Raw genomic sequence first — 43,227 nt, forward strand, 5'->3', positions numbered from 1 at the left:
ACGTCGCGGCCGAGACCGGACTAGCTGAACTCGCTGCCAGGGCCGACGGCGAGCGTGAAGCACTCCGGCCGTTCGTCGGCCCGACGGTCGCTCGCTCGCGGGTCGCCCGTCGCCTCCCGGACGCCGCGACGCTCGTCGACCGCCGCGAACTGTCGACCGGTGCCGTCGTCCGACGCTACGAGCGACCGGCCGACGACCTCCCGACGTACCACCTCGTCCCGGTCGAACTCGACACGAGCGACGCCGCGCTAGCCGTGTTGACCGACGCCGCCGAGCGTCTCGCGTCCGGGGCCGTCTCGGGCGGCGAGCGCGCTCCCGACAGAGCGGTCCGCGAGGCGACGACCGCGAGCAGCCACGCCAGTGCCGACGTGCCGGTCGAGACGTTGAGTCGCGTCCTCCGCAAGCACACACGGGGCAACGGCGTCCTCGACGACCTGTTCGCCGACCCGGACTGCTCGGACGTGTTCGTCACCGCGCCCGCCGCCGCGGGGACGCTCCGGGTCCACGTCGGCGGCGAGGCGATGCGGACGAACGTCAGCCTCACCGAACGCGGCGTCGAGACGCTCGCCTCGCGCTACCGTCGAGCGAGCGGTCGGGCGTTCTCCCGTGCGTCGCCGACGCTCGACGCGACGACGCGCGCCGGCGACCGTCGCGTCCGGGTCGCGGGCGTCACCGACCCCGTCAGCGACGGCGTGGCGTTCGCCTTCCGCGCCCACGACCGCGAGGCGTGGACGCTCCCGGGACTCGTCGACGGCGGGACGCTCCCCGCCGACGCCGCCGCACTCTGCTCGCTGGCGGTCGAGCGCGGCGCGGCGACGCTCGTCGCCGGCGGCCGCGGCGCGGGGAAGACGACGCTGCTCGGCGCGCTCTGTTTCGAACTCCCGGCGGCGGTCCGGACGGTCGCCATCGAGGACACGCCGGAACTCCCCGTCGAGTCGCTCCAGACGGCCGGCCACGACGTCCAGCGGCTCCGCGTCGACGACGAGGGAGTCGGGCCGAGCCAGGCGCTCCGGACCGCCCTTCGACTCGGTGAAGGAGCGCTCGTCGTCGGCGAGGTCCGGGGCGAGGAGGCCCCCGCGCTGTTCGAGGCGATGCGCGTCGGGTCGAACGACGGGGCCGCCATCGGCACCGTCCACGGCGAGGGGGTCGCGGGCGTCCGCGAGCGACTCTCGGAACACGGCGTCACCGGCGGCGCGTTCGCCGCGACCGACCTGCTCGTCACCTGCGAGCGGGTCGACACCGGCCGTCGCGTCGCCCGTATCGAGGAGGTCACCGCCGACGGGGAGGCGACGGCCCTGTTCGAGCGCGAGGGGACCGACCTCGTCCCGTCGGGTCGTATCGACCGCGGTGCGAGCGTCGTCGTGGCCTCGCTGGCACGCCCCGGCGAGTCGTACGCCGACGTCCGGACGGCGCTCGCCGACCGGGCCGCGTGGCTCGACCGGACCGTCGCGGCGGGCGACGTCGCCCCCGAGCACGTCGTCGCCGCACACGCTCGCCGCCGCGGGTGCGACCGATGCTGAGCGACGCCGCCGAGAGCGAGTCGAACTGGGGAGACACCACCGGAGACGCGCTGGCCGAGGCCCTCGCGGTCCTCGGGTGGCCGGTCACCGCGGCCGGCGTCCGCCGAGCGAGCGACGTCGTCGCGCTGGTCGGCGTCTGCGCGGCGTTGGTCGCGACTACCCTCGTCCCACCGGTCGCACCTCTCGCACTCGTGGTCGCCGCCGGTGGGTGGTACGGGGTCCGTCGGCTCCCGGTCGCGGTGGCGTCGGCCCGGGAGACCGCGGCGCTCGGGGCGGCCCCCGTGGTCGTCTCCCACGCCGTGTTGCGGATGCGCCTCGAACCGACCGTCGAACGGGCCGGCGCGTTCGCCGCGAGCGCCGACGACGGACTCCTCGGACGGTCGCTCGCCGAGCACGTTCGCCGTGCCCGGGGGACACCCGCCTCCGGACTGGGCGCGTGGGGCGACCGGTGGGGCGAGCGATTCCCCGCGCTCCGCCGCGCCACCTCGCTCGTCGTCGCGGCCGACCGGGCCCCCTCGACCGAGCGTGCTCGGAGTCTCGACCGGGCGATGGACGCCATCCTCGACGGGACCCGCGACCGCACCGCGAGCGCCGCGGCGGCGCTCGGCGGCCCCGTGACGGCGCTGTACGCGTTCGGCGTCCTCCTCCCCCTGGCGCTCGTCGCCGTCCTCCCCGCTGCCCGTGTCGCGGGCGTCGGCGTCACCCTCCCGGTCGTCGTCGTTCTCTACGACGTCGTACTGCCGTTCGTCCTCGTCGTCGCGGGTGGCTGGCTCCTGCTCAGACGGCCGGCGACGTTCCCCGCGACGCCGGTGCCCGCCGACCACCCCGACCTGCCGGCCCGCCGGTGGCCCGTCCTCGTCGGTGCGCTCGCTGTCGCCACGTTCGCGTGGGTCGTCGTCTCCCGCACTCTTCCGGCGTGGATGACTCCGCTGGCGAGTCTCGGCACCGGTGTCGGAGTCGCGCTCGTCGGCTGGTTCCGCCCCGCGGTCGCCGTCCGCGAACGGACCCGCTCGGTCGAGTCGGGGCTGTCGGACGCGCTCTACCTCGTCGGACGGCGCGTCGCCGAGGGCCGTGCGGTCGAGGCCGCCATCGAGACGGCAGCCGAGGAGGTGATGGGGCCGATGGGGGCCGTGCTCACCGACACGGCGCGCCGCCAGCGCACGCTCCGCGTGGGCGTCGACGAGGCGCTGTACGGCGAACACGGCGCGCTCGCGACCGTCCCGAGCACTCGCGTCGAGAGCACGCTGCGACTGCTCGTCGTCGCCGCCCGCGAGGGATCGCCCGCCGGTGACGCACTCGTGGTCGTCGGCGACCACGTCGAACAGCTTCGGTCGGTCGAACGGGCGGCCCGACGCGACCTCCGGCGGGTGACGACGACGCTCACCAACACCGCCGCGGTGTTCGGCCCGCTCGTCGGCGGCGTCACCGTCGCGCTCGCGGCCGCGATGGACGGCCGCTCGCTCGCGGGGCTGTCGTCGGTCTCGTCGGCGTCTTCGATGCCACCGTCCGGAACGGTCGGGACGGCCCCGTCGACAGCGGTGGTGGGGGCGACAGGTGCGTCGGGCACGAGTGCCTCGTCCTCGGCCGCGACGACTGCCGCGGCGCTCCCGACGTCGGCGCTCGCGCTGGCCGTCGGCGTCTACGTGCTGGCACTCGCCGCGCTGCTGACCGCGCTCGCGACGGGTCTCGAACACGGCGCGGACCGCTCGCGGATCGGCTACCGCGTCGGCCTCGCGCTCCCGACCGCGACGGCGCTGTACCTGACGGCGTTCCTCGTCGCGGAAACGCTCACCTGAATCGCGAGACCGACCCGGAAGGCGAGAGTTCGGGTGGACTGGGGAGGTTCAAGTAGGGGGACGCGGCCAGCGCCGGCCATGGACACCGAAGCTCCCGCCGACACACTACCGGTCTGGGTCGGACTGGCCGTCGCCAGCGCCGCGCTCTGTGGCGTCGCGCTCGGCCTCCCGACCGGGACGCCCGACGCGAGCACCGTCGCTCGAACCGTCGACGAGGCGGCGTCCTCGCCACACGACGCCACGACCACGACGCGGCTCTCGGCCGCCGACCGCCTCGAACTCGGTCGACACGCGCTCGACCGGTGTCGCGGCGACGCCTGCGGGCACGCGACGTTCACCTACGGCCCCGTCACGCCGGTCGGGGACGGGGAGTCGCTCGCGAGGGTCCTGGCAGGTCGGTCGCCAGCGTCCGTCTTCGACTCGCCGGCGACGTTCCGCCGTGCCGTCGAGCGCGCACGCGAGGACGCACCGGTCGTGGTCGACGGAGCCACGCGACTGACCGCACGCCACGTCACGTGGGGAGGCGTCGATGTCACGCTCGTCGGTGCGTAGGGCGCAGGTCGAACCGCTGGCGGCGCTGCTCGCGCTGACGGTGGTCTGTACCGGTCTGTCGCTGTACGCAGGGGTGCTCGACGGTGCGCTCGACCGGGGCGTCGACGAACACGACTCGACGGCCGACCTCGCTGCCGACCACGTCCGCGCTCGCCTCGCGCCGGCGGGCGTCGCCGCCCCGGCCAGACTCGACGGTGTCGGTGCGGCCGCCCCCGACGGCTACCACCTCGACGCGACGCTCACGTGTCGCGACGAGGAGTGGACGACCCGTGCGACCGCGCCGCCGTCGGCCGACCGCGTGACCGAACCGGTGAGCGTCCGCGTCGCGCCCGGTCGGGTCCGTCCCTGTCGCCTCACGGTGGCGGTCTGGTCGTGAGGGGACTCAGCACCGCCGTCGACGCCGTCCTGTTCTGCCTGCTCGTGAGCGCCGCCGTCGGCGTCCTGGCGGTCCCTTCGACCGTGTCCGCTCCCGACCCGCCCCGTGCGGAACGGACCGCCGCGACGCTCGCCACGACGACGCTCTCGGTGCCGGTCGCCGTCGCCGACGACACCGGCCACCGGCGCGTCGCACGGGGAACGCCCGCCAGCCTGCTTGCCCGCGGTGCGCTCGCCAACGCGACGCTCGACGGTCGACGGCTCGCTCCCGACACGCTCCCGCGTCGACTCGGGGCCGCCGTCGGGGGCGCGCTGCCGGCGGCCAACGTTCGCGTCGTCGCCCGCTGGGGGCCGTACCCGAACGCGTCGCTGTCGGGGCGACTCGCCGTCGGCCCGGTCCCACCACGCGACGCCGTCACCGACGTGGCGACCGTGGCCGTTCCGAGCGGCGTGGCCCTCGACCGGGACCGTGCCCGCGCCGCGGCGGACGTGAGCGTCCGTGCGCTCGCCACACTGGTCGCCGAGCGGGTTGTCGCCTCGCGGTTCCCACCGGGTGCCGGGCGCTCGAACCTCGCCGACGGGGCGGTCGCTTCCCGGACCCGAACACGCTACGAGCGGTTCGGTGCCGTCGTCGGGGCGGACCTCGACGCTGCGCTCGACGAGGGGGCGGCCTCGACCGCCCGCGACCGCCTCGTCGACGCGCTCGCCGGCCGACTCGCGACCGACATCCGCCAGCGCTTCGAGACTCCCCGACAGGCCGTCGACGCGCTGACGCTCGACACCGTCCGACTCGTGGTGGTGCGCTGGCGATGAGGCTCGCCGACGACACCCGTGGCCGGATTCCGTTCGCACTGCTCGGCGTCCTGTTGCTCGTCACCAGCGCGACGGTGACGACGACCCACCTCGTCGAACCGTCGCGCCCAGCAGACCCGGCGGTCGACCGCGCGATGCGCGAAGCGACGGCGACGACCCAGACCGCGCTCCGCGATGCCGTCGGCGCTGCGGCCCGGGACGCCGCCCGGAACCCCGTCACCCACGCCGCGGCGACGCCGTTCGGTCGCGTCCTGAACGATTCGACGACGTTCCGCGACGCCCTCCGTCTTCGGGTCTATCTCGCCGCCAGCGAGCGTCTCGCAGCGATTCGGGCGACGAGCGACGGCGTCGTCGTTCGCGCTCGGCTGCCGGCGGTCGACTCGCCGGCCGACCTCCGCGCGGCGAAACGTCGCGTCCACCTCTCGCGGTCGGGGCCGAACGGGACCGCGCTCCGCGTCCGCATCGAGGGGGTCCAGCTTCGGGCGACCGACGCGAACCGCCCGGTCGGCGAGAAGCGGGTCGACCCGACGGTCACCGTCGCCTCGCCGGTCCTCGAACTCCACGACCGAGTCGAACGCTTCGAGACGCGACTCGACGCCGGCCTCGACGCGCCCGGGTTCGAACGACGGTTCACCGCCGGCATCTACGCCGTCGCCTGGGCCCGGGGGGCGGCCCAGTATCGCGGCGCGCCCGTCGCGAACGTCGTCGGGAACCGCCACGTCGCGCTCGCGGCCAACGACGCCGCCCTCGGCGTCCAGCGGGCGACGCTCGGCGGGGCCGACCCCGAGGGGGACGAGGCGCTCGCGGCGGGGTGGGCGCGGGCGCTCGCCACCGACCTCGCGCCGGGGTCGATTCCGGGCCCGGTGGTCGAAGAGACGCTCGACCGCACCGAACGCGGTCTCCGACGACTCGACGAGGGGAGGCGCGAGGAGACGGTGACGGTGTCGCCGACGGCGGCGGCCGACCACGCTCTCGCCTCGCTGAACGAATCCAGGGTCGACCGCGTCGTCCAGCGAGCGTACGCCGCCGACGTGCGCGTCGTCAGCGCCGTCTCGCCGACCGGACGCACGGTCGCTCGCGACCCCACCCCCGGTCCGAACTGGACGCGCGTCCGGGTGACGACCCACACCGACCGGACCGTCACCCCGGCGACGCGCGCCGACGCTCCGGGCGCGTCCGTGCCCGACGGCTGGACCGCGTTCCGGCGGTACGACCGGCGCGTCGTCGCCCGGGAGACGACGACCGCCCGCTGGCGACGCGGCGAGGAGACGACCACGACGAGGACCGTCCGAACGCGGACGACCCGGGTCTCGCTGGCCGTCGTCGCCAGACACTCGCCGGCGAGTCGTGCCCCGCGTCGCGGCGTCGGTGGCGTCTACGAACGCGGCGGTGCGCTCGACGGACCGAACCTCCTCGACGTGCCATCGACGGCGCTCGACCGCCTCGTCACCGCCCGGGGTGGACCGGACGAACTCGCCCGACGGGCGGTCGGAGGGACGCTCGACGAGTCGGCGGTTCGGGTGGTCGGCGAGCGACCCGCTGAACTGCGCCAGTGGCTCCGCGCGGACGTGCTGGCGCTCGACCGACGGGTCCGGAACCGCTCGGTGACGGTCTCGCGGGCCGACGCGGGTACCTACGCCGTCTCGCCGCCCGCCCGACTCGCGAACCGTCTCCGCGCGAACCGGACCGACCTGCTGGACCTGCCGGCGTCGTACGACGGCGTCGCGGGGAAGGCTCGCGTCGCCGTCCGCCGAGCGTACCTTGACGACCTGCTCGGACGACTCGACGCTCGCGCCGCCGACCGCGCCGAGACGCGCGCGGACCTGGACGAGTCGCTAGGCGAGCACGGCAGTTCGCTGGGTCAGGTCCGACGTTCGCTCGACGCCGCGACCGAGGCCCCGCGCGGCCGACGCACCGACGCGACGGACGGTCTGGGTGGTCCGCTCGCCGTCAGCGTCGACACCGCGCCGTCTTCCCTCACGCTCGACCCCGTCGCCCGCGAGAAGTTCGGCGGCGGGCCGGGGAGCGTCACGCCGCTCGACGCGCGCAACGTGAACTGGGTGACCGTCCCCTACGGCGCGGCCGCCGGGCCGTTCGCCGACCTGCTCGCTCCCGAGCGTCGGGTGTCGTTACGGGCTGCTGCCGGCACGCTGCGGGCGAGTGGCCACGTTCCGAACGGCTCGACGGACGAGCGCGAGGCGCTCCGTGGCGCGGTCCGCGACGGCGTGGACGCGGTCCGTGCCGACCTGGTGGACGTGCTCCACGAGACCGACGCCTGCGAGACGTCGTCGGACTGCCGGGGCGTCGTCGCGGCGGGGCTGAGCGAGTGGAAGTTCCCCGCTGCCCGTGCGCTGGCGCTCGCGAACGGCTCCGGTCCGGAGCGCGTCGCGGCCGCCGCGCCCGTCTCCGCGACGGCTTCGCGGCGACTGGCGGCGACGCTTCGCACGACGACCCACGAGGCGCTCCGAGCGGACGCGGCCCGCGTCCCCGAGTCCGCCGTCTCGCCGGTCGCGGAGGGCAACCGGGAGGTGCTCCGCGAGGTAGCGCGAGAGGTCGCGACCAGTGCCGGCGAGCGGGCGACCGACCGCGTCCTCCAGCGAACGGTCGACCGCACGCTCGACAGCGTCCCGCTCGGCATCCCCGTCGCCCCCGTCCCGGGCTACTGGTACGCGACGCTCAACGGCTGGTCGGTCTCCGTCGAGGGCACCTACGAACGGCTCAGCGTCCGTTCACGGCGAGGCGTGCGGGACACGGTCTACGTGCGCGACGGGTCGACCGTCCGCCTCGACGTGGACGACGACGGCTCGCGCGAACGCCTCGGTACCGCCCCGAAGGTGGCGTTCGAGGCGTCGACGACCGTCGTCGTGGTCGTCCCGGCGGGCGTTCGCGGTGTGGCGGACGTCGACGGGAACCGGGACGAACGCTCGCCGGGATACGCCGGGTGAGCGTCGTCACCACCCCGCGGTCGACCAGTGCCCACCGCGACGACACGTAAACGCACTTGAGCGCCGGCCTGCTACGAGTGGGTAATGATCCAGGACACGGTCGCCGACCCGGCGGCGCTCTCGGTCGCGGAACTCCGAACCAGCTACGAGGACCGCCTGCGCGAGACCATCGACACCGTCGGTGCGAGCACCGTCGCGGACGAGGCGGCGGTGGCACGGTCGACCATCGACGCACTGGCCGCCGAGGAGGACGTGGAGGTGACGCTGGAGGAGGCCGCGGCCATCCTCGCGGCCGACCCGGCGACGCCCGACGCCGACGCCATCCAGGCGGAGGCGCTCGACGCGCTGATGATGGGGATGTCGATGGCCGTCGTCGACGTCGAGACGCTGTCGAGCGACCTCGACGCCCAACTCGACCCCAAGGAGATACAGCAGATGATCGAGGGACGGTTCCCGGTGACGCTGGCGGAGTACGCCCGGATCCACCACGCCATCGAGAGCCGCAAGCGATGAGCGTCGTCGTCCTGGGTGCGGGCTACGTCGGTCTCGAACTCTGTCGGCGACTCGCGGCCGACCACGACGTGACGGGTGTCCGGCGCTCGACGGAGGGCATCGCCGCCGTCGAGGCGACCGGCGCGAGCGCGGTCCGCGCGGACGTCACCGACGACACACAGCTCTCCGTGGTGCCCGACTGCGACGTGCTGGTGTTCGCCGCGTCCTCGGGCGGCCGTGGCGCGGACGCCGCCCGCGAGGTGTACGTCGACGGCCTGCGGACCGTCGTCGAGCACTTCGCCGAGCGCCCATCGCCGCCCGAGCGACTCGTCTACACCTCCTCGACGAGCGTCTACGGCGACCACGGCGGCGAGTGGGTCGACGAGGAGACGCCGCTCGACCCACAGACCGAGAAGACCGAGGTGCTCGTCGAGGCCGAACGCGTCGCCCGCGAGGACGCGCCCGACCACGACATCGACGGCACCGTCGTCCGGTTCGCGGGACTGTACGGGCCGGACCGCTACCGCCTCGAACGCTACGTCGAGGGGCCGGTCACCGAGGGGTACCTGAACATGCTCCACCGCGAGGACGCCGCCGGCGTCCTCCAGTTCGTCCTCGACACCGACCCCGACGACGAGGTGTTGCTGGCCGTCGACGACGAACCGGTCGACCGCTGGTCGCTGGCGGACTGGCTGGCCGACGAGTGTGGCGTCGAACCGCCCGAGAAGCGAACGACGAGCGAACGACTGGACGAGGGGGACCTCTCGGAAGCCGCCGAGCGTCGCCTCCAGACGAGCAAGCGCTGTTCGAACGACCGCCTCCACGAGTTGGGCTACGAGTTCGCGTACCCGACCTACCGCGAGGGGTACCGAGCGGCCGTCGACGCCTACCGCGCGGACCTGGGGCTGTCGGAGTAGCTCCGGGCGAACTCTCGTCTCTCACCGACGTCACGGACCACTGAAGCCTACGGAGCCAGTACGCCGAGTATGGCGACGAAGGAGGCGACGTGGGCCTACCGCAACGAGTTCCCCGAGTTCGCCCGCACGTACTTCCGACGGTTCGGCGAGGGCGTCGTGTCGAGCGTCGGGTTGGGGACGTACCTCGGCGACCCGACCGACGCCGTCGACGAGCGCTACGAGGAGACCGTACGACGGGCGCTCGAACACGGTGTCAACGTCGTCGACACGGCCATCAACTACCGTCACCAGCGGTCGGAGCGCGTCGTGGGGCGGGCGCTCGCCGACGCACGCGTCGACCGCGAGGCGGTGATGGTCGCGACGAAAGGCGGGTTCGTCGGCTTCGACGGTGACCGGCCGGCCGACCCCGGAGCGTACGTCCGCGAGGAGTACCTCGACACGGGTATCGCCGACACGGAGGACTTCGCTCGGGGCATCCACTGCATCGCGCCCGACTACATCGACGACCAGGTGAGCCGCTCGCTGTCGAACCTCGGGCTGGACACCGTCGACCTCTACTACGTCCACAACCCTGAGACGCAGTTGAGTAAACGCTCCCGGGAGGACGTCTACGACCTGCTGGAGGCGACGTTCACGCGCCTCGAAGAGCGGGCGGCGGCGGGCGACCTCCGCCACTACGGGGTCGCGACGTGGCAGGCGTTGCGGGTCGCGCCCGACCACGACCTCCACCTCTCGCTGTCGGAACTGGTCGACCGAGCGCGGGCGGCGAGCGACGCGGCCGGGACCGCCGCGACGCACTTTCGGGCCGTCCAGTTGCCGTTCAACGTCCACATGGCCGACGCGTTCACCGTTCCGGCTCACGACTCGGTGGACGGGAGACAGAGCGCGCTCCGGTTCGCCCACGAGGCGGGGCTGAACGTGTTCACCAGCGCCTCCATCGGGCAGGGGGAGTTGGCACGCGAGGGGGCGATTCCCGACGAAGTCGCGGCGAAACTCGCGGGGGACACGCCCGCCCAGCGCGCCATCAACTTCGCGCGCTCCGCGCCGGGGGTCACCTCGGCGCTGGTCGGAGCGAGTTCGGTCGAGCACCTGGACGAGAACGTGGCGGCGGGGACGTTCGAACCGATGGGCGCGAACGCGTTCGACGAGACGTTCGAGTAGCGTGCGGAGCGTCTCGGGCGGTCAGCCGAGCTGTCGCCACGTCGAGGCGCACTCCGGGCAGGTCCGGAGTTTGCCGACCTCGTCGGGGTCCGACTTCGTGTCGAGCTGTTCCTCGCAGGTCGCACAGACCAGTCGTTCGTAGGTGTCCTTCTCGATGTCGCCGGCACGTAGACCCTTCCGGACGGATTCCATAGCCTGCCATGGGGCAAGGGGGGTAAAAAAAGCGCCGTCCGGCCGCGCGACCCCGTCTCACACCATCGCTATCCACGGTACTGTTCGACACTGGCTGTCGGTTCCGCAACCTTTGAACGCGTCCATCCGATACTCTCCTCCGTGTCACGTCGTCAAGTGTTCGGCTCGTTGTGTGCGATGGTCTTTCTCGTCAATCTCGCGCGCATCGTGTTCGCGCCCCTCGTCGTCCCGCTCGAAGCCGAGTTCGGGGTGACGGCGTCGACGCTCGGCATCATCACCGGACTGACGTGGTTCGGGTCGGCCATCCCGCGGTTCCCCGTCGGCTACCTGCTGACGAAGATATCGCGCGAGACGATGGTGCTCGTCTCGGGGGGTATCCTCGTCGGCGCATCGCTGTTCACCGCGCTCGCGCCGTCGTTCTCGGTCGCCCTCGCCGGGCAGACGCTGACGCTCTCGCCCGTCGGGTCGCTGATGATCGGTGCGTTCTCGCTGGGCACCGCCAGCGGCGCGTACTTCCTCTCCGCGAACCCGCTGTTGAGCCAACTGTTCCCCGAGCGCGTCGGGCGCGTCATGGGCGTCCACGGCGCTGCCAGCCAGTTCGCGGCCGTCCTCGCCGCGCCCATCGTCGTCGCCGTGCTCGCGTTCGCCGACTGGCGGACGACGTTCTACCTGCTGGCGGCGGTCTCGGCGGTCGCGACGCTCGTGACGTTCCTCGTCGGTCGCGAGACGGAGTCCGCCGACCGCACGCCCGACCGGGACATCGTGGGGGCCGCCCGCACCCAGTGGCGACTCATCGTCACCGGCATCGCGTTCGTCGCCCTCACCGGCCTCGTCTGGAACGGCGTGTTCAACTTCTACGTCAAGTACCTCATCGAGGCGAAGTCGCTGTCGGACCCCGCGGCGAACACGCTGTTGACGGTGCTGTTCGCGGCGGGCATCCCGGCGTTCGTCGTCGGCGGTGACCTCGTCGAACGGCTCCCGAAGGTGCCGTTCATCATCGGCATCTCGACGACGTTCGCGCTCTCGCTGCTGGCGCTGTCGGCGACGTCGGGATTCCTCGCGCTCGCCGCCGTGAGCGTCGTCGTCGGCTTCGTCATCCACACGCTGTTCCCGGCGGCCGACACGTACATGCTGTCGTCGACGCCCGACCACCAGCGCGCGAGCACCTACGCGGTGTTCAGCGGGACGATGATGCTCCCTCAGGCGTTCGGGTCGGTCGTCTTCGGCGCGCTCCTCGACACGGGCATCGCGTGGGACCCGCTCGTGGCCGGCGCTGCCGGCGTCGTCCTGGTCGCGATGGGTGTCCTGTTCGCCCTCTACCAGGCGGGCCTGCTCCCGGAGCAGGCCCGTCGCGCCGAGCAGTCGCCCGCGCCGACGTGCACCACCGAACCGAGCGACGACTGATTCGGCGCCGACTGGCTCGGCGACGACCGGACCGACGCCACCCGGACCGGCGACGCCCGCCGCGACTGAGACGGACTTTTGTCTCCCCTCGTCCACCTCCAGACGATGAGTGACGACGCCACGGACGCGGAGCCTCCCGAGCCGTTCTCCCCGAACGCCGACGCCGTCGCGGGCGTCGTCGACCTGTTCGGCGCGCTCACGCCCGCCGAACTCCGCAAGGCGCTCGCGGAACTCGCGTTCAAACGCGGCGTCGACGCGCCGCCCGACGCGGTCGTCGAGGCCGCCGTCGACTCCTACCACCTCCTCGACCACGACGGCCTGCTGGTCGTCGGGCCGGCGGCGTTCCCGACCCTCCCCGAGGGGGCGGCAGACCTCCCGCACATCCTCGACGTCGAGCGCGAGTCCCCTCAGCCCCACGTCCTCGCGACGACCGCCGAACGCCGATTCCGCGAGGAGGCCGAGCGCGCGCTCGCGGCCGCGACGGGCGGTGACGCGGACGAGGGTGCGAACGAGACGGACGAGGGACAACCCGACCTCGACTGGCTCGTCGACGTGAGCTACGACCTCGAAGCGTGGGGGCCGGTCGACGTCGGCGACCTCCGTCGCCGACTGGTCGCCGCTCGGGACGACGAGGACGGCGGGGTCGACGGGCCCGAGTCCCGCGACCCGCGTTGAGCGGGTGTGAACACGCACCACGCGGGGCGTAGGACGTAAATCGTCGCCCACCGTGCGAGTGGTATGGACCTGTCCCGTCTCGCCGCCCACGACCCGGTCAGCGTGACCGGTCCGAGCCGCGAGGCGGCGGTGCTGGTGGCGGTCGTCGACCGGCCCGACCCTGCGGTGGTGTTCGTCAAGCGTGCCGACCACCTCGGCGAGCACGCCGGCCAGATGGCGTTCCCCGGCGGCGGCCGCGAACCCGAGGACGACGACCTCCTGGCGACGGCGCTCCGAGAGGCCCACGAGGAGGTCGGACTCGACCCCTCGCTCCCGAACGTGGTGGGCCGACTCGACGACATCCCGACCATCTCGGACTACTCGGTTCGGCCGTTCGTCGCGCGCATCCCCGACGTGACGTTCGTCCCCGACGGCCGGGAGGTCGCGGAGGTCGCGGTGCTGTCGATTCCCGACCTCACCGACATGGCGAACTACGAGTCCGAGCGCCGCGACGACCCCCGGCGCGGGTCGTTCCGCATCCACTACTTCCGCGTCGACGGCTACACGGTGTGGGGGGCGACCGGCCAGATGCTCGTCCAGTTCCTCGAACTCGCGACCGACTGGCGGATGCCGTCGGAACCGGACCGGGTCGTCGACCCCGACGCCGAGTTCCCCGTTTGACCGGCCGAGTGGGCGTCGTCTCGGTGCGGGTTCGAGATACCGAGGCCCTCCGTGGGAGCGCTTCGGAGGTGTTCGCGTCGAGTGCCCCCGGCGCGACTCCTGTGGACCCCTCCAGGCAATTCCTGCCGCTCACCGACACGCTCTTCAGCGCGCCACACTCCAGACGAACCATGGTCGCATTCGTGGCTGGTCGCGTTCCGCGTTCGTTCTAGCCACGCCTTCTCGACCCGATGGAACCTATGTTGACGAGTGATAGCTACGCCCGAACCGGACTGGACGCCCTCGCGCTGAAACCGACCGAACACGACCTCGACGTGGCGGCGAGCCTCGACGTCGAGACGCTCGCGCTCGACTACGAGGGCCGCGCACACCTCCCGACCCCGGCGACCCTCGAAGCACTCGCGGCCGACCGGACGCTCCACCTCACCGCGCCGGTCCGCGCCGACGGCTTCGACCCGCTTGGCGACGACTCCCTGCTCCGGGAGGTGCCCGAGACGGTCGCGTTGACGTTCGTCGCCGGCCACGGCGCGTACCTCGACGAGGAAGAGCGCGCCCGCGCCATCGCTCCCAGACTGCGAGCGGCGCTGGACTGGCACGCCGACCGAGCGAACGAGACGAAACCGTGGGTCGGCACCGAGAGCGTCGAGCGCCTCGCGCTGTCGGCGAGCGAGGAGGCCGTCCAGTACGACCTGCTCGGCCGCTCGACGGCCGGCGAGGTCCGCGCGATGCGCCGGATGGGGTTCGACGGCGACCTCGCGGTGTACGCTCCGACGGTGCTCACCGACGACGACGACGCGCTACTCGACGCGCTGGGCGGGTACGTCGCTCGTCGTGGCCCGGTCCGGGCGGCACTCCCCGAGGACGCGTCGACGGACGCGAGTGCGACCGGTCGCGCGCGGGAGGTGTTGCTCGCGGCGAGTCGTGACTACGCGCTCGCCGGCACGCCGGACGACGTGCGAGACCAGGTCGAGTCGCTCCGCGAGGCGGGCGTCGACACCGTCGTCGGCTACCCGGCGCGTGGACTGACGCGGTTCCGATAGAAGAGCGGTCGTCGGCGGGGCGACCCGGTTACGACTCGCTACTGCTCGTCGCTGTCGACGACGTGAATCGGAGATTCACTGGCCGACGACTCGCTACTGCTCGTCGTCGACATCGCGAGACTACGTCTCGCTGGCAGACAGCGACTCGCTACTGCTCGTCGCTGTCGACCCCGTCGAACTCGTCGTCCTCGGGACCGTCGGGAATCTCCTCCTCGCTCAGACCCGTCTCGGTGTCGGCGTCGCTGCCGACGTCCGCGGTGGAGTCCGTGTCGGTCGTGGACTCTGCCGCTCCCGTCGCGTCCTCGTCGGCGGTGTCGTGGGGCACCGACTCGTCGCCGACGGTGACCTCGCGACCGGACTCCGTCTTGGGGATGTGGACGCGCAGCGTCCCGTTCTGGGTGACGGTGGCGTCGGCCTCGCGGGCGTCGACGTCGGCGTCGGCCGGGAGGTCGACCGAGCCGTCGAGCGAGAGCCCCCGTCCGGGCAGGCGCATCTCGTAGTCGTCGTAGAACTCCCGGAAGCGGTCGACGCGGACGAAGACGGTGTTCTCGTCGAACCGGACCTCGACGTCCTCGCGGCGGACGCCGGGGGCGTCGAACACCGCGAGGTAGGCGTCGTCGCTCTCCAGCAGGTCGACCTTCAGCGGTGTTCGCTCCTGCCAGCGGGCCGACGACCGGCCGATACCTTCGAGGACGGCACTCTCGACGCGCTCGCCCAACTCCTTGAACATACTCGTCGGTTGGCTCGTCATGGTATTAGGCGTTCCCCGAGTTCAGAGGACGATCTCTTCGAGACCGTCCTGGGTGCCGCAGTACGGGCAGGTGAAGTCTTCGACGCCGGTCTCGCTGGGCATGTCGTAGGTGTAGTGGAGTTCGAACATGTCCAGTTCGCACGCCGACTCGGTACACTTGACCTCCATCGTCTTGGGCATGGGCGGGGCTACGCCCGGACCGCTAATCAATACGGCGGCCCCGTGTGCGGTATGGACATCAACGGGGTCGACTTCAGCGGCGCGCGCGACGCGGGGCGCAAGACGTGGCTCGCCGAGGCGACGACCGACGACGACGGCCTCCACGTCGAGTCGTGTCGCTCGCTCGCGACCCTCGCGGGCACCGCCGACCGCGCCCCGGCGCTCGTCGAACTGGTCGACCGCCTCCAGACGGCCGACGCCGCCGGCCTCGACTTCTCGTTCGGTCTCCCCGCGGCGGTCCACGACTGCGACGCCTGGCCGGAGTTCGTCCGCTGGTTCCCCGGCGAGTTCGACGACCCCGACGAGATGGGGACGCGCTGTCGTGAACGCGCCGAGTACCTGACCGACGGCGACCGGACGTTCGTCCCCCGAGTCACCGACGAGCCACTCGGCGCGTCCTCGCCGTACCACTGGCTGGTCGCCCACCAGACGTTCTACGGGGTCCGCGACGTGCTCGGGCCGCTGGTCGCGAACGGCGCTGTCACCGTCGAACCGATGCAGGAGTTCGAGGGCGACCGCGACGACCGACCGACGCTGTGTGAGGTGTACCCGGCGGCGACGCTCCGCTCGCTCGACCTGCCCGCCCAGCGCTACAAGGACCCCGCGAGCGACGAAGGCGACGCCTACGCCGAGCGACGAGAGCGCATCGTTGCCGGACTGCCCGAGGACTGTACGCTCGCGCCGGCGGTCCGCGAGGCGGCGCTCGACGACGAGGGCGGGGACGCGCTCGACGCGGTGGTGGCGGCGTACGCGACTTACCGCGCGAGTCGCGACGGGTTCGCGACCGACCGGGAGTACCACCCCGCCGAGGGGTACATCTACGTCTGAGTGTGGGGGCCGGTCGCCGACTCCAAAGAAGTGGATGGTGCGTGACTCAGTCGGCCTTCGGACGCCAATCGACCGAGTGGCCGGTCGCCCGCTGATGGGCGGCGGAGAGCCCTTCGGCCAGTGATTCGTCCGAGGCTTCGCCGTCGAAGCCACAGTCCGAACAGCGCACTTCCCAGGTGGGTTGCACCGTTCGGAAGGAGGCGACTCTCCGATATCACTCTCTCTGCTGGGAACTGGACAGGTCGGACCGCGCGAGGCCGTCTCTCGGTGAGTTAAGACCCCGGACGGTCATGCCGGGGTATGACACGACCCGACGAATCCGACCCGTCCGTCGCCGTCGTCGGTGGCGGGGCGTTCGGCGTCACCGTCGCGCACGACCTCGCGGTCCGCGGCGCGAGCGTGACGCTGTACGAACGCGGTGCGGTCGCCGACGGCGCGAGCGGCCGGGCGGCAGGCGTCTGTTACGACGCCTACGCCGACCGTATCGACGCCGCGGTCGGCGACCGGGCGCTCAAACGGTTCCGCGAGTTCTCCGGGACCGGCGACTTCCGGTTCACGGACTGCCCGTACGTCGTCCTCGTCAGGGACGGGGACGACCGCCGCGCCGAGGCCGTCCGAGAGGGCGTCGCCCGGATGCGCGAGCACGACCGGGAGGTCTCGCTGGTCGACCCCGACGACCTCGCTACCGAGTTCCCCGACCTGCGGACCGACGACGTGGCCCTCGCCGCCGTCGCCCGGAACGCGGGCTACACCGACCCGGGTGCGTACACGGCCGCGATGGCCGACGCTGCGCGCGAGGCGGGCGTCGAGGTCCGTGAGGGGACGCCCGCCCGTCTCCGGACGGGTGACGGGACCGGGCGCGACGACACCGGTTCGCCGCGAGTCGAGACCGAGGCGGGGAGCGAGCGCTACGACGCCGTCTGCGTCGCTGCGGGCGCACACACCCGGCGGGTCCTCGCCGACGCGGACCTCGCCGTTCCGCTCAAGCCCTACCGGGTGCAGGCGCTCGTCACCGACCCGGACCCCGTCACCGACCGCGTCCCGATGGCCTACGACGCGACGGGCGGGTACTACCTCCGACCGCGGGAGGGTGGCCTGCTCGTCGGCGACGGCACCGAACCGGTCGAGCGCGACCCCGACGACTGGGTGCGGGACGCCGACGACTGGTTCGTCGCGGACTGTGCGGGCTACCTGGAGACCGCGCTCGGGCGGTCGTACCCGGTCGACCGCGCGTGGGCGGGGCTGTGTACGGCCACACCCGACGGCCACCCGCTGTTCGGCGAGCGCGCACCGGGCGTGTTCGTCGCCGCCGGCTGGCAGGGCCACGGCTTCATGCGTGCACCGGCGCTCGCCGAGCGCATGGCCGAGCAGGTGCTCGGTGGGGAGGGTATCGACGCGTTCGACCCGAACCGGTTCGAGGGCGACGAGGAGTTCCCCATCGTCGAGGGGATGGCCCTCGACTGACCACCGCCGGGCGGCTCAGCCGAAGACGACCGGGGCGCTGTCGAGACGGACCGTCTCGGTCGGGCACTCGGCGGTCAGGACGCCCAACCGTCCGTCGACGCGGGTGTCGGGTTCGCGGTCGCCGTGCCACTCGGCGAGCGAGAGGCGGTCGCCGACGCCCGCGTCCTCCGGCCGCTCCTCCTCGAACAGCACGACCCCCTTGAGATACGTCGTCTCCTCGTCGAACAGCCGTCGCCAGCCGCGGCCGAGGACGCCGCTCTCGGGGCCGGGCAGCACCTCGAACCCGAACTCGGCGTCCTCGGCGAGCGCGTCGGCGAGTCGTCGGCAGTGCTCGTTGGCGTCGGTGAACCGGTCGAGCCGGCCGGTCTGGGTGTCGATGCAGGTTCGGAGCGTCTCGTCCGGGTCGGCGGTCGGCGCGCGACAGTCGACGAGGTAGTCCCCGCCGACGGCGTACGCCCGGTCGCGGTCGGGTGCACGGAACATCGCCATCGTCCGGTAGTCGTCGGCGCGCTCTCGGGTGGTCGTGTTCAGGGTGCGTTCGATGCGTCGCCGGTCGAATGCGGCCGCCGAGACGCGCAACGCGGGGAGCGCGTCGCCGGGGTCGCCGACGCTGAGTTCCCAGTCGACGTCGCGGGTCTCGACGCCGAACGCCCGGTGGTACGGTCGGTGGCGGTCGAGTGCCTCGTCGACGGCGTCGGTGCCGAGCCAGCGGCGGTGTTCGTCCCACAGTGCGGGCGTCCAGACCGACGCCCGGTAGCGTCGCCAGTCGTCGGCGAACCGACTCGGGTCGTAGAGCCAGTCGCGGGTCGGGTGGGGTTCCTCGCCCGGTGGCGGCGGGAGGAGGCTACAGCCGGCCAGCGCGGAGAGCAGACCGGCCACACCACCGAGGACGGTTCGTCGGGAGGGCATTCGGTCTCCCTTGTTCGCCACCCGGAGGAATAGCTTGTGGGTTCGCCCCTCGCGTCGTCCGTGTCGTCACCGTTTTCCACGTCGGGCAGGTAACTGGGCCATGACCGACCCGGCGACGCTCGACGTGACGCTCGTGGACGGCTACGTCGACGAGCCGGCACACTTCGGGGTGCCCCCGTACGTCTCGACGTACCCCCGATACACCGCCGGCGCGCTCGTCGACGCGGGCGTCCCCGAGTCCCGCATCACCTACCACACCATCGACGCCCTCCGAGAGACGCCCGCGAAGTGGCAGGACGTCGAGACCGCCGACCTCGTCGTCTACATCGGCGGGATGACCGTCCCCGGCAAGTACGTCGGGGGCACCCCCGCCGAACCCGACGAGGTCAGGCGGATGGCGTGGATGGCCGAGGGGACGACGCTGATGGGTGGTCCCGTCCGCTTCGGCGTCGGCGACCAGAACGAGGGCGCGAGCGACATGGAGCGCAAGGACCTCGACTACGACTTCGTCGCGAAGGGCGACGTCGAGGCGGCCGCCTTCGACCTCGTCGAGAGCGGTCTGGAGGGGTTCAACAACCGGATGCGCGACGTCGAGGAGGTGACGCGCTGGGCGCAGAAGGGCGCGTTCGTCGTCGAGAACCACCCCAACCACCCCGACTACCTCATCGCCGAGTTGGAGACGGGCCGGGGCTGTCCGTACCGCTGTTCGTTCTGCACCGAACCGCTGTACGGCAACCCGACGTTCCGCCCGCCCGAGACCGTCGTCGCCGAGGTGGAGGCGCTGTACGAACGCGGCGTCCGACACTTCCGACTGGGGCGACAGGCCGACATCCTCGCGTACGGCGGCGACGGCGAGGCCCCGAACCCCGACGCGCTCCGGGAGCTGTACGGCGGTATCCGCGAGGTGGCTCCCGACCTCGGGACGCTCCACCTCGACAACATGAACCCCATCACCGTCGTCGAGTACCCCGAGCGCTCCCGAGAGGGTATCGAGGTCATCGCCGAACACAACACGCCCGGCGACACCGCGGCGTTCGGCCTCGAATCGGCGGACCCCGTCGTCCAGGAGGAGAACAACCTCAACGTCACCGCCGACGAGTGCTTCGAGGCGGTCCGCATCGTCAACGAGGCCGCGGGGTGGCGACCCGGCGACGATCCCTCGCAGGCCCCGACCCACGGCGAGGACGCTACGAGCCGCCTCCCGAAGCTCCTGCCCGGCATCAACCTGCTCCACGGGCTGAAAGGCGAGACCCGGGAGACCTACGAGTTGAACGAGCAGTTCCTCCACCGCGTCTACGACGCGGGCCTGATGCTCCGACGGGTCAACATCCGGCAGGTGATGGCGTTCGACGGGACCGAGATGTCGGAGACCGGCTCACAGATCGCGAAGGACCACAAGAAGCTGTTCAAGCAGTACAAGAGCCGCGTCCGAGAGGAGATAGACCAGCCGATGTTGCGACGCGTGGCTCCCGCGGGCACCCGTCTGCCGAACGTCCACCTGGAGTACCACCAGGACGGCAAGACGTTCGGCCGGCAGTTGGGTACCTACCCCCTGCTCGTGGCGATACCGGGCGAACACGAACTCGGTCGCACCCTCGACGTCGCGGTCACCGACCACGGCTACCGGTCGGTTTCGGGTGTGCCGTACCCGTTGGACGTCAACGCCGCGTCGATGGACGAACTGACGGCGATTCCGGGCCTCGGAAAGCAGCGCGCCGGGAACCTCGTCGTGGACCGACCGTTCGACGCGCTCTCGGACGCGGAGGAGCGCGTCGAGACCTCGCTGGCGGACTTCGCGGAGGTCCGCTCGCCCGGGGGCGCGGACTGAGCGGCCGTGGAACGTCGTTCGGGCCTGAACACGATACGCACCCAGAAGGTTGATACGTCGGAGCACGCAACCGCGAGCAATGACCGTCGAGGTGAGCGTCGTCCTCCCCGCGTACAACGAGGAGGCGACCATCGAGGGCACCATCGGGACGACCCTCGACACGCTCGGTTCGTTTCTCCCCGAGGACACGTTCGAAGTCATCGTCGCGGAGGACGGCTGTGACGACCGCACGCCGGAGATAGCCGCCCGCTTCGCGGGTCGAGACCACCGCGTCCGCCACGTCCACTCCGACGAACGACTGGGACGGGGCGGCGCGCTCGTCCGGGCGTTCCGCGAGGCCGACGGCGAGACGCTCGTCTACTTCGACACGGACCTCGCGACCGACATGCACCACCTCGAAGAGCTGGTCGAGTCGGTGCGCTCGGGCGAGTACGACGTCGCGACGGGGTCGCGTTGGATTCCCGGCGAGGTCGCCGACCGCCCCCGAAAGCGCGGGGTCCCCTCCCGTGGGTTCAACACGATGACCCGACTCATGCTCGGGTCGGACCTCCGGGACCACCAGTGCGGGTTCAAGGCGTTCGACCGCGAGGCGCTGTTCTCCCTGCTCGACGACGTGGAGGACCAACACTGGTTCTGGGACACCGAGGTGCTCGTGCGCGCCCAGCGCGAGGGCTACCGCATCAACGAGTTCCCGGTTCGCTGGACGCCCAAGGGCGACACGAAGGTCGACCTCGTGCGCGACGTGTTCGGGATGGGCAGTCAGATTCTGCGGTGCTGGTACGAGTTCTCCGTCAAACCGAGAGCGACGCCACGGGCGACCATGGCGGCAGGGACGCTGCTCGTCCTCGTCGCGACGCTGTTGATGACCCAGTACATCGACTTCGGGCAGGTGCTCGAGGAGATGGCGCAGGCCGACCCGACGTACGTCGCCGTGGCGGCGGGCGTCTACCTGCTGTCGTGGCCGCTGCGTGGCGCACGCTACCGCGACATCCTCGCCGAGTTGGGGTATCGCGAGAGCGCGCGGTTCCTCACCGGGGCGGTGTTCATCTCACAGACCGGCAACCTCGTGTTCCCGGCGCGGGCGGGCGACGCCGTCCGGGCGTACATCGTCAAGGCCCGGCGAGGGATTCCGTACCCCTCGGGGTTCGCGTCGCTGGCGGTCGAGCGGGTGTTCGACCTGCTCACCATCACGGTGCTGGCGGGGACGGTGCTCGTGGGACTCGCCGCCTCGGGGTTGGCCGACCCGTCGGCCGTCGGCGGCGTCTCGGGCGACCTGGAGTCCGCCGAGAGCGGTCGGACCGCGCTGTACGTCGCGGCGTTCGTCGGCGTCACGACGCTCTGTCTCGTCTCGCTCATCGTCGCCAGCGCACGTGCGGAGACGAACCTCGTCCGCCGGGCGGTCGGGCGGGTGAGTTCGGACTCGTACGCCGACTACGTCGCGGGGGTCATCGAGCGGTTCGTCGGCGACGTCCAGCAGGTGGCGAGCAGTCGGCGCGCGTTCGCGAGGGTGGGTGCGTCGAGCGTCGCCATCTGGACGCTCGACGTGGTGACCGCGCTGCTCGTGTTCACGGCGTTCGACGTCTCGCTGTCGCCGGTCGTGCTGGTCGCCGTCGGCTTCTTCGCGGTGAGCGTCGGCAACCTCGCGAAGGTGCTCCCCCTCACCCCCGGCGGTGTCGGCCTCTACGAGGGGGCGTTCACGCTCATCGTCGTCGCCTTCACGCCCGTCCCCTCGGCGGTCGTCGTCGGCGCGGCCGTCCTCGACCACGCGGTGAAGAACCTCGTCACGCTCGCCGGTGGCGTCGTCTCGACGCTCCTGCTCAACGTCTCGCTGACGACCGCGGTCGAGCAGTCGCGCGACGCCACGCCCGAGGCCGAGGTCCCCGAGTACGACGACTAGCGGTACTGCTCGGAGACGAACGGTCCGAGCGCGGCGGCGACACCGGTCGAGAGACTCGCCGTGCGGTCGACCATCCCGGCGGTGAACACGCCCGCCGCGCCCTGTCTCTTCTTCACGTCTGACTCGCCGAGTTCGTCGTCCATGACGGGGCCGAGTTCCTCCCCGCCACCGACGCGCCGGGCGACGTGGTCGGGCAGTGGGAACGACGGCCCGGTCGCGCGCGACAGCCGGTCGCCGTCGGTCGCCGCCGCCCAGTTGACGAGGAACAGCCCCGAACAGCCCTCGACGCGGGCGACGCCGCCCTCGATGCCGACGCCGAGCCTCGATTCGGGGTCGTCGCTCGTCGCGTACGCCGCCCGTGCGCGGTTCTCCGCGCCGGTCCGAGTCTCCTCGTGACCACGTGGCTGTTCGGCGACGTCCGAGGGGACGGAGACGCCCTCGACCGTCCACGCTCGGGCGACGACCGACTCGACCGCCCGGCGTTTCACCGGGTTTCCGCTGCCGACGACGACGTGCATACGGGTCGGTGCGCGCGTCGGAAGTTCGCTCTTGCGAAGCGAGACCGCAGAGAAACCCGTACACTCACATTGGAGTGACAGTATCGAGAACTCTGGTATCCCCTCGAAGGAGTATCGGAATGGTTAAGAAGGTTTCGGGCGAAGGTAAACCACTAAACAGCTGTCCGGGATTTTCGGGGGTAACCTGCCCGGATAGCGTGCGCCCTCGACCAAAATGAGCGACTCGAACACACGAACCCGAGAGAGAGCGACCGAGGAGGAGACCGAGCGGAGCGACGAGCGCGAGGGACTCGACTGTCCCGAGTGCGGCGGTCAACTGATCAACGACAGCGAACACGGCGAGACGGTCTGTCAGGACTGCGGTCTCGTCGTCGAGGAGGACGCCGTCGACCGCGGCCCCGAGTGGCGCGCGTTCGACTCCGCGGAGAAAGACCAGAAGTCCCGCGTCGGTGCGCCGACGACGAACATGATGCACGACAAGGGACTGTCGACCAACATCGACTGGCGGGACAAGGACGCCTACGGGAACTCCCTGGGGAGCCGCCAGCGCGCGAAGATGCAGCGGCTCCGGAAGTGGAACGAGCGGTTCCGCACCCGCGACTCGAAGGAGCGCAACCTCAAGCAGGCGCTCGGCGAGATCGACCGCATGGCGAGTGCGCTCGGCCTCCCCGAGAACGTCCGGGAGACCGCGAGCGTCATCTACCGCCGCGCGCTCGACGAGAACCTCCTGCCGGGACGCTCCATCGAGGGCGTCGCCACGAGCGCCGTCTACGCCGCCGCCCGCCAGGCCGGCGTCCCGCGCTCGCTCGACGAGATCGCCGACGTGAGTCGCGTCGAGAAGAGCGAGATCGCCCGCACCTACCGGTACGTGGTGCGCGAACTCGGCCTCGAAGTGAAGCCCGCGGACCCCGAGAGCTACGTGCCGCGGTTCGCCAGCGCCCTCGGCCTCTCCGACGAAGCGGAGAACCGCGCCCGACAGCTCCTCCGCAACGCCAAGGAGAAGGGCGTCCACTCCGGGAAGTCGCCCGTCGGCCTCGCCGCGGCCGCCGTCTACGCCGCCGCGCTCCTGACGAACGAGAAGACGACCCAGGCCGCCGTCAGCGACGTCGCCGACATCTCGGAGGTCACCATCCGCAACCGCTACCACGAACTGCTCGAAGCCGAGCAGGACCTCCCGGTGTAAGCCGGACCCCAGCGGATTCTCACGCCGAGACGATTCCACCGTCGATTTTTGTCCCCTCACGCGAACGTCCAGCCATGCGCCCCCGCTACGACGCCGGTTACGGGCTGTTCTTGCTCGTCCTCTCGGTCGGTTTCCTCGTCCTGTTCGACGTCCCCCTCGACCCGACGGCGTGGTCGAACGCCACCGAGGGCCGCGTCGCGCTCGCCGGGATGGCCCTGATGTTCGCGGCCGGAGTGTCGGGGCTCGTCGCCGCACGCCGTCCACACGGTATCGTCGCGGGCCGTCGAATCGACCACCTCACGTTCCGCGGCGTCTCGACGCTGTTGCTCGGCGTCGCGATGCTGCTGCTCGGTGGCTTCTCCCTCGCCGGGAGCGACCTGTCCGGCCTCCTCAACGTCGCTATCGGCGCGTTCTTGCTCCTCCTCGGGGTCGGGACGATGCAGCGCCGACCGGCGTTCGTCTCTGCGGGCGACCTCACCGAACGGTCGGCGTAGACTCCCACGGCCCCTTGCGACCGCAAGGCACTAGGTCGTTCACGTCGACCTCCGACCATGCAGACCGAACACGCGGTCCACGTCGGCGACGCCCGGGACCCGCCGCTCGCAGCGGACGCCGTGGACCTCGTGGTCACCTCGCCGCCGTACCCGATGATCGAGATGTGGGACGACCTGTTCTGCGAGTTGGACCCCACCGTCCGGGACGCCCTCGACGCGGGCGACGGCGACCGTGCGTTCGACCTGATGCACGACGCGATGGACCCGGTGTGGGCCGAACTGTCCCGGGTGCTCGCGCCGGGCGGTATCGCCTGTATCAACGTCGGCGACGCCACCCGGACCGTCGAGGAGTTCGCGCTCTACCCGAACGGCGCGGAACTCGCGACCCGACTGCGCGCCCACGGCTTCACCCAACTGCCGGGAATCCGCTGGCGCAAACCCACCAACAGCGGCACGAAGTTCATGGGGTCGGGGATGCTCCCGCCGAACGCCTACCCGACGCTCGAACACGAACAGATTCTCGTGTTCCGTAACGGTGGCCCCCGACGACTCGAACCGAAGGCCGACGACCGCTACGAGGCGGCGTACTTCTGGGAGGAGCGCAACGAGTGGTTCTCGGACCTCTGGACGTTCACCGGGACGAGTCAGCGCCTCTCCGAGCAGGCCCGCGAGCGCTCGGCGGCGTACCCGCTCGAACTCCCGCTCCGACTGGTGCGGATGTTCTCGACGTACGGGGACACGGTGTTCGACCCGTTCTGGGGGACGGGGACGACGACGCTCGCCGCGATGGTCGCGGGTCGGAACTCGGTCGGCACCGAACTCGACACCGGCCTCGTCGAGGCGTTCGCCGACCGCCTCGCCGACCTCCCCGAACGGACCCGCGAGCGCGCGACCGACCGGTTGGCCCGCCACGCCACGTTCGCCGCCGAGAACGACACCAACTACGAGGCAGAACACTACGACTTCGGGGTCGTCACGGCTCAGGAGCGCCGGATTCGGCTGTACGCCGTCGACGGGGTCACGAGCCAGGGGGCTCCCGACTCGCGGGTCGCCGCGACGGCCCCCGACGGCGGGACCGACACCGAACCGCCCGCGACCCGGCGGTGGTCCTGCGAGCACACCCCGGTCGAGTTTTGAGGCTCCGTCTCGACGGGCCGAGCATGGACTTCGAGGGGTTCGTCCTCGCCGCGAGCACCGCCGACCTCACCGAGGAACCCGACGCCCGCGCCCACGCCGACGCCGTCGAGTTCCGGATGGACCGGTCGAGCGACCCGCTAGCGGCGCTCGACGACTACGACGGCGACCTGCCGCTGCTCGCGACCAACCGCGTCGAGTGGGAGGGCGGCGACGCGCCCGACGACGAGGACCGACTGATGGCGCTGGCGGCCGCGGCCGAACACCCGTCGGTCGAGGCCGTCGACGTCGAACTCGCGGCCATCGTCGGGGCGCGCAACGACGACGCCCTCTGGACGGTCGCCCACGCCCGCGAGCACGACGCGGCGGTGGTGGTGTCCATCCACGACTTCGAGGAGACGCCCGCGAGGAGCGAGTGCGCCCGCCTGCTGGGCCAGGCCAGGGAGTTCGGCGACGTCGCGAAACTCGCGGTGACCGCCGAGGACCGTTCGGACGTCCTCCGACTGCTCGCGCTGACGAACGCGCAGACCGCGGCCGGTCACCGGGTCGCGACGATGGCGATGGGCGAGGTGGGCCGCCACTCGCGAGCGGTCGCGCCGGTGTACGGGTCGTGTCTCGGTTTCGCGCCCGTCGACCCCGAGCGAGCGACCGCGCCGGGTCAGTACGACCTCGCGACGCTCCGCGAGTTGGTCGACACGCTGCGCTGAGTGTCGCGCCGAGATGTCGGAACGCCGCGGTCAGATTCGGGCGCGCTGAGGGGTCGAGACTGTCGTTCGCGGCGAGTGTGTCACGAACTACACAACGCTCTTGTGTATCGAGAGTCGAGAACGAACGATGAGCAGGCGTCGACCGTGGCTCGCGGCCATGCTGGCGTTCGTCTACCCCGGTCTCGGGCACGTCTACCTCCGGGAGTGGCTCCGAGCGCTGCTCTGGTTTCTCCTGTCGGTCTCGACGTTCTTCTACGTGTTCGACGACGCCGGCCTCGACGCCGAGAGTCTCGGTGCGGCCGTCGACGCCGTCCTCGCCGCCCAGGAGAGCCTGCCGCTGTGGGCGGTGGCGCTGTTGTACTCGGTGACGCTGTTCAGCATCGTCGACGCCTACTGGCTGGCGAGTCGCGGGGCGGACGCCCCGACCGCCCGTGGGACCGCCAGCGGGACGGCGAGCGCGGCCGACGGTGGGTCGACCGACCGCTGTCCCAACTGTCGGCGGACCATCGAGGGCGACTACGACTTCTGCCCGTGGTGTGCGGCCGAGCGGTGAGTCGACGGAACGGGTCGACGGTCGAGTGAACCGACGGCCCGACGGCCCGAATCGACCGGTTCGACCGGGTCGGCGTGTCGGTCGCTCGCTTACTGGAACATCCGCAGCGGCTGGGCTTGTGAGCTCTCGTCGCCCTCTGCCTGTTGCATCCGCTCGGCGAGTCGCTCGCGGGCCTCGCGGATCTCCTCGGCCTGGTCGACTAGGTCGTCGGTGTCGACCTCCACGTCCGCGAGCGGTTCGACGCCGTACTCCAGCACCGACCGGGCGGCCTCGGGGTCGGGGAACTGCTTGCTGGCCTCGGCGATGAGACCGACGCTCGTGACGCCCTGTTCGCCCGCTTCGGCGAGCAGCGCGCCGGTCGGACCGCTGACGAGGCCGCCTTCTGCGGGCGGGACGATGCCGGCCTCGTCGAGCAGGGCGTTGCCGTCGCCCGTCGCCACGCCGTAGAGGTCGGGGACGTCGGCGTCTTTCTCGCTGGGTAGGCCCGAGATGTACAGCGGCGTCACGTCGTTCTCGACGACCCACGAGGTGATGCACTCGGCGAACCCGCCGGCCACCTGTGGGGAGACGGGGATGTCGCTCTGGAGGACGAGCAGCGTCCCGTCGTCGTTGACGTAGAGGCGGACCGGCGGGAGTAGGTCCGAAGAGTCCGCCTGGTAGACGGACACCTGCGGGATGCCGTCGCAGTGGACGGCCGCGTAGTACTCCAGGTCCAGCGAGGAGACGAGATGGTCGGCCGCGATCTTCCCGACGAGACCGAGCCCGGGAAGCCCCTCGACCATCGCGGGGGCGTCGAGTTCGACGTCCGAGTGGACGGCAATATGTGCCATACCCCGTCATCGGGAGGTGGCGGGTTAACGCTATGCCCGTCGGTGGATGGGGCGTTCGGCCCCCTGCGGATGGAAACGCACAAACGCGGCCACCGGGTACGCGGCGTATGGTGCTGGAGCGCTACGACCCGCTCGTCGACGACGCCGCGGCGTTTCGGGCGGCCTGCGACCGCCCGCTGCCCTCCGTCGTTCGGGTCAACACCGTCAAGACCACCGTCGAGCGGGCGATGCGTGCGCTCGACGAGGACGGCCACGGCTACGAACGGGCCGACTGGCTGCCCGAACTGCTCAGACTCGACTCGGACTCGCCGGGCACGTCGTGGCCCTACTTCCACGGCTGGCTCTACGGCCAGGAGGAGGTGAGTGCCCTCCCCGCGCTCGTCTGTGACCCACAACCGGGCGAACGCGTCCTCGACCCGTGTGCCGCCCCCGGCTCGAAGACCACCCAGCTCGCGGCGATGATGGACGACACGGGGACGCTCGTCGCCAACGACAACAACCTCGGGCGACTCTCCGCGTTGCGGTCGAACGCCGAACGCTGTGGCGTCACCAACCTCGTCGTCACGAACCAGGACGCCCGCAACCTCTCGCTCAAGCCGTTCACGCCGGCGGGGAGCGACGAGCAACCCCGCTTCGACCGGGCGCTCGTCGACGTGCCGTGCTCGTGTGAGGGGACCATCCGGAAGAACCCCGACGCCCACGACGACTGGTCGCTCGGCCACGTCCAGCAGATAGCGGGCATCCAGCGCGAGATCCTCCGGCGGGCCGTCCGGACGACCCGTCCCGGCGGCACCGTCGTCTACTCGACGTGTACGTTCGCCCCCGAGGAGAACGAGGCGGTCCTCGACGCCGTGCTCGCCGAGGAGTCGTGCGAACTCGTCGCGTTCGACGTCCCGCTCGACACCCGCCCCGGTGTCACCGATTGGAAGGGCGAGGAGTACGACCCGAGCGTCGAGTTGGCCCAGCGCGTCTGGCCCCACCTCAACGACACGGGCGGCTTCTTCTGTGCGAAACTGGAGGTGACCGCATGAGCGACGGCCCCGGCGAGGACTTCGCGACGTACGACGAGCGCCGCGACGACGCGGACGGGACGTTCGAGGAGAACCGCAGTCAGGTGTTCGAGCGCCTCCCCGAGACGGCTGCCGACCGCGAGGTCGAGGGTCGGCCCTCCCGCGAGGCCGTCGTCGACTTCTGGGCCGACCGCTTCGGCGTTCCGCCCGAGACGTTCGACGGCTACACGTTCTGGGAGAAGGGCGCGGGGAAGCTCTGGGCGTACGCGGGCGACGCCCCCGACGCCATCGACGTCGAGGCGCTCGGGATGGTGTTCCTCAGGGTCCGTCAGGACCACTGGAAACCCACCACGGACGCCGTCCAGCGGTTCGCTCGCGATGCGAGCGAGAACGTCGTCCTCCTCGACGACGAGCAGGCCAAGCGGTTCGTCGCCGGCGAGGACCAGGACCTGAAGTGGGACGGCGACTGGGGCTACCTCGTCGTCAGCCACGACCTCGCGGGTGCGGTCGAACCGCTCGGCGTCGGTCTCTACCTCTACGGGGAGCTCCGTTCGCAGGTCCCGAAAGGTCGCAAGCGGGACATCGACTGACCGCGCGCGCCACGGTCAGTCCAGTCGTTCGCTCGTGGTGTGCGCTCGGCGAGCGTCGGGCGACTCCTCTCGGGTCGTTCCTCCCCGCTCGTCTTTCGGAGATTCTCACTCGCTAGCGCTCGTCACCCTGTGGCGCGTAGCGAACGTGTTCGCCGCGGGTCAGGTACGCCCACCGCTGGCGACCCCGTGCCCCCTCGCGGACCCGCTCGACGCCGGTGAACGCCGGCGGCAGCCCCATCGTCGCGTAGAACCCCGGCGTGTCCTGCAACTGGTAGTGGAGGTGCGGTTCGGTGGAGTTCCCGGAGTTGCCACACCGCCCGACCTGCTCGCCCACGTCGACGTGGTCGCCCGGTTCGACCGCGACGCTCCCCTCCTGGAGGTGTGCGAGCAGACTGTACTCCTCGCCGTGGTCGACGACGACGTGGTTGCCTCGGATGTCCCACGTCCGCCACTCGGTCCAGCCGGTGCCGGGTTCGGGGTGGTCGCGCTGGCCGTCCTTCGCAGCGACGACGGTGCCGGCGGCGGGCGCGAGGACGGGTTCGCCGAACGCGAAGTAGTCGTCGAGGAAGACGCCGTCCCCGATGTGGGTCCGTCCACGCTCGTCGGTGACGAGGAAGTCGTAGGCGTAGCGCTGGGCGAGTAGGCCCCACGAGTGGCTGGTCGCCTTCGTGACGCCGCCGTTGACGACGGTCCACTCGCCCTCGAACGGCGGGCGGAGCGCGGCGGTCTGGTCGAACGACTCCGGCGTCGGTGGCGAGCCTCGATACCGGACGAACGCCACGACAGTGCCGAACAGCTGGGCCACGCTCGCGAGGAAGCCCCACGGCGTCAGCCCGAAGACGAACTGCGAGACGAGGAATCGGGCGTTCGTCGCGCGGTCGTACGGCCGCATCCCGTGGTCGCCGTCGTCCGAGCGTACGAGCGGCAGGAAACCCGCGAGGAAGAACAGTCCGAACAGCTCGAACCACTCCGGGCCCAGTCCGACCGCCGGCAGGAACATCAGGAAGCCGAGGGCGAACAGCCACGTTGCGTCGACCCGGCGCAGCACGCTCATCGCGCCGGGATATGTCCAGGTCGGTGAAGAACCTATCGCGAGACGCGTGTCCCGGCCGTCCCGCCGGTCACCGTTCGTGGAGCGTCCCGCCGCTCAGTCCCTCCCACTCGACGCGGTAGCCCAGTCGAGAGAGCACCGCGCTCGCGTCCGTGATACCCTCCTCGGCCAGCACGGCCTCGGCGTCGGCGAGCGCCATCCCCGCCTCGACGCGGCCGGCCAGCGCCTCCAGCACCGCGGGGCGAATCAGCGTCCGGCCGACGCGTTCGTGGTCGGGGAACGGCTTGCCCTCGACGGCGTCCTCGCTGACGCCGTACTCCGCCGCGAGCGCGGCGATGGTCGTCACGTCGGCGTCGGGGCGCACCTCGCCGGGCAACGAGGCGGCGCTCGCGGCGACCAACTCGTCCTCGTATCGGCGCAGCGCGTCACGCACGTCCTTGACCCGAACGGTGCCGCGGTAGGGGATGGCGCGGTGGTCGAGCGCTTCGAGGTCCTCGCCGACGCCGAGCGACTCGTCGACGGCGACGAGCAACTCGACGTCCTCCAGGTCGGCCAGTCGCGAGAGCTTCTTCGCGACGTACTCGGGCGTCCAAAAGCCCATTATCTCGAAGAAGACGCGGAACGGCGCGTGGTCGTAGTCGAACGCGAAGTCGGGGATGACGACGTGTGCGCCGGATTCGAGCGGTTCGGGTTCGCGCACCAGCGACCAGTCGAGGTCGAGCGACCGAAACCGGGTCGCGAAGTCGGCCTCGACGCCGCTGTCGAAGGCGGGTTCGGCGACGGGGTCGGTGCCGGGTGGCGAGAGGTCGTCGGCGTCCAGTTCGAGGGTGCGTTCGGTCCCGCGGTCGTCGACGGTCGCGGTGAGTCGCCAGTCGCTCGTCTTCACGAGCGTCCGCAGCAGGCGGGCGAAGCGCGTCCCGTAGCGTCTGGAGGTCCGGAACAGCGCGTCCGGGCCGGTGACGACGACCTCCCGTCCCGCCTCGGTCCGGCGAATCTCGTACATCAGCCGGAGGCGTTTGACCGCCGAGACGAACGCCTTCGGGTCGTTCGTCCGCACCCGGACCTCGGTGGCGTCGAACAGCGCCGTCTGGGCCAGCGAGAGGTCGTACTGCCGGCGAAGCTCGTCCGGCTCCCAGCGCGCGTCGAACGTCGCGAGCACCTGGCGCTCCTCACGGTCGGCGTACAGCGAGTCGGAGACGGCGTCGGGGGTCGTCCCCAGTCGCTCGGCGGCGGTCGCCAGCGCCGCCGCCCGGTCGTCGTCGGTGACGACACCCCGTTCGGCGGCGACGCCGAACACGACGTCACGGGTCCGTTCGGGGTCGACGGCAGCACGGGTCTCGAACGTCGCTTCGCGGTCGAGGAGACTGGCGAACCCGCGGACGAGTTTGAAGTCGTCGGCCCCGCGTTCGAGGTCGGTGAGCGCGGCCTGCAACTCGGTCCGCGTTCGGCCGACGTGACCCTGGTAGACGCCGAGGACGCGAGCGGCGAGGCGGACGTCGCCCTCGTCGGTGAACTGCGGCCGGTAGCCACCGCCCCGGCGACTGACCCGGAGGAGGTCCTTCGTCAGCACGTCGTGTCGTCGGGCGAGCGCCGGGAAAGCGACTTCGGTCGACCCGACCGCCGCCGAGACGGTCGGTGGCGACTGCTGGGCGGTGGATAGAGTGTCGGCCGGAAGGTGGTGGCCGGCCGACGAGAACCGACGGTGTGCCTCTGACAAGTCCCGATCTGCTGTCCGGTGCAGGTGTGACGTAGTGCGCTTCTCGCGCAGTAACCTGTTTCGGACATCGGTCGAAGAAGCGTCACGTTTCTCACCTGCTGTTTTATATACGGTCGCGGTCCCCGCCCAGCACCGCCTCGACGAGACCCGCGGTTCCGCGTCGGAGCCGTCGCCCCACTGCCGTCGCCGAGATGTCGAGCGTCGACGCGATGTCTTCGAGCGACGACAGTCGCGGTTCGTCGAAGTAGCCGGCCTCGTAGGCCGCGAGCAGGGCTTCGCGTTGACGGTCGGTGAGTCCGGCGTCGCCCCAGTCGCCCGCGTCGTCGGCACGGTACAGCCGTTGGACGTCGAACGTGAGGCCGTTGTCACAGCAGAACTCGCGCATCGTGACGAGCGCCTCCCGGCCCGGGAACTGATAGCGACCGGTCCACGCGCCGTCGCGACAGTACGCGCTGAGCATCGCGCCGCCGTGTCTGGTGAGTACGGGGACGACGAGCAGTTCGGGCGTGGGTTCGACGCGGTACAGTCGGTCGGCGTCGCTGCCGCCGTCGACGACCACGACCGGGTCCGCCACCGACGGGTCCTCGGCCAGCGCCGCGTCGAACGCGCCGAAGTCCTCACAGCGAACCGCGTAGAACAGGTACGGGATGTCCTGGTCCGTCGCGGCGTGGTAGCGGGTCTCGATGGTGGCGTCCGGCACCGCCCGCGTCGTGCCGTAGAAGATCTGCTTGGGGCTCTCCGTTCTGATCTCCGCGATGATACTGTCGTCGACCATGCCTCGAACGGCGGGCGAGTCCCCGCCTCTTCGCGGGTCTCACACGTGGACGCGGAAATAGATATCGGCCCACGTCACCCGGTCGTCCCGGCACTCGCCGGGTGGTTCAGCGCCTGCGAGCGGCGACGCCCTCCTCGGCGGTCTCCTCGGTGACGATCTCGTAGAGCACGGCCCGACCAGCACGCGCCGCCGACACCTCGTCGGGCGTCGGCCCGTCGGTCTCGGCACCGGCGTCCTCGCCGACCCCTGTGTTCCCGAGGTCCTCGTCGTCGCCGGTGCCCTGCGCCCCTTTCGGGCGCAGCACTCGGCCGAGACGCTGGGTGAACTCGCGTTCGCTCCCCGACCCCGAGAGGACGACGGCGACGTTCGCGTCGGGCACGTCGACGCCCTCGTCGAGCACGTTCGCCGTGACGACCCGCGAGTACGTCCCCTCGCGGAACCGTCGGAGGGTGTCGCGGCGTTCTGCCGTCCCCGTCTCGTGGGTGATGGCCGGAATCAGGAACCGTTCGGAGAGGCGGTAGACGAGGTCCGTCGAGGCGGTGAACACGATGACGCGGTCCTCGCGGTGACGGTCGAGGATGGCTTCGAGTTCTTCGACCTTCGCGTCGGCGTGCATCATCACGTCGCGGGCGCGCTGTTTCGCCAGCAACGCCTCCCGGGCACGCGGGTCCGACCCCGAGCGCATGACGAGTTTCTGGTAGTCGCTCCCCGAGCGCAACTGGAGGTTCGAACTGGCGAGGTAGTCGGTGAACGTCCCCTGTTCCTCCTCGTACTCCGCTCGCTCCTCGTCGTTCAGTTCGACGCTGATGCGCTTGATGTCGTAGTCCGCGAGGTGTTCGCCCGCCAGGTCGTCGACGCTCACGTCGTAGACCAGCGGCCCGACGAGGTCCTCGACGACCGCGTGTGCGCCGTCCGGTCGCTCGAACGTCGCGGTCAGCCCCATCCGGGCGGGTGCGGCCAGCAGGCGGGCGATGTCGCGGTAGCCCTCCCCGCCGAGGTGGTGGACCTCGTCGAAGACGACGAAGCCGAACCGGCCGCCGACCTCGTCGGCCCGGAGGTACGCCGAGTCGTACGTCGAGACGGTCAACGGGCCGAACTCCTGTGTCCCGCCGCCGAACTGGCCGACCTCGCAGTCGAACTCCGTCGTCAGTTCGCGTCGCCACTGCTCGACGAGGTCGATGGTCGGGACGACGACGAGCGTCGGAACGCCGAGGGCGGCGATAGCGGCGATAGCGACGACGGTCTTGCCGCTCCCGGTCGGGAGTTCGAGGACGCCCCGGTCGTCGTTCGCGCGCCACGCGTCGAGGGCGGCGCGCTGGTAGCTTCGGAGTTCGTAGCTCGTCGTCAGGTCGAGCGGCACGGTGTCGAGCACCGCGTCCTCGTAGTCGACGCCGAGCGCGTCGAGTTCCTCGCGGAGGGCGGCGTAGCGGTGGCCCGGCGCGCGGGCCGTCTTCGTCCGCGGGTCGGTCTCGACCCACGGGCAGTCGAGGGCGTCGGGTGGGTCCGTGATTCGGACCGTCCCCTCCTCGAACGAGAGCCGTGTCACACGCCGAGTTGCGAGCGAGCGGCCATGTCGATTCCGGTCGGGTTAAACGGCCGCCGACCGTCGGTTCGGGTATGAGCGACGAGACGCCGCCGACGGACGCGACGGACGCGAGCGAGGGTGCGGACGCGACCACCGCGGAGTCCGACGACGGCGACTCCCCGGAGACGGCAGCGCAGACGGACGGTCCCGACGCCGAGACGACGGCCACGGACGCCGAGGAGGTCCCCACCGACCTCGTCGAGCGCGTCCGCGAGAGCGACGCGGAGACCATCGCCCGCGAGATAACGGCGCTCCGTGCGCGCGCCGAGGAGGCCGAGGCCCGACTGGCGGAGGCCGACGAGACGACCGAGGACCTCCAGAACCAACTGAAACGCAAACAGGCGGACTTCCAGAACTACAAGAAGCGGATGGAGAAGCGCCGCGAGCAGGAGACCAAACGCGCGACGGAGGACCTCGTCACCCGGATGGTCGACGTTCGGGACAACCTCAAACGCGGCCTCGACCAGGAGGGCGACATCCGCGATGGCGTCGAGTCCACACTGCGGCAGTTCGACGACGTCCTCGACGCGGAGAACGTCGAGGAGATATCGCCGGAACCGGGCGAGACGGTCGACCCCCAGCGCCACGAGGTGCTGATGCGCGTCGACAGCGACCACCCCGAGGGCACCGTCGCGCAGGTCCACCGGCCGGGCTACGAGATGGCCGAGAAGGTCATCCGGAGCGCGCAGGTGACGGTGAGCGACGGGGAGGAGTAGCGCGGTTCGGACTGAGCGAAGCGAGTGAGCGTCAGGACGAACGAGACAACGGCGCGACCGGTCACACCGAGCCGACTGGTACGGAACTTCTGTATAAAGCTTCGTAGGTGGGTCGGGGGCAGGTCGCCGAAAACCGCACCACTGCGGTCGATTGGGCCGAAAGTGTGTGACGGCGTATTCAGCAAGCTTTACCAGTGCGACGCCGGTATGGGACGGTAATGGCGAGCAACAAGATTCTCGGTATCGACCTCGGTACCACCAACTCCGCGTTCGCGGTGATGGAAGGTGGCGACCCCGAAATCATCGTCAACGGGGAGGGCGACCGCACGACACCCTCCGTCGTCGGCTTCACCGACGAGGAGCGACTCGTCGGCCGCCCCGCGAAGAACCAGGCCATCCAGAACCCAGAGCGCACCATCTCCTCCATCAAGCGCCACATGGGCGAGGAGGACTACACCGTCGACATCGACGGCGAACAGTACACGCCCGTCGAGATCTCGGCGATGATCCTCCAGAAGATCAAGCGCGACGCCGAGGAGTACCTGGGCGACGACGTCGAGAAGGCCGTCATCACGGTCCCGGCGTACTTCAACGACAAACAGCGCCAGGCGACGAAAGACGCCGGCGAGGTCGCCGGCTTCGAGGTCGAGCGCATCGTCAACGAACCGACCGCCGCGTCGATGGCGTACGGTCTCGACGACGACTCCGACCAGACCGTCCTCGTCTACGACCTCGGGGGCGGCACGTTCGACGTCTCCATCCTCGACCTGGGTGGGGGCGTCTACGAGGTCGTCGCCACGAACGGGGACAACGACCTCGGGGGCGACGACTGGGACGAGGCCATCATCGACCACCTCGCCGACGAGTTCGAGGCCGAACACGGCGTCGACCTCCGCGAGGACCGACAGGCACTCCAGCGGCTGAAGGACGCCGCCGAGGAGGCGAAGATCGAGTTGTCGAGTCGCAAGGAGACGACCATCAACCTGCCGTTCATCGCGGCGACCGATTCCGGCCCGCTCAACCTGGAGACGAAGTTGAGCCGCGCGAAGTTCGAGTCGCTCACCAGCGACCTCGTCGGGCGCACCGTCGAACCGACCGAACAGGCGCTCTCGGACGCCGGCTACTCGAAGTCCGACATCGACGAGGTCATCCTCGTCGGTGGCTCCACGCGGATGCCCCAGGTTCAAGAGCAGGTCGAGGAGCTCACCGGCCAGGCCCCGAAGAAGAACGTCAACCCCGACGAGGTCGTCGCGCTGGGCGCGGCGATTCAGGGTGGCGTGCTCGGCGGGGAGGTCGACGACATCGTCCTGCTCGACGTGACGCCCCTCTCGCTCGGTATCGAGGTCAAGGGCGGCCTGTTTGAGCGTCTCATCGAGAAGAACACGACCATCCCGACCGAGGAGTCGAAGATATTCACCACCGCGGCGGACAACCAGACCAACGTCCAGGTCCGTGTGTTCCAGGGTGAACGGGAGATGGCCGACCAGAACGAACTGCTCGGCGAGTTCCAACTCGCCGGTATCCCGCCCGCGCCTGCCGGCACGCCACAGATCGAGGTGACGTTCAACATCGACGAGAACGGCATCGTCAACGTCGAGGCCGAGGACAAGGGATCGGGTAACGCCGAGTCCATCACCATCGAGGGCGGTGCGGGGCTCTCCGACGACGAGATCGACCGGATGCAACAGGAGGCCGAAGAGCACGCCGAGGAGGACAAGGAGCGGCGCGAGCGCATCGAGGCGCGCAACGACGCCGAAGGCTCCGTCCAGCGTGCCCGCACGCTCATGGAGGAGAACGAGGAGAACGTCTCCGACGACCTCCGCGAGGACATCGAGGCGGCCATCGAGGACGTCGAGGAGACGCTCGAAGACGAGGACGCCACGACCGAAGACCTCCGCGACGCCAGCGAGGCGCTCGCGAAGGAGCTCCAGGAGATCGGCAAGCAGATGTACGAACAGCAGGCCGCCGCGGGCGGTGCGGGTGCCGGCGCAGGCCCCGGTGCGGGCGCTGGCGCGGCGGGCGCAGGTCCCGGCGAAGCGGGTGCCGGCCCCGGCGCGGGTCAGGAGTCGGAGTACGTCGACGCCGACTTCGAGGACGTTCAGGAGGACGACGAGACCGAGGAAGACGACGACGCGTAACCGAACGACTCTCTACGACTCTTCTGCTGTCGTCGACACGACCGGCGAGCCGTGGCCTTCGATAGTGGTCGCCACGGACGGGTCGACGGTCGTCTCGAACGTCGTTCCGAACTCGGGGTGGCGGTGGTCGACGGCCACCGTGTCGACGCGGTCGGGGTCGACCTGCAGGGCGACGCGGTAGTCGATGTCCGCGGCCCCACAGTCGTACTCGTCGAGGTCGTCGAATAGGGGGGACTGGTCGACGACGACGACGACCGTCCGGTCCACGAGGGTCACGTCGCCCAGGTGGAACTCGTGACAGCCGTCGAGGTGTGCGCGTCCGGTCACGACGACCCGACGCTCTCCGGCGTGGGCCGTGGCTCGGGGCTCGTCGTTCGGCCCGACGTACCCGCCGAGCGTCTCGAACGACGCTGGGACGGCCCGCACCGGCGTTTCAGTCGGCGTGTCGACACGAGTCGCGTCACTGCCACCGAGAACTGAGGTACAGCCAGCGAGCGGGACGGTGACGAGCGACGTGAGGAGGGCGCGGCGGTGCACACGGTCACTGAAGCGGGCCGAGAGAAAAACCTCGGGTGAGTGCTGGAGCGACCGCGTCGCCTACCGGCCGACGAACTCGGCGTCCTCTTTCCCGAAGAACGCGGCGTACCCGCGCTCGTAGTCCTCGGTCTGGGTCGCGTTGGCGATGGTGTCGGTCTCTGCGGCCATCTGCCCCGGCAGGTCGCGCCCGTAGCTCTCGACGAGCAGGCGTTTGGTCGCGCCGAACGCCTTCGTCGGGCCGCTGGCGAGACGGTCGGCCATCGCGGCAAGGCGGTCGTCGAACTCCTCGCTCGGGACGGACTCGGTGACGAGGCCCAGCGAGACGGCGTAGTCGGCGTCGATTGGTTCGTCCATCAGGACGAGTTCCTTCGCGCGGCGGAGGCCGACGAGGCGCGGGAGCCAGAACGTCGACCCACCGTCGCCGGTCAGACCGATGCGGCCGTAGGCGAACTCCAGACGCGCGTCGTCGGCCATCACGACGGCGTCGCCGGCGAGCGCCATCGAGAAGCCCGCGCCGGCGGCGACCCCGTTGACTCCGACGACGACGGGTTTCGGAGCCTGGTGGAACGCGAGGACGGTGTCGTGGAGCGTCGAAGCCAGCGAGCGCAGGTCGGGAGCGTCGCTGTCGTCGCCGTCGAACAGCGCGAGGTCCGCGCCGGCACAGAACACACCGTCGGTGCCGCGGACCGTGATACATCGAACGGACTCGTCGTCGGCCAGTCGCGTGGCGGCGTCGAACAGTTCGTCGGCCATCGTCGGGTTGAGCGAGTTGAAGTTGCTCGTCGAGGCGAGCGTCAGGTGGGCGACGCCGTCGGCGACGGTCAGTTCGAGGTTCTCGTAGTCGGTGTCGAAGTCGGACATACTCGGGGTTACAACGCAGTTGCGATAAAACAACTGGGATGGTCTCTCGGTGCGGCACCGACACGCACGGAACTTTATACGTGGACTCCCGAACGCCTCTCATATGCAACAGCTCGACGTCACCGACGACCAGTTGGCGTACCTCGAACGCGTGCGTGCGACCCTCGAATCGGAGTACCTCGGCCCCTACGGCACGGTGAGCATCCAGGACGCGCTCCAGTACCTCATCGACGTCCACGAGGCGACCGCACCCGAGATGCCCCAGGCCGACGCGGGCGTCGTCGCGGCCGCGACGGCGGGCGAGACGTCGGGGGCGAGCGTCTCCGTGTCCGTCACGAACGGGGTCGACGACGCGGCCTCGGCAACAGTCTCGGCCGAACCGGTCGCCGAGGACACCCCGTCAGACGAGTCGACCACCGACGAGTCGTCGACCGACGCGCAGACGGAGGACGCACCCGTTGCGGACCCCGACGAGGACGCGGCTGGGACCGAGCAGGACGCTCCCCCGGCCGCCGAGGCGGCCACCGGTGTCTCGGATGCGGACGAGCACCCCACCGAGACGGACGGTTCGACGGCCGACACCGAGGCGAGCGCGGACGCCGAGGAAAGCGTCGACACCGACGAGTCGGCCGCGACCGACGTCGACGCGGACGCCGAGGAGTCGACGCCCGAGGACGCGGCGGACGAGAGCCAGTCCGACGACGGTGGGGCCGCCGCGCCCGAGTCGGGTGGCAACGACCGACTCCAGGCGATGATGAACCTCCTCGACACCCACGGCGACAAGTGGCGCGAGGGCGACGGCGAGGCGCGCTACGAGGTCGACCTGCCCGACGGGTCGGTCGAGACGGTCCAGACGCGCGACGACGTGCGCGCCGTACTGTTCAAGAACTACCGGTAGTCCTCCTCGTTCCGAGCAGCGAGTCGGCCCCGTTTACTCGACCTCGTGCAACCGCTCGCCCTGGTGAAGACGCGTCGCGATGGAGAACGTCTGCTCGGCCGAGCGTCGCGTCGGGAAGTGCGCGGCCATGTAGCGCGCCGGCGCGACGAGCGCCAGTCGCTTCTCGAGTTCGTCGGTCGTCGGGTCGGCGACGAGCGCGTCGTACCGCTGGAACCCGGCCTCGACGTTCTGGAGCGTGTGGAACCCCACGTCCTCACGCAGGAGGCCGCGCCCGAGCGTCCGTTTCAGGTCCGCCGGGTCGCCCCCGGCGTCGAAGTGCTCGCTGACGAGGCTGGCGGCGCGGTTGACGCTGCCCTGCTCGTCGAAGCACGACAGGAGGTCCTCGCGGACGTCGACCGGGTCGCGGTCGCTCTCGCCGGGCGTCGGGACGGGTGCGCGTGGCTGGTTGAGAAAGCGGTCGAGGTACACCGACATCGCGGCGTCGAAACAGCCGCGGTACAGTTCGGTGGCGTCGGTCTTCGCCGTCGCGCGGTGGACCGCGTTCGCGTAGCTGAGCGTGTGGTGGACGGTGTTCCAGTCGCCGAACTCGTTGTTCGTCGCGAAGTACGCCAGGCGTCGGGAGGCCGCACGCGCCACCGCGTCCGAGAGCTGCTCGGTCGTCGCCCCCTTCCGGACGGCGTCGGTGAGCGCGTCGACGATGCGTTCCGGGTCGTCGCCGAGGAGCGTCTCGACGAAGTCGTCGGGCCGCGTCCACTCCTGTCCCGCGCCGGCGGCGACGAGGTCCGGCAGCAGGTCGTGCGCGTCGAAACACAGTTCGGCGATGTCGACCGGCTGTCGCCACGAGGAGAGTTCCTCCGAGCGTGTCGCGCCCGTGAGTTGGTCGAGCGTCGAGGCGAGGGCGGCGTCGGCGTGGTCCTCCCACCCCACGTGCTCTAGCGTCTCGAACGCTTTGTTGACGAAGTCCAGCGAGTGGCCGTTGTTCAGGTAGAGGCTGTCGGTCGCCGCGGTGAACAGGATGTCCGCGACGTCCTCGCGCGGGAGGTTCCCGATGGCGGTCAGCAGGACGCGCTCCGCGCCGTCGCGGTCCCGGACCTCGACGCAGTCGCGGAACCACTGTTTGAGGCGTGCTTTCGAGAGGTCGCGGTTCTCGAAGGCGTACTGCTGGAACCGTGGGGGTTCGCCCGCCGTCTCGTCGGCCACCTCGCGGACGCCCACGAACATCGCGCGACGCTTGTCGCGGCCGCCGACCTCGTCGTAGAGGTTCGCCATACAGCCGAGGGTGGTCAGCCCGCGGCCCCACCCCATCTCGCGGTAGCGCGTCCCGAAGTTGACGGCCGTCTCGACGGGCGTGTGGAACCCCTCGTCTTGCTCGTCGAGTCCGATGACGGCCTTCGCCATCACCAGCGAGAGGTTCTCGTGGAGGCCGTCGGCGAGACGGTTGCGCCAATGGGTCGCGGGGTCGACGTCGCTCGGTGGGTCCGGGTCGAGGTAGACGCCGTCCTCGCGCAACTCGACGGGGAACGTCCGGACGTCGTCGGCCCAGATGTCGAACGTGTCGCCAGCCTCCAACTCGAACCGGGCGTGGTGCCAGTGGCAGGTGAGGATGCCGTCCTCGATAGAGCCTCTGGAGAGAGGGAAGCCCATGTGCGGACAGCGGTTGTCGACGGCGAACACCTCGCCCTCGTGGTGGAACAGCGCGATGGCCTGGCCGTCCTCGCTGACGACTGCCTGGCCCTCGGTCTCGAGCGTCTCGCGGTCGGTGACGCGAACGAATCGGTCGTCGGCCGGTGCGTCGGTGTCGGGGTCCGTTGCCATAGTTCGACGTGGGCTAGCTCGTCACAAGTAGGTTCGCTGAAACCCGTTTTGGTCCGAGAACCGACACGTGCACGAGGCGGTCTGTTCAAGTGGCTCAACGGACAACGCTTCCCCAACGAATGAGCGAGGACTTCTACGACGCACTCGGGGTCTCCCGGGACGCGGACGCCGACGAGATCAAACAGGCGTACCGCAAGAAGGCCGCCGAGTACCACCCCGACGTGAGCGACGACCCGAACGCCGAGGAGAAGTTCAAACAGGTCAAGAAGGCCAAGGAGGTGCTCACGGACGAGGACGCCCGCGCCGCCTACGACCAGATGGGTCACGACCGCTACGAACAGGCCGAGAAACGCGGCTTCGACGCCAGCCAGAACGGTCAGGACCCGTTCGGTGGGATGGGCGGGATGGGTGGCGGCCAGGGAAGCCCGTTCGACGACATCTTCGAGCAGTTCTTCGGCGGCGGTGGCGGCGGGCGCGGCCGGGGCGGCCCGCGGCCGGGTCGTGACCTCCGCGCGGCGCTCACCATCGACCTCGAGGACGCGTTCTTCGGCACCTCCCGGGAGATGACCGTCACACGCCCGACGCGCTGTTCGACCTGTGACGGCCACGGCCACCCCGAGGACGCCGACGCCCGCACCTGTCCGGGCTGTGACGGTCGCGGCCAGCAGGTCCGGGTTCAGCAGACGCCACTCGGGCGCGTCCAGCAGACGACCACCTGTCCACAGTGTGAGGGTGAGGGGACGCTCTACAGCGAGACCTGCCCGGACTGCGACGGCGAGGGCGTCGTGATGGAGGAGTCCACCATCGACATCGAGGTGCCCGAGGGCATCCGCGACGGCCAGACCCTCCGGATGGACGGCGAGGGTGCGCCCGGCGAACCGGGTGCGCGCGACGGCGACCTGCTCGTCGAGATCTCGGTCGAAGCCGACGAGCGCTTCGAACGCGACGGCGACGACCTCTACGTCACTCACCCGGTCTCGTTCCCGCAGGCCGTCTTCGGCGACGACCTCGAGGTGGAGACGCTCGACGGCACCGTCTCGATGGACCTCCCGAAGGGCACCCAGAGCGGCGAGACGTTCCGCCTGCGCGGGAAGGGGATGCCCCGTCTCCAGCGTCGCGGGCAGGGCGACCTCTTCGTCCGCGTGCAGGTCGTCACCCCCGACCAGATGAACGCCGAACAGCGCGAGGCGCTCGAAGCGTTCGCCGAAGCCGGCGGCGAGGAAATCGACGTGAAAGAAGGGTTCTTCGAGAAGATCCGCAACTCGCTGTAGCGCTACGTTCCGCTCCCCGCCTCGCCCGTCTCGTCCAGGCGCGACTCGTACTTCGCCAGCGCGGTCTCCAGCGCCGACTCGGCGTCGGTGCCCGTCTCCTCACAGAGCGCGAGCAAGCAGAACAGCGCGTCGCCCAGTTCGTCCTCGGCGACGGCGACCGTCCCGGGCGAGTCGCCGTAGTCCGTCGAGGTGTTGACCTCCTTGGCGAGTTCGCCGACCTCGGAGGCGAGGTCGAGGACGCGGTGGGCGGGCGGGGCGTGCAGGTCGTGGTCGTCGAGGAACGTGGCGACCCGTCGCTGGTGGTTCACGTCCAACTCGGGAGAACGGAGCGGCCTGAAGCTATCGGAGTCGCCCGACTCAGTCCGCGAGGTGGTTCGTCCCGGCCTCGACGACGACATCGCGTTCG

43 protein-coding genes are annotated in these 43,227 nt (G+C 70.8%); 28 read left to right on the forward strand and 15 right to left on the reverse strand.

Features of this window, described 5'->3' with window-relative positions; genetic code table 11:
* The 9 genes from M1L36_RS09330 to M1L36_RS09370 all read left to right on the forward strand — a co-directional run.
* Positions 1-1,520 (forward strand): ATPase, T2SS/T4P/T4SS family (locus M1L36_RS09330; protein WP_250873466.1); only part of this gene is annotated, 1,520 nt, incomplete at its 5' end.
* Positions 1,514-3,316 carry a type II secretion system protein gene (locus M1L36_RS09335; protein WP_250873467.1) on the forward strand — a complete coding sequence of 601 codons (1,803 nt, stop codon included), beginning with the start codon at positions 1,514-1,516 and terminating at the stop codon, positions 3,314-3,316. The genes M1L36_RS09330 and M1L36_RS09335, both read left to right, overlap by 7 nt.
* A 78-nt stretch (positions 3,317-3,394) precedes the next feature.
* Positions 3,395-3,868, forward strand: coding sequence for a DUF7283 family protein (locus M1L36_RS09340; protein WP_250873468.1), 474 nt, complete (start codon positions 3,395-3,397; stop codon positions 3,866-3,868).
* Positions 3,861-4,244, forward strand: a complete 384-nt coding sequence (locus M1L36_RS09345; RefSeq protein WP_250873469.1) for a DUF7285 family protein — start codon at positions 3,861-3,863, stop codon at positions 4,242-4,244. Before M1L36_RS09340 ends, M1L36_RS09345 begins: the two co-directional genes overlap by 8 nt.
* Positions 4,241-5,056 (forward strand): DUF7284 family protein, encoded by an 816-nt coding sequence (locus tag M1L36_RS09350; protein ID WP_250873470.1) that lies wholly within the window; start codon positions 4,241-4,243, stop codon positions 5,054-5,056. Before M1L36_RS09345 ends, M1L36_RS09350 begins: the two co-directional genes overlap by 4 nt.
* Positions 5,053-8,001, forward strand: coding sequence for a DUF7286 family protein (locus M1L36_RS09355; RefSeq protein ID WP_250873471.1), 2,949 nt, complete (start codon positions 5,053-5,055; stop codon positions 7,999-8,001). The genes M1L36_RS09350 and M1L36_RS09355 overlap by 4 nt, the downstream gene beginning before the upstream one ends.
* 84 nt (positions 8,002-8,085) lie before the next feature.
* Positions 8,086-8,514: a DUF5791 family protein gene (locus tag M1L36_RS09360; protein ID WP_250873472.1), complete on the forward strand. Its 429-nt coding sequence runs from the start codon at positions 8,086-8,088 to the stop codon at positions 8,512-8,514.
* Positions 8,511-9,410, forward strand: coding sequence for an SDR family oxidoreductase (locus M1L36_RS09365; protein ID WP_250873473.1), 900 nt, complete (start codon positions 8,511-8,513; stop codon positions 9,408-9,410). The genes M1L36_RS09360 and M1L36_RS09365 overlap by 4 nt, the downstream gene beginning before the upstream one ends.
* A gap of 69 nt (positions 9,411-9,479) precedes the next feature.
* Entirely contained in the window at positions 9,480-10,571 is a 1,092-nt protein-coding gene (locus M1L36_RS09370) for an aldo/keto reductase (RefSeq protein WP_250873474.1), read from the forward strand.
* A gap of 21 nt (positions 10,572-10,592) precedes the next feature.
* On the opposite strand, the gene M1L36_RS09375 is transcribed toward M1L36_RS09370, so the two are convergent.
* Entirely contained in the window at positions 10,593-10,763 is a 171-nt protein-coding gene (locus M1L36_RS09375; protein ID WP_250873475.1) for an HVO_0758 family zinc finger protein, read from the reverse strand.
* Positions 10,764-10,904: 141 nt separating this feature from the next.
* On the opposite strand from M1L36_RS09375, the gene M1L36_RS09380 reads away from it, so the two are divergent.
* The 4 genes from M1L36_RS09380 (at position 10,905) to M1L36_RS09395 (ending at position 14,542) form a co-directional block, all read left to right on the forward strand.
* Entirely contained in the window at positions 10,905-12,167 is a 1,263-nt protein-coding gene (locus tag M1L36_RS09380; protein ID WP_250873476.1) for an MFS transporter, read from the forward strand.
* A gap of 105 nt (positions 12,168-12,272) precedes the next feature.
* Positions 12,273-12,842 carry a DUF7109 family protein gene (locus M1L36_RS09385; protein WP_250873477.1) on the forward strand — a complete coding sequence of 190 codons (570 nt, stop codon included), beginning with the start codon at positions 12,273-12,275 and terminating at the stop codon, positions 12,840-12,842.
* A gap of 63 nt (positions 12,843-12,905) precedes the next feature.
* Positions 12,906-13,502 carry an NUDIX hydrolase gene (locus M1L36_RS09390; RefSeq protein ID WP_250873478.1) on the forward strand — a complete coding sequence of 199 codons (597 nt, stop codon included), beginning with the start codon at positions 12,906-12,908 and terminating at the stop codon, positions 13,500-13,502.
* Between the two features lie 239 nt (positions 13,503-13,741).
* Positions 13,742-14,542 carry a DUF7388 family protein gene (locus tag M1L36_RS09395; RefSeq protein ID WP_250873547.1) on the forward strand — a complete coding sequence of 267 codons (801 nt, stop codon included), beginning with the start codon at positions 13,742-13,744 and terminating at the stop codon, positions 14,540-14,542.
* A 148-nt stretch (positions 14,543-14,690) separates the two neighbouring features.
* On the opposite strand, the gene M1L36_RS09400 is transcribed toward M1L36_RS09395, so the two are convergent.
* Positions 14,691-15,272, reverse strand: coding sequence for an Hsp20/alpha crystallin family protein (locus M1L36_RS09400; RefSeq protein ID WP_250873479.1), 582 nt, complete (start codon positions 15,270-15,272; stop codon positions 14,691-14,693).
* Between the two features lie 42 nt (positions 15,273-15,314).
* Entirely contained in the window at positions 15,315-15,473 is a 159-nt protein-coding gene (locus M1L36_RS09405; protein ID WP_250873480.1) for a DUF7559 family protein, read from the reverse strand.
* A gap of 51 nt (positions 15,474-15,524) precedes the next feature.
* On the opposite strand from M1L36_RS09405, the gene M1L36_RS09410 reads away from it, so the two are divergent.
* Complete coding sequence (locus M1L36_RS09410) at positions 15,525-16,340, forward strand: DUF429 domain-containing protein (RefSeq protein WP_250873481.1); 816 nt, start codon at positions 15,525-15,527, stop codon at positions 16,338-16,340.
* A 46-nt stretch (positions 16,341-16,386) separates the two neighbouring features.
* On the opposite strand, the gene M1L36_RS09415 is transcribed toward M1L36_RS09410, so the two are convergent.
* The gene (locus tag M1L36_RS09415) at positions 16,387-16,527 is read right to left on the reverse strand and encodes a hypothetical protein (RefSeq protein WP_250873482.1); all 141 of its coding nucleotides are present in this window, start codon (positions 16,525-16,527) and stop codon (positions 16,387-16,389) included.
* A gap of 113 nt (positions 16,528-16,640) precedes the next feature.
* Between M1L36_RS09415 and M1L36_RS09420 the strand changes: the two genes are divergently transcribed.
* Positions 16,641-17,804, forward strand: a complete 1,164-nt coding sequence (locus M1L36_RS09420) for an NAD(P)/FAD-dependent oxidoreductase (RefSeq protein WP_250873483.1) — start codon at positions 16,641-16,643, stop codon at positions 17,802-17,804.
* A 15-nt stretch (positions 17,805-17,819) separates the two neighbouring features.
* On the opposite strand, the gene M1L36_RS09425 is transcribed toward M1L36_RS09420, so the two are convergent.
* Positions 17,820-18,713: a hypothetical protein gene (locus M1L36_RS09425; RefSeq protein WP_250873484.1), complete on the reverse strand. Its 894-nt coding sequence runs from the start codon at positions 18,711-18,713 to the stop codon at positions 17,820-17,822.
* Between the two features lie 100 nt (positions 18,714-18,813).
* On the opposite strand from M1L36_RS09425, the gene M1L36_RS09430 reads away from it, so the two are divergent.
* Positions 18,814-20,541 (forward strand): radical SAM protein, encoded by a 1,728-nt coding sequence (locus M1L36_RS09430; RefSeq protein WP_250873485.1) that lies wholly within the window; start codon positions 18,814-18,816, stop codon positions 20,539-20,541.
* Between the two features lie 79 nt (positions 20,542-20,620).
* Complete coding sequence (locus tag M1L36_RS09435; RefSeq protein WP_250873486.1) at positions 20,621-22,438, forward strand: flippase-like domain-containing protein; 1,818 nt, start codon at positions 20,621-20,623, stop codon at positions 22,436-22,438.
* Here M1L36_RS09435 and M1L36_RS09440 read toward each other — a convergent pair.
* The gene (locus M1L36_RS09440) at positions 22,435-22,956 is read right to left on the reverse strand and encodes a DUF84 family protein (RefSeq protein WP_250873487.1); all 522 of its coding nucleotides are present in this window, start codon (positions 22,954-22,956) and stop codon (positions 22,435-22,437) included. The two genes, M1L36_RS09435 and M1L36_RS09440, sit on opposite strands and share 4 nt — an antisense overlap.
* Positions 22,957-23,170: 214 nt before the next feature.
* On the opposite strand from M1L36_RS09440, the gene M1L36_RS09445 reads away from it, so the two are divergent.
* The 5 genes from M1L36_RS09445 (at position 23,171) to M1L36_RS09465 (ending at position 27,027) form a co-directional block, all read left to right on the forward strand.
* Positions 23,171-24,139 (forward strand): transcription initiation factor IIB, encoded by a 969-nt coding sequence (locus M1L36_RS09445; protein WP_250873488.1) that lies wholly within the window; start codon positions 23,171-23,173, stop codon positions 24,137-24,139.
* A gap of 74 nt (positions 24,140-24,213) precedes the next feature.
* Positions 24,214-24,633 carry a DUF7994 family protein gene (locus M1L36_RS09450; protein ID WP_250873489.1) on the forward strand — a complete coding sequence of 140 codons (420 nt, stop codon included), beginning with the start codon at positions 24,214-24,216 and terminating at the stop codon, positions 24,631-24,633.
* A 57-nt stretch (positions 24,634-24,690) separates the two neighbouring features.
* Entirely contained in the window at positions 24,691-25,770 is a 1,080-nt protein-coding gene (locus M1L36_RS09455; RefSeq protein ID WP_250873490.1) for a DNA-methyltransferase, read from the forward strand.
* A 23-nt stretch (positions 25,771-25,793) separates the two neighbouring features.
* The gene (locus M1L36_RS09460) at positions 25,794-26,474 is read left to right on the forward strand and encodes a type I 3-dehydroquinate dehydratase (protein ID WP_250873491.1); all 681 of its coding nucleotides are present in this window, start codon (positions 25,794-25,796) and stop codon (positions 26,472-26,474) included.
* 127 nt (positions 26,475-26,601) lie between these two features.
* Positions 26,602-27,027, forward strand: a complete 426-nt coding sequence (locus tag M1L36_RS09465; RefSeq protein WP_250873492.1) for a DUF6677 family protein — start codon at positions 26,602-26,604, stop codon at positions 27,025-27,027.
* Between the two features lie 89 nt (positions 27,028-27,116).
* On the opposite strand, the gene M1L36_RS09470 is transcribed toward M1L36_RS09465, so the two are convergent.
* Positions 27,117-27,857 carry a proteasome assembly chaperone family protein gene (locus M1L36_RS09470; protein WP_250873493.1) on the reverse strand — a complete coding sequence of 247 codons (741 nt, stop codon included), beginning with the start codon at positions 27,855-27,857 and terminating at the stop codon, positions 27,117-27,119.
* Between the two features lie 107 nt (positions 27,858-27,964).
* Here M1L36_RS09470 and M1L36_RS09475 point away from each other — a divergent pair, with 107 nt between their 5' ends.
* Both M1L36_RS09475 and M1L36_RS09480 read left to right on the forward strand, forming a co-directional pair.
* Positions 27,965-28,888 carry an RsmB/NOP family class I SAM-dependent RNA methyltransferase gene (locus tag M1L36_RS09475; RefSeq protein WP_250873494.1) on the forward strand — a complete coding sequence of 308 codons (924 nt, stop codon included), beginning with the start codon at positions 27,965-27,967 and terminating at the stop codon, positions 28,886-28,888.
* On the forward strand, positions 28,885-29,457 hold the full coding sequence (locus tag M1L36_RS09480; protein ID WP_250873495.1) for a DUF7122 family protein: 573 nt from the start codon (positions 28,885-28,887) through the stop codon (positions 29,455-29,457). Before M1L36_RS09475 ends, M1L36_RS09480 begins: the two co-directional genes overlap by 4 nt.
* A 112-nt stretch (positions 29,458-29,569) precedes the next feature.
* Here the strand turns inward: M1L36_RS09480 and M1L36_RS09485 are convergent, their stop codons facing one another.
* The 4 genes from M1L36_RS09485 to M1L36_RS09500 form a co-directional block, all read right to left on the reverse strand.
* A complete protein-coding gene (locus M1L36_RS09485; protein WP_250873496.1) occupies positions 29,570-30,511 on the reverse strand; it encodes a M23 family metallopeptidase in 942 nt (313 codons plus the stop codon).
* 67 nt (positions 30,512-30,578) lie between these two features.
* Positions 30,579-32,078, reverse strand: coding sequence for a DUF790 family protein (locus M1L36_RS09490; protein ID WP_250873548.1), 1,500 nt, complete (start codon positions 32,076-32,078; stop codon positions 30,579-30,581).
* Between the two features lie 250 nt (positions 32,079-32,328).
* Entirely contained in the window at positions 32,329-33,000 is a 672-nt protein-coding gene (locus tag M1L36_RS09495) for a helix-turn-helix domain-containing protein (RefSeq protein ID WP_250873497.1), read from the reverse strand.
* A 106-nt stretch (positions 33,001-33,106) separates the two neighbouring features.
* Positions 33,107-34,546 carry a DEAD/DEAH box helicase family protein gene (locus M1L36_RS09500; RefSeq protein WP_250873498.1) on the reverse strand — a complete coding sequence of 480 codons (1,440 nt, stop codon included), beginning with the start codon at positions 34,544-34,546 and terminating at the stop codon, positions 33,107-33,109.
* Between the two features lie 71 nt (positions 34,547-34,617).
* Here M1L36_RS09500 and M1L36_RS09505 point away from each other — a divergent pair, with 71 nt between their 5' ends.
* Together M1L36_RS09505 and dnaK are read left to right on the forward strand one after the other, a co-directional pair.
* Positions 34,618-35,301 carry a nucleotide exchange factor GrpE gene (locus M1L36_RS09505; RefSeq protein ID WP_250873499.1) on the forward strand — a complete coding sequence of 228 codons (684 nt, stop codon included), beginning with the start codon at positions 34,618-34,620 and terminating at the stop codon, positions 35,299-35,301.
* Positions 35,302-35,519: 218 nt separating this feature from the next.
* Positions 35,520-37,439 (forward strand): molecular chaperone DnaK, encoded by a 1,920-nt coding sequence (gene dnaK / locus M1L36_RS09510; RefSeq protein WP_250873500.1) that lies wholly within the window; start codon positions 35,520-35,522, stop codon positions 37,437-37,439.
* Positions 37,440-37,451: 12 nt separating this feature from the next.
* On the opposite strand, the gene M1L36_RS09515 is transcribed toward dnaK, so the two are convergent.
* Positions 37,452-37,976, reverse strand: coding sequence for a hypothetical protein (locus M1L36_RS09515; protein WP_250873501.1), 525 nt, complete (start codon positions 37,974-37,976; stop codon positions 37,452-37,454).
* Positions 37,977-38,036: 60 nt separating this feature from the next.
* Positions 38,037-38,837: an enoyl-CoA hydratase/isomerase family protein gene (locus M1L36_RS09520; protein WP_250873502.1), complete on the reverse strand. Its 801-nt coding sequence runs from the start codon at positions 38,835-38,837 to the stop codon at positions 38,037-38,039.
* A gap of 103 nt (positions 38,838-38,940) precedes the next feature.
* On the opposite strand from M1L36_RS09520, the gene M1L36_RS09525 reads away from it, so the two are divergent.
* Positions 38,941-39,735: a hypothetical protein gene (locus M1L36_RS09525; protein ID WP_250873503.1), complete on the forward strand. Its 795-nt coding sequence runs from the start codon at positions 38,941-38,943 to the stop codon at positions 39,733-39,735.
* Positions 39,736-39,768: 33 nt separating this feature from the next.
* Here M1L36_RS09525 and M1L36_RS09530 read toward each other — a convergent pair whose 3' ends face one another.
* Positions 39,769-41,550, reverse strand: coding sequence for a Rieske (2Fe-2S) protein (locus M1L36_RS09530; protein WP_250873504.1), 1,782 nt, complete (start codon positions 41,548-41,550; stop codon positions 39,769-39,771).
* Positions 41,551-41,669: 119 nt separating this feature from the next.
* Between M1L36_RS09530 and dnaJ the strand changes: the two genes are divergently transcribed.
* Entirely contained in the window at positions 41,670-42,821 is a 1,152-nt protein-coding gene (gene dnaJ, locus M1L36_RS09535; protein WP_250873505.1) for a molecular chaperone DnaJ, read from the forward strand.
* Between the two features lie 2 nt (positions 42,822-42,823).
* On the opposite strand, the gene M1L36_RS09540 is transcribed toward dnaJ, so the two are convergent.
* The coding region (locus tag M1L36_RS09540) for a MazG nucleotide pyrophosphohydrolase domain-containing protein (RefSeq protein WP_305794449.1) at positions 42,824-43,227 on the reverse strand (404 nt) is incomplete at its 5' end.

This window comes from Halomarina rubra (assembly GCF_023699475.1).
GTDB lineage: Archaea > Halobacteriota > Halobacteria > Halobacteriales > Haloarculaceae > Halomarina > Halomarina rubra.

Coding starts and splice junctions, on each gene's coding strand:
- M1L36_RS09335 (WP_250873467.1), top strand. CDS start 1,514: ATGCTGAGCGACGCCGCCGAGAGCGAGTCGAACTGGGGAGACACCACC.
- M1L36_RS09340 (WP_250873468.1), top strand. CDS start 3,395: ATGGACACCGAAGCTCCCGCCGACACACTACCGGTCTGGGTCGGACTG.
- M1L36_RS09355 (WP_250873471.1), top strand. CDS start 5,053: ATGAGGCTCGCCGACGACACCCGTGGCCGGATTCCGTTCGCACTGCTC.
- M1L36_RS09360 (WP_250873472.1), top strand. CDS start 8,086: ATGATCCAGGACACGGTCGCCGACCCGGCGGCGCTCTCGGTCGCGGAA.
- M1L36_RS09365 (WP_250873473.1), top strand. CDS start 8,511: ATGAGCGTCGTCGTCCTGGGTGCGGGCTACGTCGGTCTCGAACTCTGT.
- M1L36_RS09370 (WP_250873474.1), top strand. CDS start 9,480: ATGGCGACGAAGGAGGCGACGTGGGCCTACCGCAACGAGTTCCCCGAG.
- M1L36_RS09375 (WP_250873475.1), bottom strand. CDS start 10,763: ATGGAATCCGTCCGGAAGGGTCTACGTGCCGGCGACATCGAGAAGGAC.
- M1L36_RS09385 (WP_250873477.1), top strand. CDS start 12,273: ATGAGTGACGACGCCACGGACGCGGAGCCTCCCGAGCCGTTCTCCCCG.
- M1L36_RS09390 (WP_250873478.1), top strand. CDS start 12,906: ATGGACCTGTCCCGTCTCGCCGCCCACGACCCGGTCAGCGTGACCGGT.
- M1L36_RS09395 (WP_250873547.1), top strand. CDS start 13,742: ATGTTGACGAGTGATAGCTACGCCCGAACCGGACTGGACGCCCTCGCG.
- M1L36_RS09400 (WP_250873479.1), bottom strand. CDS start 15,272: ATGTTCAAGGAGTTGGGCGAGCGCGTCGAGAGTGCCGTCCTCGAAGGT.
- M1L36_RS09405 (WP_250873480.1), bottom strand. CDS start 15,473: ATGCCCAAGACGATGGAGGTCAAGTGTACCGAGTCGGCGTGCGAACTG.
- M1L36_RS09410 (WP_250873481.1), top strand. CDS start 15,525: ATGGACATCAACGGGGTCGACTTCAGCGGCGCGCGCGACGCGGGGCGC.
- M1L36_RS09420 (WP_250873483.1), top strand. CDS start 16,641: ATGACACGACCCGACGAATCCGACCCGTCCGTCGCCGTCGTCGGTGGC.
- M1L36_RS09425 (WP_250873484.1), bottom strand. CDS start 18,713: ATGCCCTCCCGACGAACCGTCCTCGGTGGTGTGGCCGGTCTGCTCTCC.
- M1L36_RS09430 (WP_250873485.1), top strand. CDS start 18,814: ATGACCGACCCGGCGACGCTCGACGTGACGCTCGTGGACGGCTACGTC.
- M1L36_RS09435 (WP_250873486.1), top strand. CDS start 20,621: ATGACCGTCGAGGTGAGCGTCGTCCTCCCCGCGTACAACGAGGAGGCG.
- M1L36_RS09440 (WP_250873487.1), bottom strand. CDS start 22,956: ATGCACGTCGTCGTCGGCAGCGGAAACCCGGTGAAACGCCGGGCGGTC.
- M1L36_RS09445 (WP_250873488.1), top strand. CDS start 23,171: ATGAGCGACTCGAACACACGAACCCGAGAGAGAGCGACCGAGGAGGAG.
- M1L36_RS09450 (WP_250873489.1), top strand. CDS start 24,214: ATGCGCCCCCGCTACGACGCCGGTTACGGGCTGTTCTTGCTCGTCCTC.
- M1L36_RS09455 (WP_250873490.1), top strand. CDS start 24,691: ATGCAGACCGAACACGCGGTCCACGTCGGCGACGCCCGGGACCCGCCG.
- M1L36_RS09460 (WP_250873491.1), top strand. CDS start 25,794: ATGGACTTCGAGGGGTTCGTCCTCGCCGCGAGCACCGCCGACCTCACC.
- M1L36_RS09465 (WP_250873492.1), top strand. CDS start 26,602: ATGAGCAGGCGTCGACCGTGGCTCGCGGCCATGCTGGCGTTCGTCTAC.
- M1L36_RS09470 (WP_250873493.1), bottom strand. CDS start 27,857: ATGGCACATATTGCCGTCCACTCGGACGTCGAACTCGACGCCCCCGCG.
- M1L36_RS09475 (WP_250873494.1), top strand. CDS start 27,965: ATGGTGCTGGAGCGCTACGACCCGCTCGTCGACGACGCCGCGGCGTTT.
- M1L36_RS09480 (WP_250873495.1), top strand. CDS start 28,885: ATGAGCGACGGCCCCGGCGAGGACTTCGCGACGTACGACGAGCGCCGC.
- M1L36_RS09485 (WP_250873496.1), bottom strand. CDS start 30,511: ATGAGCGTGCTGCGCCGGGTCGACGCAACGTGGCTGTTCGCCCTCGGC.
- M1L36_RS09495 (WP_250873497.1), bottom strand. CDS start 33,000: ATGGTCGACGACAGTATCATCGCGGAGATCAGAACGGAGAGCCCCAAG.
- M1L36_RS09505 (WP_250873499.1), top strand. CDS start 34,618: ATGAGCGACGAGACGCCGCCGACGGACGCGACGGACGCGAGCGAGGGT.
- dnaK (WP_250873500.1), top strand. CDS start 35,520: ATGGCGAGCAACAAGATTCTCGGTATCGACCTCGGTACCACCAACTCC.
- M1L36_RS09520 (WP_250873502.1), bottom strand. CDS start 38,837: ATGTCCGACTTCGACACCGACTACGAGAACCTCGAACTGACCGTCGCC.
- M1L36_RS09525 (WP_250873503.1), top strand. CDS start 38,941: ATGCAACAGCTCGACGTCACCGACGACCAGTTGGCGTACCTCGAACGC.
- M1L36_RS09530 (WP_250873504.1), bottom strand. CDS start 41,550: ATGGCAACGGACCCCGACACCGACGCACCGGCCGACGACCGATTCGTT.
- dnaJ (WP_250873505.1), top strand. CDS start 41,670: ATGAGCGAGGACTTCTACGACGCACTCGGGGTCTCCCGGGACGCGGAC.